61 protein-coding genes (1 of these 61 only partly in view) are annotated in these 55,347 nt (G+C 66.1%); 40 read left to right on the forward strand and 21 right to left on the reverse strand.

What is annotated here, in order from left to right; translation table 11 throughout:
• Window positions 1-288 carry the 3' portion of a hydroxymethylbilane synthase gene (hemC, locus tag F816_RS0109835; RefSeq protein WP_081622691.1) on the forward strand. 657 nt of this gene lie to the left of the window's left edge, so only the last 288 of its 945 coding nucleotides appear in the window; its start codon lies beyond the left edge, outside the window; its stop codon occupies window positions 286-288.
• 4 nt (window positions 289-292) lie between these two features.
• Window positions 293-1,123 (forward strand): uroporphyrinogen-III synthase, encoded by an 831-nt coding sequence (locus F816_RS0109840; RefSeq protein WP_019594595.1) that lies wholly within the window; start codon window positions 293-295, stop codon window positions 1,121-1,123.
• Between the two features lie 460 nt (window positions 1,124-1,583).
• Here the strand turns inward: F816_RS0109840 and F816_RS0109845 are convergent, their stop codons facing one another.
• Window positions 1,584-2,612, reverse strand: coding sequence for a CDP-6-deoxy-delta-3,4-glucoseen reductase (locus tag F816_RS0109845; RefSeq protein ID WP_019594596.1), 1,029 nt, complete (start codon window positions 2,610-2,612; stop codon window positions 1,584-1,586).
• A gap of 155 nt (window positions 2,613-2,767) precedes the next feature.
• Here F816_RS0109845 and F816_RS0109850 point away from each other — a divergent pair, with 155 nt between their 5' ends.
• Entirely contained in the window at window positions 2,768-3,352 is a 585-nt protein-coding gene (locus tag F816_RS0109850) for a hypothetical protein (protein WP_019594597.1), read from the forward strand.
• On the opposite strand, the gene F816_RS0109855 is transcribed toward F816_RS0109850, so the two are convergent.
• From F816_RS0109855 to dnaA, 9 genes are all read right to left on the reverse strand, one after another.
• Complete coding sequence (locus F816_RS0109855) at window positions 3,349-4,332, reverse strand: alpha/beta fold hydrolase (protein ID WP_026333224.1); 984 nt, start codon at window positions 4,330-4,332, stop codon at window positions 3,349-3,351. The genes F816_RS0109850 and F816_RS0109855 overlap by 4 nt on opposite strands.
• 3 nt (window positions 4,333-4,335) lie before the next feature.
• On the reverse strand, window positions 4,336-5,799 hold the full coding sequence (ubiD, locus tag F816_RS0109860; protein ID WP_018950877.1) for a 4-hydroxy-3-polyprenylbenzoate decarboxylase: 1,464 nt from the start codon (window positions 5,797-5,799) through the stop codon (window positions 4,336-4,338).
• A 45-nt stretch (window positions 5,800-5,844) separates the two neighbouring features.
• On the reverse strand, window positions 5,845-6,612 hold the full coding sequence (xth, locus tag F816_RS0109865) for an exodeoxyribonuclease III (RefSeq protein ID WP_019594599.1): 768 nt from the start codon (window positions 6,610-6,612) through the stop codon (window positions 5,845-5,847).
• Window positions 6,609-8,660 carry a M3 family metallopeptidase gene (locus F816_RS0109870; RefSeq protein WP_019594600.1) on the reverse strand — a complete coding sequence of 684 codons (2,052 nt, stop codon included), beginning with the start codon at window positions 8,658-8,660 and terminating at the stop codon, window positions 6,609-6,611. Before F816_RS0109870 ends, xth begins: the two co-directional genes overlap by 4 nt.
• 93 nt (window positions 8,661-8,753) lie before the next feature.
• The gene (locus F816_RS0109875) at window positions 8,754-9,272 is read right to left on the reverse strand and encodes a hypothetical protein (RefSeq protein ID WP_019594601.1); all 519 of its coding nucleotides are present in this window, start codon (window positions 9,270-9,272) and stop codon (window positions 8,754-8,756) included.
• 39 nt (window positions 9,273-9,311) lie between these two features.
• Window positions 9,312-11,741, reverse strand: coding sequence for a DNA topoisomerase (ATP-hydrolyzing) subunit B (gene gyrB, locus F816_RS0109880; RefSeq protein WP_019594602.1), 2,430 nt, complete (start codon window positions 11,739-11,741; stop codon window positions 9,312-9,314).
• Window positions 11,742-11,856: 115 nt separating this feature from the next.
• Window positions 11,857-12,939 (reverse strand): DNA replication/repair protein RecF, encoded by a 1,083-nt coding sequence (locus F816_RS0109885; RefSeq protein WP_081622692.1) that lies wholly within the window; start codon window positions 12,937-12,939, stop codon window positions 11,857-11,859.
• 13 nt (window positions 12,940-12,952) lie between these two features.
• Window positions 12,953-14,056, reverse strand: a complete 1,104-nt coding sequence (dnaN, locus tag F816_RS0109890; protein WP_019594604.1) for a DNA polymerase III subunit beta — start codon at window positions 14,054-14,056, stop codon at window positions 12,953-12,955.
• A gap of 242 nt (window positions 14,057-14,298) precedes the next feature.
• Window positions 14,299-15,672, reverse strand: coding sequence for a chromosomal replication initiator protein DnaA (gene dnaA, locus F816_RS0109895; protein ID WP_019594605.1), 1,374 nt, complete (start codon window positions 15,670-15,672; stop codon window positions 14,299-14,301).
• A 154-nt stretch (window positions 15,673-15,826) separates the two neighbouring features.
• Here dnaA and rpmH point away from each other — a divergent pair, with 154 nt between their 5' ends.
• The 21 genes from rpmH (at window position 15,827) to F816_RS0109995 (ending at window position 35,064) form a co-directional block, all read left to right on the forward strand.
• Entirely contained in the window at window positions 15,827-15,961 is a 135-nt protein-coding gene (gene rpmH / locus F816_RS0109900; protein ID WP_018141118.1) for a 50S ribosomal protein L34, read from the forward strand.
• A gap of 22 nt (window positions 15,962-15,983) precedes the next feature.
• The gene (rnpA, locus tag F816_RS0109905; RefSeq protein WP_038085728.1) at window positions 15,984-16,337 is read left to right on the forward strand and encodes a ribonuclease P protein component; all 354 of its coding nucleotides are present in this window, start codon (window positions 15,984-15,986) and stop codon (window positions 16,335-16,337) included.
• Complete coding sequence (yidD, locus tag F816_RS14595; RefSeq protein ID WP_047251849.1) at window positions 16,334-16,591, forward strand: membrane protein insertion efficiency factor YidD; 258 nt, start codon at window positions 16,334-16,336, stop codon at window positions 16,589-16,591. Before rnpA ends, yidD begins: the two co-directional genes overlap by 4 nt.
• 8 nt (window positions 16,592-16,599) lie before the next feature.
• Window positions 16,600-18,300: a membrane protein insertase YidC gene (yidC, locus tag F816_RS0109910; protein ID WP_038085732.1), complete on the forward strand. Its 1,701-nt coding sequence runs from the start codon at window positions 16,600-16,602 to the stop codon at window positions 18,298-18,300.
• A gap of 6 nt (window positions 18,301-18,306) precedes the next feature.
• Window positions 18,307-19,623 (forward strand): tRNA uridine-5-carboxymethylaminomethyl(34) synthesis GTPase MnmE, encoded by a 1,317-nt coding sequence (gene mnmE, locus F816_RS0109915; protein ID WP_019594608.1) that lies wholly within the window; start codon window positions 18,307-18,309, stop codon window positions 19,621-19,623.
• 276 nt (window positions 19,624-19,899) lie between these two features.
• Window positions 19,900-21,762 (forward strand): tRNA uridine-5-carboxymethylaminomethyl(34) synthesis enzyme MnmG, encoded by a 1,863-nt coding sequence (gene mnmG / locus F816_RS0109920; protein WP_019594609.1) that lies wholly within the window; start codon window positions 19,900-19,902, stop codon window positions 21,760-21,762.
• Window positions 21,763-22,047: 285 nt separating this feature from the next.
• A complete protein-coding gene (gene rsmG / locus F816_RS0109925; protein WP_019594610.1) occupies window positions 22,048-22,677 on the forward strand; it encodes a 16S rRNA (guanine(527)-N(7))-methyltransferase RsmG in 630 nt (209 codons plus the stop codon).
• Window positions 22,674-23,429 (forward strand): ParA family protein, encoded by a 756-nt coding sequence (locus F816_RS0109930; RefSeq protein WP_019594611.1) that lies wholly within the window; start codon window positions 22,674-22,676, stop codon window positions 23,427-23,429. Before rsmG ends, F816_RS0109930 begins: the two co-directional genes overlap by 4 nt.
• A 47-nt stretch (window positions 23,430-23,476) precedes the next feature.
• Window positions 23,477-24,319, forward strand: coding sequence for a ParB/RepB/Spo0J family partition protein (locus tag F816_RS0109935; protein ID WP_018168792.1), 843 nt, complete (start codon window positions 23,477-23,479; stop codon window positions 24,317-24,319).
• A gap of 109 nt (window positions 24,320-24,428) precedes the next feature.
• Window positions 24,429-24,815 (forward strand): ATP synthase subunit I, encoded by a 387-nt coding sequence (locus tag F816_RS0109940; RefSeq protein WP_018144955.1) that lies wholly within the window; start codon window positions 24,429-24,431, stop codon window positions 24,813-24,815.
• A 31-nt stretch (window positions 24,816-24,846) separates the two neighbouring features.
• Complete coding sequence (gene atpB / locus F816_RS0109945) at window positions 24,847-25,689, forward strand: F0F1 ATP synthase subunit A (RefSeq protein ID WP_026182062.1); 843 nt, start codon at window positions 24,847-24,849, stop codon at window positions 25,687-25,689.
• A 53-nt stretch (window positions 25,690-25,742) separates the two neighbouring features.
• The gene (gene atpE / locus F816_RS0109950) at window positions 25,743-25,979 is read left to right on the forward strand and encodes a F0F1 ATP synthase subunit C (RefSeq protein WP_012983953.1); all 237 of its coding nucleotides are present in this window, start codon (window positions 25,743-25,745) and stop codon (window positions 25,977-25,979) included.
• Between the two features lie 54 nt (window positions 25,980-26,033).
• Window positions 26,034-26,504, forward strand: coding sequence for a F0F1 ATP synthase subunit B (locus F816_RS0109955; RefSeq protein ID WP_018144953.1), 471 nt, complete (start codon window positions 26,034-26,036; stop codon window positions 26,502-26,504).
• Between the two features lie 9 nt (window positions 26,505-26,513).
• The gene (locus tag F816_RS0109960; RefSeq protein WP_019594612.1) at window positions 26,514-27,050 is read left to right on the forward strand and encodes a F0F1 ATP synthase subunit delta; all 537 of its coding nucleotides are present in this window, start codon (window positions 26,514-26,516) and stop codon (window positions 27,048-27,050) included.
• A gap of 13 nt (window positions 27,051-27,063) precedes the next feature.
• Window positions 27,064-28,605, forward strand: a complete 1,542-nt coding sequence (gene atpA, locus F816_RS0109965) for a F0F1 ATP synthase subunit alpha (protein WP_018144951.1) — start codon at window positions 27,064-27,066, stop codon at window positions 28,603-28,605.
• A gap of 12 nt (window positions 28,606-28,617) precedes the next feature.
• On the forward strand, window positions 28,618-29,478 hold the full coding sequence (atpG, locus tag F816_RS0109970) for a F0F1 ATP synthase subunit gamma (protein ID WP_019594613.1): 861 nt from the start codon (window positions 28,618-28,620) through the stop codon (window positions 29,476-29,478).
• A 58-nt stretch (window positions 29,479-29,536) separates the two neighbouring features.
• Window positions 29,537-30,913 (forward strand): F0F1 ATP synthase subunit beta, encoded by a 1,377-nt coding sequence (gene atpD / locus F816_RS0109975; protein ID WP_018144949.1) that lies wholly within the window; start codon window positions 29,537-29,539, stop codon window positions 30,911-30,913.
• A gap of 13 nt (window positions 30,914-30,926) precedes the next feature.
• On the forward strand, window positions 30,927-31,346 hold the full coding sequence (locus tag F816_RS0109980) for a F0F1 ATP synthase subunit epsilon (RefSeq protein ID WP_018144948.1): 420 nt from the start codon (window positions 30,927-30,929) through the stop codon (window positions 31,344-31,346).
• Window positions 31,347-31,473: 127 nt separating this feature from the next.
• A complete protein-coding gene (gene glmU, locus F816_RS0109985) occupies window positions 31,474-32,808 on the forward strand; it encodes a bifunctional UDP-N-acetylglucosamine diphosphorylase/glucosamine-1-phosphate N-acetyltransferase GlmU (RefSeq protein WP_026333225.1) in 1,335 nt (444 codons plus the stop codon).
• A gap of 5 nt (window positions 32,809-32,813) precedes the next feature.
• Window positions 32,814-34,664: a glutamine--fructose-6-phosphate transaminase (isomerizing) gene (gene glmS / locus F816_RS0109990; RefSeq protein WP_019594617.1), complete on the forward strand. Its 1,851-nt coding sequence runs from the start codon at window positions 32,814-32,816 to the stop codon at window positions 34,662-34,664.
• Between the two features lie 103 nt (window positions 34,665-34,767).
• Window positions 34,768-35,064: a hypothetical protein gene (locus F816_RS0109995; protein WP_018144945.1), complete on the forward strand. Its 297-nt coding sequence runs from the start codon at window positions 34,768-34,770 to the stop codon at window positions 35,062-35,064.
• Window positions 35,065-35,377: 313 nt separating this feature from the next.
• On the opposite strand, the gene dtd is transcribed toward F816_RS0109995, so the two are convergent.
• The 3 genes from dtd to F816_RS0110010 form a co-directional block, all read right to left on the reverse strand.
• Window positions 35,378-35,824, reverse strand: a complete 447-nt coding sequence (gene dtd / locus F816_RS0110000) for a D-aminoacyl-tRNA deacylase (RefSeq protein WP_019594618.1) — start codon at window positions 35,822-35,824, stop codon at window positions 35,378-35,380.
• Window positions 35,821-36,807: a prolyl aminopeptidase gene (gene pip / locus F816_RS0110005; protein WP_019594619.1), complete on the reverse strand. Its 987-nt coding sequence runs from the start codon at window positions 36,805-36,807 to the stop codon at window positions 35,821-35,823. Before pip ends, dtd begins: the two co-directional genes overlap by 4 nt.
• A gap of 88 nt (window positions 36,808-36,895) precedes the next feature.
• Window positions 36,896-37,207, reverse strand: a complete 312-nt coding sequence (locus tag F816_RS0110010; RefSeq protein ID WP_019594620.1) for a hypothetical protein — start codon at window positions 37,205-37,207, stop codon at window positions 36,896-36,898.
• Window positions 37,208-37,436: 229 nt separating this feature from the next.
• Here F816_RS0110010 and F816_RS0110015 point away from each other — a divergent pair, with 229 nt between their 5' ends.
• Both F816_RS0110015 and F816_RS0110020 read left to right on the forward strand, forming a co-directional pair.
• A complete protein-coding gene (locus F816_RS0110015; protein ID WP_019594621.1) occupies window positions 37,437-38,249 on the forward strand; it encodes a tRNA 2-thiocytidine(32) synthetase TtcA in 813 nt (270 codons plus the stop codon).
• Window positions 38,224-39,135, forward strand: a complete 912-nt coding sequence (locus F816_RS0110020; protein WP_019594622.1) for a lysophospholipid acyltransferase family protein — start codon at window positions 38,224-38,226, stop codon at window positions 39,133-39,135. The genes F816_RS0110015 and F816_RS0110020 overlap by 26 nt, the downstream gene beginning before the upstream one ends.
• Before the next feature lie 51 nt (window positions 39,136-39,186).
• Here F816_RS0110020 and hslU read toward each other — a convergent pair whose 3' ends face one another.
• From hslU to F816_RS14605, 8 genes are all read right to left on the reverse strand, one after another.
• Complete coding sequence (gene hslU, locus F816_RS0110025) at window positions 39,187-40,521, reverse strand: ATP-dependent protease ATPase subunit HslU (protein ID WP_018168782.1); 1,335 nt, start codon at window positions 40,519-40,521, stop codon at window positions 39,187-39,189.
• Window positions 40,522-40,560: 39 nt separating this feature from the next.
• Complete coding sequence (gene hslV / locus F816_RS0110030) at window positions 40,561-41,103, reverse strand: ATP-dependent protease subunit HslV (protein ID WP_019594623.1); 543 nt, start codon at window positions 41,101-41,103, stop codon at window positions 40,561-40,563.
• A 93-nt stretch (window positions 41,104-41,196) separates the two neighbouring features.
• Window positions 41,197-42,120, reverse strand: coding sequence for a tyrosine recombinase XerC (gene xerC / locus F816_RS0110035; protein WP_019594624.1), 924 nt, complete (start codon window positions 42,118-42,120; stop codon window positions 41,197-41,199).
• Window positions 42,092-42,829, reverse strand: coding sequence for a DUF484 family protein (locus F816_RS0110040; protein ID WP_019594625.1), 738 nt, complete (start codon window positions 42,827-42,829; stop codon window positions 42,092-42,094). The genes xerC and F816_RS0110040 overlap by 29 nt, the downstream gene beginning before the upstream one ends.
• Window positions 42,826-43,662 carry a diaminopimelate epimerase gene (gene dapF, locus F816_RS0110045; RefSeq protein WP_019594626.1) on the reverse strand — a complete coding sequence of 279 codons (837 nt, stop codon included), beginning with the start codon at window positions 43,660-43,662 and terminating at the stop codon, window positions 42,826-42,828. Before dapF ends, F816_RS0110040 begins: the two co-directional genes overlap by 4 nt.
• Complete coding sequence (locus tag F816_RS0110050) at window positions 43,662-44,336, reverse strand: trans-aconitate 2-methyltransferase (RefSeq protein WP_019594627.1); 675 nt, start codon at window positions 44,334-44,336, stop codon at window positions 43,662-43,664. Before F816_RS0110050 ends, dapF begins: the two co-directional genes overlap by 1 nt.
• Complete coding sequence (lysA, locus tag F816_RS0110055; RefSeq protein ID WP_019594628.1) at window positions 44,333-45,622, reverse strand: diaminopimelate decarboxylase; 1,290 nt, start codon at window positions 45,620-45,622, stop codon at window positions 44,333-44,335. The genes F816_RS0110050 and lysA overlap by 4 nt, the downstream gene beginning before the upstream one ends.
• Window positions 45,623-45,757 carry a lipoprotein gene (locus F816_RS14605; RefSeq protein WP_018144932.1) on the reverse strand — a complete coding sequence of 45 codons (135 nt, stop codon included), beginning with the start codon at window positions 45,755-45,757 and terminating at the stop codon, window positions 45,623-45,625.
• Window positions 45,758-45,836: 79 nt separating this feature from the next.
• Between F816_RS14605 and F816_RS14995 the strand changes: the two genes are divergently transcribed.
• The 14 genes from F816_RS14995 to F816_RS0110125 all read left to right on the forward strand — a co-directional run bounded on the left by F816_RS14995 (window position 45,837) and on the right by F816_RS0110125 (window position 55,340).
• Window positions 45,837-46,097 (forward strand): hypothetical protein, encoded by a 261-nt coding sequence (locus tag F816_RS14995; RefSeq protein WP_196801685.1) that lies wholly within the window; start codon window positions 45,837-45,839, stop codon window positions 46,095-46,097.
• On the forward strand, window positions 46,094-46,564 hold the full coding sequence (gene soxY, locus F816_RS0110065; protein ID WP_019594629.1) for a thiosulfate oxidation carrier protein SoxY: 471 nt from the start codon (window positions 46,094-46,096) through the stop codon (window positions 46,562-46,564). Before F816_RS14995 ends, soxY begins: the two co-directional genes overlap by 4 nt.
• A gap of 46 nt (window positions 46,565-46,610) precedes the next feature.
• Complete coding sequence (gene soxZ, locus F816_RS14125) at window positions 46,611-46,895, forward strand: thiosulfate oxidation carrier complex protein SoxZ (protein ID WP_018168776.1); 285 nt, start codon at window positions 46,611-46,613, stop codon at window positions 46,893-46,895.
• Between the two features lie 137 nt (window positions 46,896-47,032).
• Window positions 47,033-47,410, forward strand: a complete 378-nt coding sequence (locus F816_RS0110075; protein WP_019594630.1) for a hypothetical protein — start codon at window positions 47,033-47,035, stop codon at window positions 47,408-47,410.
• Window positions 47,411-47,540: 130 nt separating this feature from the next.
• Window positions 47,541-48,134, forward strand: coding sequence for an imidazoleglycerol-phosphate dehydratase HisB (hisB, locus tag F816_RS0110080; protein ID WP_018144928.1), 594 nt, complete (start codon window positions 47,541-47,543; stop codon window positions 48,132-48,134).
• Window positions 48,135-48,334: 200 nt separating this feature from the next.
• On the forward strand, window positions 48,335-48,991 hold the full coding sequence (gene hisH / locus F816_RS0110085) for an imidazole glycerol phosphate synthase subunit HisH (protein WP_019594631.1): 657 nt from the start codon (window positions 48,335-48,337) through the stop codon (window positions 48,989-48,991).
• A 10-nt stretch (window positions 48,992-49,001) separates the two neighbouring features.
• On the forward strand, window positions 49,002-49,730 hold the full coding sequence (gene hisA / locus F816_RS0110090; protein WP_019594632.1) for a 1-(5-phosphoribosyl)-5-[(5-phosphoribosylamino)methylideneamino]imidazole-4-carboxamide isomerase: 729 nt from the start codon (window positions 49,002-49,004) through the stop codon (window positions 49,728-49,730).
• A 1-nt stretch (window position 49,731) separates the two neighbouring features.
• Window positions 49,732-50,526, forward strand: a complete 795-nt coding sequence (gene hisF, locus F816_RS0110095; protein WP_018144925.1) for an imidazole glycerol phosphate synthase subunit HisF — start codon at window positions 49,732-49,734, stop codon at window positions 50,524-50,526.
• Complete coding sequence (locus F816_RS0110100) at window positions 50,523-50,891, forward strand: phosphoribosyl-ATP diphosphatase (RefSeq protein ID WP_019594633.1); 369 nt, start codon at window positions 50,523-50,525, stop codon at window positions 50,889-50,891. Before hisF ends, F816_RS0110100 begins: the two co-directional genes overlap by 4 nt.
• A gap of 220 nt (window positions 50,892-51,111) precedes the next feature.
• Complete coding sequence (gene tatA / locus F816_RS0110105) at window positions 51,112-51,402, forward strand: twin-arginine translocase TatA/TatE family subunit (protein WP_019594634.1); 291 nt, start codon at window positions 51,112-51,114, stop codon at window positions 51,400-51,402.
• A 41-nt stretch (window positions 51,403-51,443) separates the two neighbouring features.
• Entirely contained in the window at window positions 51,444-52,145 is a 702-nt protein-coding gene (tatB, locus tag F816_RS0110110) for a Sec-independent protein translocase protein TatB (RefSeq protein ID WP_019594635.1), read from the forward strand.
• Window positions 52,142-53,317, forward strand: a complete 1,176-nt coding sequence (gene tatC, locus F816_RS0110115; protein WP_019594636.1) for a twin-arginine translocase subunit TatC — start codon at window positions 52,142-52,144, stop codon at window positions 53,315-53,317. The genes tatB and tatC overlap by 4 nt, the downstream gene beginning before the upstream one ends.
• 104 nt (window positions 53,318-53,421) lie before the next feature.
• Window positions 53,422-54,972: a 2,3-bisphosphoglycerate-independent phosphoglycerate mutase gene (gene gpmI / locus F816_RS0110120; protein WP_018144920.1), complete on the forward strand. Its 1,551-nt coding sequence runs from the start codon at window positions 53,422-53,424 to the stop codon at window positions 54,970-54,972.
• A gap of 11 nt (window positions 54,973-54,983) precedes the next feature.
• Window positions 54,984-55,340: a cupin domain-containing protein gene (locus F816_RS0110125; RefSeq protein ID WP_018168770.1), complete on the forward strand. Its 357-nt coding sequence runs from the start codon at window positions 54,984-54,986 to the stop codon at window positions 55,338-55,340.
• Window positions 55,341-55,347 lie beyond the last annotated feature (7 nt).

Genomic DNA, 55,347 nt, shown 5'->3' on the forward strand with positions numbered 1-55,347 from the left:
GCGGATACCGCCGACCGCGTGCGCGCCGAGCGGGCCTTCAACCGTCGCCTGGAAGGCGGCTGTCAGGTCCCACTGGCAGCCCATGCGACGCTGGTCGGGGATCAGCTGCACCTGGACGGCCTGGTCGGCGCGGTGGATGGCAGTCGCCTGTTGCGCCGCCAGGTCGAGGGGCCGCGCAGCGACGCCCAGGCCCTCGGAATCCGCCTGGCGGACATGCTGCTGGAACTCGGGGCAGGCGAACTGCTCGCGGCCGCACATCGCGAACACGGCCAGGACACGAAGGGGTAGACGCATGACCGCATCCGCAGACGACAACACGGTGGTCGACGAGGCCCACGGCCCGCTCGCCGGCCTTGGCATCCTGGTCACCCGCCCGGCCGCCCAGGCGGAGCCGTTCTGTACCGCCTTGACGGCCGATGGCGCGAGCGTGATCCGCTTTCCCGTGCTGGAGATCCTGGCCCCCAGTGATCCCACCAACCTGCGCGAGGTCCTGGACCGGCTGGCGGACTTCGATATCGCCGTGTTCATCAGCCCGAACGCCGTCCAGCGCGTGCTCAATCTGGCCCTGGCGGAACATTCATGGCCCACCACCACAAAGATCGCGGCGATCGGCAACCGCACGGCGCAGGAATTGAAGGGCTTCGGGCGCCCGGCGGACATCCTGCCGCCGCGACGCTTCGACAGCGAGGCCCTGCTGGCGCAGGAGGCAATGCAGGACGTGGCCGGCAAGCGGGTGGTGATCTTCCGCGGCGATGGCGGCCGCGAGCTGCTGGGCGACACCCTGAAGGCCCGCGGCGCCGAGGTGACCTTTGCCGAGGCCTACCGCCGCGGGCGCCCCGAGGGCGATACCGGCGAGCTGATGTACGCCTTCTCGCGCGGGCAGATCGGCGTGATCACCATCACCAGTGGCGAGGGGCTGCGCAACCTGTACGAGATGGTCGGCAAGCTGGGGCGCATGTGGCTGCGCAAGACCCCGCTGGTGGTCGGTAGCGAACGCATCGCGGAGATCGCGCAGGAGCTGGGCTTCAAGGCCACCGTCGAGACCGCCGAGGACCCCACCGACGCCGCCATGCTGGCCGCGGTCCACCGCCTCGCGGATCAGCTCCGCACCAGCGGCAGTTAGTTTTTCACCACGAAGCGGACGAGGGCACGAAGAAGGTCAAGGGCAATCCACAGGAAGATGGGAAGGTCGGGAAGGTTCTGGATCGAATGGTTCGGAACGTTGGGTATGGGGTAATCCCCCCGGCGAGACCCGATCGGTTCCCGTATCCCAGTCCTCCCGGCCGTAGCAAAATGAAGGGCCGGGATGACCAGGATTGGGCCTTCCAGATGGCGTGGCAGGCTGAACGCTCGTGGGTGGCCAAGGGAGTAGGATGCGGTTGAGCGCAGCGAAACGCATCAACCGGGAACCGGGAAGCCCCGGGCCGCAATACGATGCGATTCGCTGCGCTCATCACATCCTACCCTTCTTCGTTGGGTCTTCTCCGCGAACTCTGTGCCCTCTGTGGTGAAACGCCTTTGACCGGCCCTTCTTCGTGCCTGCGTGTGGTTCGTGGTGAACAATCAATCGGCGCCGCGAGGGACTATTCTGCGGGGACGGCCGGTTCGAAGCTGTCGTAGTACAGCTGCTCCGGCGGCAGACCGGCCGCCTGGAAGGCCTCGCGCGCGGCGTGGATCATCGCCGGTGGCCCGGCCATGTAGACATCAAAGCCGGACAGGTCCGGGTACTCCGACAGCACCGCATCGTGAGGCCAGCCGCTGACGGCGGCAAAGCCGGCGGCGGTCTCGGCCGGAGTATCCGACAGCACCGGCGTGAAACGGAACTGTTCGGCGTGCTCGGCGGTCATCTGCTGCAGCCAGTCCGGGGCATAGATGCCAGCGGCGCCGCGGGCGCCCCAGAACAGGTGGTGCGGTCGATCCAGTCCCTCGGCGGCCAGATGGTCCAGCATGCCTTTCAACGGCCCAAAACCGGTGCCCCCGCCAACGAACAGGCGCGGGCGCGGGGATTCCTCGTCGACGAAGAAGCTGCCCAGCGGCCCCTCGATACGCAGCAGCGCCTTGGGCTTGAGCTCCTCGAACACCATGGTGGAGAAACGCCCGCCCGGCATGTGCCGGACATGCAGGGACAGCTGCGCGTCATCGTGCGGGGCGTTGGCCAGGGAATAGCTGCGGCGCTCACCCCCCTTGAGCAGGATGTCCAGATACTGCCCGGCGAGGAACTGGAGGCGCTCGGCGGCCGGGAGCTGCAGACGCAGCTCCATGACGTCGTCGGCCAGGCGGTTCAGGGCCGCCACGCGACACGGCAGGGTCTTGACCACGATGTCCCTGGCCGCGCCGATCTCTTTCACCTCGATCTCGAGGTCGTCCACCGGGACCGCCTGGCAGAACAAGGCCATGCCGTCGGCCAGTTCCGCCTCGCTGATGCCCGGTGGCTTGTTCGGCCCGTGATCGACCTCGCCCTGCAGCACCCGCCCCTTGCAGGAGCCACAGGCGCCATTGCGGCAGCCGTAAGGAAAGGCGAAGCCCTGGCGCAGGCCGGCCTCGAGAACGGTCTCGTCGTCTTCGACCTCGAATACATGGCCACTGGGCTGAATGGTGACATCGAACGCCATCGGAAACCCTCGGTCGCGGAAAGGCCGTTATTCTCGCCGCTGCCGCCCCGAACGCAAGCAACCGCAGTCCGACCGGGTCGTCGGCGTAGGGGTTCCCTCGCGCGGACGGGTTCGGCAGAATCGGACCCTAACCATAAAAACGACAAGGGAATGCCATGCGTCATCTACTGATTGCCGCCGGGGCCGGGCTGCTGCTTGCAAGCGGCTGCGCCTCCAACGAGACCCGTTCCACCGATTCCGGGGATGCGGCGGCCACGCCGACGGACGCGCCGGCCGCTACCGTCGAGGTCGCGGCGGATGCGCCGGTGATCCGGATTGCGCACGCGGTGCCCTACAGCGCCGATGCCACCATCGCCAACAACATCCGCCAGGAGTGCAACCTGGAAGACCAGTTCTCCGAGTTCATCGAGCACTACGGGGCCGATCAGGGCATCCGCTTCCAGCGCAGCCAGGATCTCGATCCAGCGTCCGGTGGCCAGGTGCTGATGGTCGAGCTGACCGACGCGGTTAGCGGTGGCAATGCCTGGATCGGCCACCGCAAGGTGACCGAGGCAGCGGGCACGCTGTACGCGGACGGGGAGGAACAGGCCAGCTTTACCTCGCGGCGCTTCTCGGGCGGCGGCGCGTTCGGCGGCTTCAAGGGCTCGTGTTCGGTGCTGGGGCGTACCGTGCAGGTGATGGGCCGCGACATCGCGGCCTGGTCGGCCGCGCCGGAGGACGGTGCCCACCTGGGCGACTAATCGTCGCAGGGATCGGGCCCTCGCGCCGTGCGGGCCCCGACCTCGTCGCCTGCCAACCGCTGCATCCAGTCGACCAGGCGGGTGGCCGTGGTCTGCCAGTCGGGGGCGTGCAGAATGAGATGCGGCCAGTCGGGGTCGGTCCAGACCTCGGCCTGGCCCTGTGGATGGGCGCGGGCGGCCATGCAGACCGACTCGCGCTGGATCGTCCCGTCCTGCTCGCCCCACAGGTACACCACCGGGGCTGTGACGTGGCCGATGTGATCCGTGGCGTACTGGGCCAGCCAGACCACGCCGGCATAGGTATCCATGCGCACGCGGCGAATGATGCGCGGATCCGTGGAGAAGCGTTCGACCGCGGCGGGCGCGAGGCTGTCGGAGTAGTCGGGGTCGATGGTCAGCGTGAGCCCACCGGCGAGGACCTCGCCGGTGCGTACGGCCGCATCCCAGAAACCGCGCGCGGGGATCCCGCCACGCAAGCCCGGGGCGACCGCCACCACCCCGGCGACCTCCAGCTCTGGGTGGGTGGCGAGGCTCGCTAGCGCGGCGGAGCCGCCCATGCTCTCACCCAGCAGGAAGATCGGCCGGCCGGGGTCCTCCGCTTGCGCCGCGCGGACCATGGCAGCCACGTCGCTGATCAGGGGTTCGGCGCCCGGCCAGCGGCCGTGTTGCTCGCTCGTGCCATGACCGCGCTGATCCAGCGCCTGGACACTGTAGCCGCGATCGGCCAGCCAGGGGCCCAGGGCGTCATAGGCACCGGCGTGATCGCGGAAACTGTGCAGGGCGATCACCACGGCGACGGGTTCTGCGGCCGACCAGCGGCGGACGCGATCGGGGGCGATCGCTGCGCCCACGGGAGCTTCCTTCACTGGGGTCCCCGCCGCGCGCACGGTTTCACGCTCCGGGGCGGCCGCACAGGCGGTCAAGGCCAACAGCAGTACAGCCAGGAGCCCGACCGCGCCCGGGATTCGGCGGCGCGTCACGCCTCATATCCCCAGTTCATCCCAGATCTCGTCCACGCGGCGCTTGACCGCCTCGTCCATCGCGATCGGCCGGCCCCACTCGCGATCGGTCTCGCCCGGCCATTTGGAGGTCGCGTCCATGCCCATCTTGGACCCCAGACCCGAGACCGGCGAGGCAAAGTCGAGATAGTCGATGGGGGTGTTTTCCACGAGGGTGGTGTCGCGGGCCGGATCCATGCGCGTGGTGAGTGCCCAGATCACGTCATTCCAGTCGCGGGTATTCACGTCGTCGTCGACCACAATCACGAACTTGGTATACATGAACTGACGCAGGAAGGACCACACGCCCATCATCACGCGCTTGGCGTGCCCCGGATACTGCTTGCGCATGGAAACGACGGCCAGACGGTAGGAACAACCCTCGGGCGGCAGGTAGAAGTCCACGATCTCCGGGAACTGCTTCTGCAGGATGGGAATGAACACCTCGTTCAGGGCCACCCCGAGCACGGCGGGCTCGTCCGGCGGGCGACCGGTGTAGGTGGAATGGTAGATCGGCTGATCGCGATGGGTGATGCGGTCGATGGTGAAGACCGGGAATTCGTCCACCTCGTTGTAGTAACCCGTGTGGTCCCCGAACGGGCCTTCCGGCGCAGTATCCCCCGGGTGGATGTGCCCCTCGAGCACGAACTCGGCGGAGGCCGGGACCTCCAGGTCGGAACCGATGCAGCGGGTGACCTCGGTTCGACTGCCACGCAGCAATCCGGCGAAGGCGTATTCGGACAGGGTGTCCGGCACCGGGGTCACGGCGCCGAGGATGGTGGCCGGATCGGCACCCAGGGCAACCGCGATGGGAAACGGCTCGCCGGGGTGGGCCTGGCACCACTCGCGAAAATCGAGGGCCCCACCGCGATGCGACAGCCAGCGCATGATCACGCGATTGCGCCCAATGACCTGCTGGCGATAGATCCCCAGGTTCTGACGCGACTTCTCCGGGCCACGGGTGACGACCAGGCCCCAGGTAATCAGGGGGCCGGCGTCTTCCGGCCAACAGGTCTGGACCGGGAGTTGGTCGAGATCAACCGCATCGCCTTCCAACACGTGGCGCTGGCAGGGCGCCCCGCGGATTTTCTTGGGCGCCATGTCCAGCACCTTGCGAAAGATCGGCAGCTGTTCCCAGGCGGCCTTGAGCCCCTTGGGTGGGTCCGGCTGTTTGAGGAAGGCGAGCAGGCGCCCGACCTCGCGCAGGGCTTCGACAGAGTCCTCGCCCATGCCCATGGCCACCCGCTCCGGGGTGCCAAACAGGTTGGCGAGTACCGGGATGTCGGAGCCGGTAGGGTTTTCGAACAACAGGGCCGGACCGCCGGCGCGCAGGACGCGGTCGGCGATCTCGGTCATCTCCAGGTTCGGGTCCACCTCGCGGGTGATGCGGCGCAGCTCGCCGCGCTGTTCGAGGCCATCAATGAAATCGCGCAGATCCTTGTACTTCACGGGGTCTCCCTCGGGAATGGCCGGTTGGTGCGACCCGGGCCAGGGTTAGGCGGAGAATTCCGCCCAGACCGGGGCATGGTCGGACGGACGCTCCCAAGCACGCGGTTCGCGGTCGATGCCCGCGGCCTGCAGACGGGCCTGCAAGGGAGCGCTGGCGAGGACGAGGTCGATGCGCAGGCCCCGATTGCGACGGAAGGACGCAGCTCGGTAATCGAACCAGGAATACTCCGCCGCGGGCTGCTCGAAGGCGCGGAAGGTATCCGTGAGGCCGAGATCGGTAAGCGCGGCCAGGGCCTCGCGTTCCGGCGTGGAGCAAAGGATGCGCTCGTGCCAGGCCTCGGGGTCGTGCACGTCGCGATCATCCGGGGCGATGTTGAAGTCACCGAGGACCACGAGATTCGGGTGCTGCGCAATCTCGTCGGCCAGCCAGGCTTGCAGCCGCGCCAGCCAGTCCAGCTTGTAGGCGTATTTCTCGGTACCGACGTTCTCGCCGTTCACGACATACAGGTTGACCACGCGAACCTCGCCGATGGTGGCGGCGAGGATACGGCGCTGGGCGTCCTCGAGCCCGGGCGGGTCGGTGACCACGTCGGTGGCCTCGGTGCGGGAGATGATGGCCACGCCGTTGTAGGTCTTCTGCCCGGAGAACACAACCTGATAGCCCGCATCACGGATGGCCGCGGCCGGAAAGTTCTCGTCGGTCAGCTTGGTCTCCTGCAGGGCCAGGACGTCGGTCCGCGAGCTCCCCAGCCAATCGAGGACCTGCGGCAGACGGACCTTGAGCGAATTGACGTTCCAGCTGGCGATCTTCACGCGGCTTTCTCCTCCAGGCCGCTATGACGCAACAGGGCGTCGATCTGCGGATCGCGCCCGCGGAAGGCACGGAAGGAATCCGCGGCCGGGCGCGAGGCACCGGCCTCGAGAATCTCGCGCAGGTAGGCCGCCCCCACCTCGGACGAAAACAGACCTTCCTCTTCGAAGCGCCCGAATGCGTCAGCCGACAGGACCTCGGCCCACTTGTAGCTGTAGTACCCCGCGGCGTAGCCACCAGCAAAGATGTGGCCGAAGCCGTGGGCGAAGCGATTGAACGCCGGCGGATGGACCACCGCGATCTCCTGACGCACGGTCTCCAGGAGCCGCTGGATGTCCGCGGCCTTTGCAGGGGCGGACCCGGCATGCAGGCGCATGTCAAAGAGGGAGAACTCGACCTGGCGCAATAGCTGTAACGCCGCGTGGAAGTGGCGCGTCCCCTGCAGGCGCTGGAACAGGTCCTCGGGCATCGCCTCGCCAGTCTCGTGATGGCGCGCGAACAGATCGAGCGCCTCGCGTTCCCAGCACCAGTTCTCCATGAACTGGCTGGGCAGTTCGACCGCATCCCATTCCACGCCGTTGATGCCGGCGATGTCGGGTTCGTCCACCCGGGTCAGCATGTGATGCAGGCCGTGACCGAACTCATGGAACAGCGTAATCACTTCGTCATGAGTGAAAAGGGCTGCCTTGCCATCCACCGGCGGGGTGGAGTTGCAGGTCATGTAGGCGACCGGCAGCTGGGCGCGGTCCTCGGAGATGAAACGGTTGCGGCAGACATCCATCCAGGCGCCACCGCGCTTGTTCTTGCGTGCGTAGAGATCGAAGTAAAAGCCAGCCCGTTCGGTGCCATTCACGTCAAAGATTCGATAGAACCGGACGTCGTCGTGCCAGGTCTCGATGCTGTCGTCGGGCTCGAAGCGGACCTGGAACAGGCGCTGGACCAGACCGAACAAGCCGCTGACCGCGCGGTCAGCGGGGAAGTAGGGCTTCAACATCTCCTGGCTGAGACCCAGGCGCCGCTCGCGCATCTTCTCGGCCGCGAAGGCCATGTCCCAGGCCTCCAGGGTTCCGAGGTCGAGCTCGTCGCGGGCAAAGGCGCGCAGCTCGTCCAGGTCGCGCTTGGCCCGAGGGCGCGCGCGGTGCGCCAGATCCTGGAGGAAGCCTTCGACCTGCTCGGCGCTATCGGCCATCTTGGTCGCGAGCGAGCGCTCGGCGTAGTGGCGAAAGCCCGTCAGATGCGCCTTCTCCTCCCGCAACTGGAGGATCTCCACCATGATCTCGCTGTTGTCGTGATTGCCAGCGCCGGGCCCGAGGTCAGACGCACGCGTCGTGAAGGCCTCGTAGACACGGTAACGCAGGTCGCGATCCTCGGCGTGGGTCATGACTGCGAGGTAGCTGGGGATGTCCAGGGTCACGACAAAGCCCGTCTGGTCGTGATCGCGAGCGTTCTGCGCGAGCATGGCCCGATCGGACTCGGAGATGCCGGCGAGCGCGGCCGCATCATCGGTCTGCCAGGTCCAGGCCTGAGTGGCGTCCAGCACGTTCTCTTCGAAACGTGCAGTCAGCTCCGAAAGGCGGGCGTTGATGGCGCGCAGGCGTTCACGCTCGGCCTCGGGGAGATCGACGCCGCTCAGATGGAAATCACGCAGCATGTCATCCAGCACCTTGCGCCGCTGGGGCGAAAGCTGCGGGTACTCTTCACTGTCTGCCAGGCGACGGACCGCCCGGTACAGGCCCTGATGCTGCGACACCCAGCTGCCGTAATCCGACAACAGGGGGAGGCTGGCGTTGTATGCCTCGCGAATCTCGGGACCGTTCATGACCGCATTGAGGTGACCCACCGGGGACCAGACGGCATCCAGGCGCGTGTCCAGCGCCTGCAACGGCTGGATCAGGGTGGCCCAGGTCGGTTGATCCCCGACGGCCGCAACCAGCCGATCAATCTCCGCGCGATTCTCCACCAGGACGGTTTCCACTGCGGGCAGGACATGTTGGGGCTCGATGGCACGAAAGGCGGGCAGCCGGTCGGTCTGCAGCAAGGGGTTGGACACGGTATCTCCAGGGGTCGGGCCAGCAGTGGATTATGCCATTCGGACAGAAAGCCCGGCAGGGTGTTCCCGGCAACGGGGTCGTCGGGGCGAAGCTTACGGGCTCGGCGGGCGAACGGGGTGAAAGACGGCATGGCCAGCGAGGCGGGCGAGGAGTCCGTAGGCCCACTGGCGCCGCAGCCCGGCATAGGCATCCACAGCGGCATTGTAGCGGCCGAGGGCATCAGCAATTGCTTGGTCCAGTGCCGCTACGCGAGGGGGAAGTCGATCGGTCGAACCCGATAAATTTTTATATGTATCAAGGAGTTGCGTTCGTATATGGTCCCATTCGGCGCGGATGGCGCGTTCACCCCGGGCCAGACCGGGAAGATCGCCGCAGCGTCGCGCTCGCTCCTGTTCCTGGACCACCTGTTGGAGCGCCCGCAGGTCCAGGGGCGGATCGGGCCGGGTCGCGGAACAAGCCCGCTCCAGCAGGCCATTGCGCTGGGTGAGCAGGGTATCGAGTCGATCCCAGGCCGCGACGACGCGGCGTTCATGGACCGCAAGATGGGTGTACAGGCGAAACGCGACCAGCGCCAGAATCACCAAGACCAGGAGTGCGGCCAGGACCTGCATGGTGCCGGCGGGATCCGTCGTACCGTGGCAGCGAGGACGTCAGATATCGACGTTCTCGGCACTGAGGGCTCGCGACTCGATAAACTCGCGACGCGGCTCGACCTGGTCGCCCATCAGAGTGGTGAAGATTTCGTCGGCACGGATGGCATCTTCGACCCGGACCTGGAGAAGGCGGCGGGATTCGGGGTTCATGGTGGTGTCCCAAAGCTGGTCGGGATTCATCTCGCCAAGGCCCTTGTAGCGCTGGGTTGCCAGCCCGCGGCGGCCTTCCTGCAGGAGCCATTCCATGGCTTCGGAAAAGCCCTCGATCACGTGGACGCGTTCCCCGCGCTTCATATACGCACCTTCGTCGAGAAGGGCGTTAAGACGGGCGGACAGGTCGAGTACCGCCTGAAAATCACGCGAAGCCAGGGTGTCATCGGTGATGTATTGCGACAGGGCGGCGCCGTGTTCGATGCGGTCCAGGCTCAGCTGCGCCGTGCCTTCATGCTCGGTCACCGGCCCCAGGCTGTAGCGGGTTGCACCCGCCTTGTCGCTGGATAGATTCTCCAGGATGCGGGCAAACCACGCCTGAACCGCAGCGTTGGTCACGCTTCGGGGCTCGGGGATCGCGTCGGCCTCGAGCATCGCCCAGAGGATGCGCGAGTCGTACATCCGGCCGAGGCGTTGTACGGCGCGCGCGGCCTTTTGATAGCCCTTCACCAGGTCCTCGAAGGCCTCGCCGGTAATCGGAGGTGCATCCGGGCTGGGATAGAGCGCGGCGCCGTCCAGGGCGAGGGAGATCACGATCTCGCCCATTTCGGCCTCGTCGCGCACGTACTGCTCGCGCTTGCCACGCTTGATCTTGTACAGCGGCGGCTGCGCGATATACACATGGCCGCGCTCGATCAGTTCCGGCATCTGGCGGAAGAAGAAGGTCAGAAGCAGGGTGCGGATATGGGAGCCGTCCACGTCCGCGTCCGTCATGATGATAATGCGGTGATAACGCAGCTTGTCCGGATCGTACTCTTCCTTGCCAATACCACAGCCCAGCGCCGTGATGAGCGTGCCCACCTCGGCCGAACCCAGCATACGGTCAAAGCGCGCCCGCTCGACATTCAGGATCTTGCCCTTGAGCGGCAGGATCGCCTGGAAATGGCGGTCACGGCCCTGCTTGGCCGAACCTCCGGCGGAGTCACCCTCGACCAAGTAGAGCTCGGACTGAGCCGGGTCCTTCTCCTGACAGTCAGCCAGCTTGCCCGGCAGACCGGCAATATCCAGCGCGCCCTTGCGGCGGGTGACCTCACGCGCCTTGCGAGCGGCCTCGCGCGCTCGCGCGGCATCCAGCACCTTCTCGGTGATGGCCTTGGCTTCCTGCGGGTGTTCCAGCAGGAAGTTGTTGAGGGCGTCCGACAGCACGCTTTCAACGATCGGCTTGACCTCGGAGGAAACCAGCTTGTCCTTGGTCTGCGAGGAGAACTTGGGATCCGGCACCTTGACCGAGAGCACGGCCGTGAGGCCTTCGCGCATGTCGTCGCCCGCCGTGGCGACCTTGGCCTTCTTGATCAGGCCCTCGTTCTCCAGGTACTGGTTGATCGTGCGCGTCAGGGCGGCGCGAAAGCCCGCCATGTGCGAGCCACCGTCGCGCTGCGGAATGTTGTTGGTGTAGCAGAAGATGTTCTCCTGGTAGGAGTCATTCCACTGCAGGGCGATTTCGACTGCGTAGTCCTCGCGCATCTGGTCGGCGTAGACAACCGTGGGGTGCAGCGCGGTTTTCTTCTGGTTCAGGTGTTCGACGAAGGCACGGATGCCGCCTTCGAAGACAAAGGTCTCCTCGCGGTTGTCCCGGTGATCACGCAGCGTGATGCGCACGCCCGAGTTGAGGAACGACAGCTCCCGCAGGCGCTTGGCGAGGATCTCGTAGTGAAAATTGATGTCGGTGAAGATGGTCGGGCTGGGGCGAAACCAGATCTTCGTTCCGTTGCGCTCCGTGGCGCCCGTCACCGCCAGCGGCGCATCCGGGACGCCGAGGTGATAGGTCTGTTCGTGGCGCTGGCCATCCCGGTGGATCTCCAGGCGGAGCTCTTCCGACAGGGCATTCACCACCGAGACACCGACGCCGTGCAGGCCGCCGGAGACCTTGTAGGAGTTGTTGTCGAACTTCCCGCCTGCGTGCAGGACCGTGAGGATGACCTCGGCGGCCGACATACCCTCTTCTTCGTGGATATCCACGGGAATGCCGCGACCGTTGTCCGTAACGGAGACCGCATTGTCCTCGTGGATCGTGACCTCAATACTGTCGCAGTGACCCGCCAGCGCCTCGTCGATCGAGTTATCGACCACCTCGAAGACCATGTGGTGCAGGCCTGTGCCGTCATCGGTGTCACCGATGTACATGCCCGGTCGCTTGCGAACGGCATCCAGGCCCTTGAGGACGCGGATCTGAGAGGAATCGTAGACGGAGGGATCTTGGGCTTCAGTTTCGGACATGCGGGTCAGTCATCCGGCCAGTTGCAGACACGCCAGTATAGCGCAAAGGCGGGGGGCACCGGTGAGGTCACGTACGGGGGTCCAGGAGAGCCACGAGACCCAAGGCCCGGGCGCGTCAGGCTGGGGGTTCGGGTGTTACGCGACCATGTTTCACGTGGAACAATTGCCCTGCGGTATCCCCTGCCAGCCCCGGGATGTCATCTCCCACAGCGGTCACCAGGATCTGCCAGCCCGACGCACACAACCCGGACATCAACCCCTCCACTGCCTCGCGATCCAGCTCCGACACTACATCGTCCAGCAACATCACCGGCGCCCGCCCGGTCTCTGCCTCGAGCATCCATCCCTGTCCGCCCACGAGAGCCGTAATCAGTCGCTTTTGCTCGCCCCGGGAGGCCTCGGCGGCGAGACGACCCGCTAGCCGCAAATCGATGTCGGCCCGCTGCGGTCCCGCCTGCGCGAAGCCGCGTTCTTCGTCGCCCTCCCGGCTCCGCTCCAGCGCCTCGCTCAGGCTCCTTTCCCGATCCCAGCCCATCCGCGGATTCAAGTGCAAATCGGCTAACCGCTCGTCGAATCCGAACTGCCGGGCGGCCTCCATGGTCGCCGCCTGCCAGGCCTCCACGTAACGACGGCGCGCGTCACTGATCGCCTCGCCGAATTCCAGCCAGGGTCGCTCAAACTCGCGAGCACCCGCGCGGTCCCCCGCGCGCAAGGCGGCATTACGTTGATCATGGGCCCGCTTCCAGCGCTGCCACTGGCCCCGGTACCCTGGGATCGCATGGAAGCAGCCCCAGTCCAGCAAGCGCCTGCGTTCTTCCGGTCCCCCCGTCAACAATTCGAAGGACCCCGCATGCAGCGTTCGCGCCGGTAGCCACTCGGCGACTGCCGCATGGCCTTCCATCCAGCGGCCATCGAGCCGCGACCGGCGCGCACCATCCCAGCTAATCCCCAGCCGATGGGAGCCCCCAGCCGGATCCTTCACCACTGCCCCTATCCACAACCCGTCGGCTCCACTCCGCCCAACACGGCGTAATTGCTGAGTACGGAACGAGCGCCCAGCCGCGAGGATATGCACTGCTTCGAGAATCGAGGTCTTCCCTGCACCATTTGGCCCGACCAGCCGGTTGATTCCCGGCCCCAACGTCAAGGCCTGTTCCTCAAGGTTGCGGACCCCCTGCCACCACAGCGACTCCAGCACGCAGACCCCGGATCTACAGGCGCATCGGCATCACCACGTAGCGCGCCCCGCCCGGTGGTTCCGCCTGAATCAGGATCGAGGAGTTCCCGTCTCGCAGCCCGATCCGAACCTGATCGGTCTCCAGGACATTCAGCACGTCCGCCAGGTACCCGAGGTTGAACCCGATCTCCATTGGCCCCCCGTCGTACTCCGCCTCGACCGACTCCTGGGCCTCTTCACGATCGGCATTGTGGGTCATCACCTGGCAACCGTTCTCCCCCAGGGCCATGCGTACACCGCGATACTTGTCACTCGCCACAATCGCCACCCGGCCCAACGCCTGTTTCAGAACTTCCCGGTCAACCCGCAACGTGGAGGGCAGATCCGAAGGGATGACCCGTTCGTAGTCCGGGAAGCGCCCCTCGATCACCTTGCTGCGCAGGACCGCCTTGCCCAGTTCGAACACGACCTGGTCTTCCCCGAATCCGATCCGGACCGTCGATTCGTCATCGGCCAGATTTCGTCGCAACTCCGCCACGGCCTTGCGCGGGACAATGCGTTCAACTCGGCCCTCGATCGGGTGCTCGAGTTCCACCTCGGCCAGCGCCAGGCGATGCCCGTCCGTCGCGACCGCCCGCAGACTGGTCCCGCTGGCTACCAGGAGCAAACCCTGGAGGTAGTAACGCACGTCCTGCTGCGCCATCGAAAACATCGTCGCCTCCAGCAAACGTCGCAGCCGGTTCTGAGGTACATCGAGCACGACCTCCGACCCTCGCGCCTCCCAGTCGGGGAAATCCGTGCCGGGCAGGGTCGCCAGGCTGAAGCGCGAACCGGCGAATCCCACGGTCATGCGTTCGCCTTCCACCCGAGCCCGAATCTCGCTGTCTCCCGGGGCCGCCTTCACCACATCCAACAGCTTGCGCACCGATACGGTGACATCGCATTCGCCCGGGATGGTGCCCTCCGCACCCGCCTGCCAGGCGAGTTCGAGATCGGTGGTATCCATCCGGATCGCGCCGTTGTCGTCCGGTCGGAGACGCACATTTCCGAGGATCGGCATCGTCAATCGTTTTTCGGCCGCGCCCACAATCCGTTGCAGCGCTTCGGTCATCGTCTCGCGATTGAAAGACAGTTCCATGGCGATGTCCTGTATCTAGTGTTTAGATATTTAAATAGTAGTAATAAGGGGCACGTCGACCTGTGCAGGAAACCCATATTTCGTTTTAACTTCAGTTATTTGTCGATACTTTTTGGCTCTCGCGAACCTCTGTGAAGCCTGTTCCCAACCTGTGGACAGTTTCGCGGTCCGCGTTTTCCACCTTTTCATACCGCAGTTGCACCCAGCTTATCCACAGCTTTGCCGACCATTGGACAGCCACTTCAGCTACTGAGGGTCCGCAGCAGATTCGAGTAGTCTTCGTCCAGGCTGGCGTCCGCCTCGCGTAGTTCGGCGACCTTCCGGCAGGCATGGATTACCGTGGTGTGATCGCGCCCGCCGAAGGCCTGTCCGATCTCCGGCAGGCTGTGCTGGGTCAGTTCCTTTGCCAGGGCCATCGCGATCTGCCGCGGACGGGCAATCGATCGGCTGCGCCGGCTCGACAGCAGATCGGCCACCTTCACGCGATAGTAGTCCGCGACCGTCTTCTGGATATTCTCCAGTGTAATCAGTTTGTTCTGTACCGCGAGAAGGTCGCGCAGCGCGTCCTTGGCAAACTCGACGGTGATCGGTTTCCCGGTGAAGTGCGCGTTGGCGATCACCCGCCGCAGCGAGCCTTCCAGTTCGCGGATGTTGGAACGGATCCGCTTGCCCATGAAGAATGCGACCTCGGAGGGGAGTTCGATCCCCGCCTGCTCGGCCTTGCGCTGGAGGATGGCCACCCGGGTCTCCAGTTCTGGCGGCTCGATCGCGATCGTCAGCCCCCAGCCGAAGCGTGACTTCAGGCGTTCCTCCAGCCCCTCGACCTCTTTCGGGTAGCGATCCGAGGTCAGGATGATCTGCTGCTGGCCCTCCAGCAGCGCGTTGAAGGTGTGGAAGAACTCCTCCTGGGAACGCTCCTTGCCGGCAAAGAACTGAATGTCGTCGATCAGCAGTGCGTCGGCGGAGCGGTAGTGCTGCTTGAACTCGTCGATCGCGTTGTGTTGCAGCGCCTTGATCATGTCCGCCACGAAGCGCTCAGAGTGCAGATAGATGATCCGCCCTTCGGGGTGTCGGGCGAGGATGCTGTGCCCGATGGCATGCATCAAGTGGGTCTTGCCGAGCCCGACCCCGCCATAGATGAACAACGGGTTGTAGGCCACCCCGGGGTTTTCCGCGACCTGCAGGCTGGCTGCGCGCGCGAGCTGGTTCGACTTGCCCTCGACGAAGCTGTCGAAGGTGAAGGCCGGGTTCAGATTGCTTACGGGCCCCTGGGGGCGTGGCGTAGTGCTGGCGCTCTTGTCTGCAGCACTGCGTTCCTGACGGGGCTCGCGACCACTGGGGGTCGGCGGGACCGGCAGCTGCGCACCGCCAATCCCGAGTCGCACGCGGCGTTCGTCCTGGTCACCCACCGGCTGCAGCTCGCCCACGGTCTGCTCGATCGATTCCAGCAGGTGATCGCGCACATGCTCGAACACAAACTGGTTCGGCGCGAGCAGTCGCAGCCCGCCTTCGGACTCTTCGGCATGAAGCGGCCGCAGCCAGGTATTGAGTTGCTGTTCGCTGACCTTCCCCTGCAGGCGATCCAGACAGGCTGTCCACAGGGCATTGGCTGACACGCGTTCGTCTCCGGGGCGACGGGGAATTGGAAGCCACCGAGTCTACGCCGATGGGGGTACCCGGTGCCAGCGACTTGCCGACCCTCGAGATTGACTTTGCGTCCGGATGGCGCTAGTTTTCACCGCCCTTTAACCAAGCGTCACGGGAACTCTCATGAAGCGCACTTTTCAACCCAGCCGGCTCGTTCGCGCCCGCACGCACGGCTTCCGGGCCCGCATGGCCACCCGTGGTGGTCGCAAGGTCCTGAACGCCCGTCGCGCCAAGGGCCGCAAGCGCCTCTGCCCGTAGTCCGGGCGGCGCGCCGGCTCCCGTGACCGCGGCGCCAGCTAGCGAGACCTTTCCGCGCCGCGCCCGTCTGTTGACCGGAGCGGATTATCAGCGTGTCTTCAAGGACGCCCGGCGCCAGCGCGGTCGCGATCTGACCCTGCTCTATCGCCATTCGGAATCCGGCGAGGCACGCCTGGGCCTTGCAATTGGCAAGCGGCATGTCCGCCAGGCATCGGACCGCAACCGGATCAAGCGCATCGTGCGCGAGGCCTTCCGCCGGCGGCGGGCCCACCTGCCGACAGTCGACATGATTGTGCTGGCCCGAGGTGGAGCGGCGACCATGGACCGCCGCGCCCTGCGCGCCGAGATCGACAGCCTGCTGGAACGTCTGCAATGACTCTGCCACGCAAGATCGCCCTGTTGCCCGTCCGGGCCTACCAGTACGGCATTTCGCCGTTCATGGCCCCTCACTGTCGTCATTACCCGACGTGCTCGGCCTATACCGTCGAGGCGGTCGAGACTCATGGGGTCCTGCGGGGCTTTTGGCTCGGTCTGCGCCGCATCCTGCGCTGCCATCCCTGGTCGCCCGGTGGCTATGACCCGGTCCCGCACCCGCGTTCCGATACTCCCAGCACTCGACCCTCAAAGTAGTCGCGCTCATGGATAACCTTCGCCCCCTTTTGTGGCTGACCCTGGCCTTTGTCCTGTTCCTGATGTGGCAGGCCTGGAACCAGGATTACGGCAGCACATCCCAGCCGGACACTGCCGCCGAGCGCGCCGCGGAGGACCCCGATGCCCGTCCGGAGGACGTGCCGGATGCGCCGCAATTCGAATCGGAACCGGACACGCGGGCGGCAGATGCCCCGCAGGTGAGCACCCTGCAGGAGCCGGACCGTCAGCAGATCACCGTGCGTACCGATACCCACGAGATCCTGATTGACACCCGCGGGGGCACGCTGCTGCGCGCCGACCTGCTGCAGTATCCACGCGACCTGCAGGACGATCCGCTGGTGCCGGTCCGCCTGTTCGACCATCGCGTGCGCGGCTATGTCGCCCAGAGTGGTCTGACCCACGATCGGGTGAACGACCAGTCGATGGAGGGGCGCGCCCCGTCGCACCACGCCAATTTCCAGGTCGACCAGGATCGCTTCGAGCTCGCCGACGGGCAGGAACAACTCGAGGTCCCGCTGCGTTGGGTCTCCGACGATGGCGAGATCGAGGTCACCAAGACCTACACCTTCACCCGTGGCTCGCATCTGATCGAGCTGGACTACGAGGTCCACAACCGGTCAGATTCCACCTGGAGCGGTCGCCAGTACCGACAGCTCCGCCACGGGCCGACCCCGGATCGGGAGTCCTGGTGGCTGTACACCTTTACCGGAGCGGCCTATTTCGATGGCAGCTACCAGCGCGAAAGCTTCGAGTCGTTCCGCGATGACCCCATCCAGGCACGCATCCAGGGCGGCTGGATCGCGATGATTCAGCACTACTTCGTCTCCACCTGGGTCCCGGGTGAGGACGAGGTCAATGCGCTGTACGCCCGTGCCGTGCCCAGCGATCTGGGTGACGAGTATCTGATTGGTCTGCACTCCGAATCGCGCCAGATCGCAGCCGGGAACAGCGGTGAGTTCTCCACCCGCTTGTGGGTCGGCCCCAAGCTCCAGTCAGAGCTCTCCGAGATCGCCCAGGGGCTGGAGCTTACGGCCGACTACGGCATCTTCACGTTCCTGTCCAAGCCGTTGTTCTGGCTGCTGGACAAGATCCACGCCTTCGTGGGCAACTGGGGTTGGTCGATCGTCATCCTGACCATCCTGATCAAGCTGGCCTTCTTCAAGCTGTCCGCGACCAGCTACCGTTCCATGGCGCGCATGCGCAAGGTCGCGCCCAAGCTGCAGGCTCTGAAGGAACGCTACAAGGACGACAAGCAGCGCATGAACCAGGCGCTGATGGACCTGTACAAGAAGGAGAAGATCAACCCGCTGGGTGGCTGTCTCCCGATCCTGGTGCAAATCCCGGTGTTCATCGCCCTGTACTGGGTGCTTCTGGAGAGTGTCGAACTGCGCCAGGCGCCCTGGTGGCTGTGGGTGCAGGATCTGTCCTCGCGCGATCCGTACTTCATCCTGCCGATCCTGATGGGCGTGTCGATGTTCGTGCAGTACAAGCTGAACCCGCCGCCGATGGACCCGGTGCAGCAGAAGATCTTTATGGCGCTGCCCTTCGTGTTCACCGTGTTCTTCGCCTTCTTCCCGGCGGGTCTGGTGCTGTACTGGTTCACCAACAACCTGTTCTCCATCGCCCAGCAGTGGTACATCACGCGCAAGATCGAGAGCGGCGAGGACCCGGACAAGCAGAAGAGCTGACGCTCCGTGACCGTGACGGACACCATCGTCGCGGTCGCCACCCCGGCGGGGGTTGGCGGTATCGGTGTGGTCCGCCTGTCGGGTCCGCAGGCCCTGCCCATCGCGCGGCGCCTGACCCGACGCGCGCAGCTGCTTCCACGCCACGCCCACTACGGCAGCTTCATTGATCCGGCGACTGGCGAGTCGCTGGATGACGGTCTGATCCTGTCCTTCCCGGGTCCGCACTCCTACACCGGCGAGGACGTGATCGAGCTGCAGGGCCACGGCAGCCCGGTCTTGCTCGAGGCGATCGTCGCCGCTGCGGTGGATCTCGGCGCGCGTCGTGCCCGACCGGGGGAGTTCACCGAGCAGGCCTTCCTCAACGGCCGACTCGACCTGGCGCAGGCGGAGGCGGTGGCCGACCTGATCCATGCCCAGACCGAGCAGGCCGCGAGGCTTGCGCGATCCAGCCTGGACGGAGCCCTGGCGACCGAACTCGAACCGGTCTCACGTGCGATCCGCGACCTGCGTGTGATCATCGAGGCGGAGATCGATTTCGGCGAGACCGATCTCGAGTCGGAGGCTGCCGCCGATATCGCACGCCGTGCAGCCACCCTCCACACGACCATCCGCGAACTCCTCGAACGGCTGCGTCCGGCGCGTTACTTTGCCCAGGGCTTGCGCCTGGCCCTGGTCGGTGCCCCGAATGTCGGCAAGTCCAGCTTGATGAACCGTTTGGCCGAGAGCGAGGTCGCGATTGTCACCGACCGCCCCGGGACCACTCGCGACGTCCTGCGTTCGCCGATTGCGATCCACGGGATACCGGTCGAACTGATCGACACCGCCGGGCTGCACGCGAGTGAGGATCCGGTGGAGAAGATCGGCATGGAGCGGGCGCAGGAGGCGGCCACCGGGGCTGACTTGATCCTGGAGCTGCGCGATCTCACGCGTCCGGATGCGGCCCCCGACTTGGCGGCCCCGGCGGAAATCCCGCGACTGACCGTCTGGAACAAGATGGACTGCGTCGCCGACTCCGCCCGCGCGGACCACGGGCTCAGGATCTCTGCACGGACCGGGACAGGGGTCGACGCGCTCAAACAGGCGATCGTCGAGCGCCTGGGCGTGAGCGAGGGTGGCCAGCAACGCTTCAGCGTGCGCGCGCGCCATCTGGACGGCCTGCGTACGACGGCCACGCATCTCGCCGCGATCGACGCCGCCGCGCCCCCGGACCTGATCGCCGAGGAGTTGCGTCTGGCCGAACGCGCCCTGGACGCGCTCCTTGGTCGCCAGGACCACGAGGCCCTGCTGGGCGAAATCTTCGCCGGCTTCTGCATCGGCAAGTAGGCGCGCGTCCCCACTCCCCGACATTGCGAGCAAAGCGAAGCAATCTCCGGAACCAGGCATAACGTCACGCCGCGAAATCCGATGGTCGTGGCGGACGCTTGCCGCGGCCCTGCGGGGCCTCGCAATGACGGGGCGCGGCGTGCCCGCAAAACCATTTGGCCCGGGGGCCGCTTCGCGCTCGCGTAACTCCCTGCTAGAATTCCGATTTTCGTGTCCGGACCATAAGCGGCGCGAATTGCACTCACAGGCCGGACCGTCGGCCGGGATAGCAGGACCATGGCGAACTCCTTTGATGTCATCGTGATTGGCGGCGGGCACGCCGGCACCGAGGCTGCCTTGGCCGCGGCGCGCGGCGGTGCGCGCACACTGCTGTTGACCCACAACATCGAGACCATCGGCCAGATGAGCTGCAACCCGGCCATCGGCGGGATCGGCAAGGGCCACCTGGTCAAGGAGATCGATGCCCTGGGGGGCGTCATGGGCCGCGCAGCGGACGCCGCCGGCATCCATTTCCGCATCCTCAATCGACGCAAGGGCCCGGCCGTGCGCGCGACTCGCGCCCAGTCGGACCGGCAGCTCTACCGCCAGGCCATCCGCCAGTTCGTCGAGGCCGAGCCGAACCTGCAGATCTTTCAGCAGCCAGTGGCTGACATCACCCAGGACGGCGAGCGCGTGACCGGCGTGGTCACCGAGGCCGGCATCGCGTTCAACGCCCGCGCCGTGGTGCTGACCGTGGGTACCTTTCTTAATGGCCAGATGCACACCGGGCTCACCCAGCAGCCCGGCGGGCGCGCGGGTGATCCGCCGAGCACCCGCCTGGCGGCGCGCCTGCGCGAGATGGCCTTTGCCGTCGGGCGGCTCAAGACCGGCACGCCGCCGCGCATTGACGGTCGCAGCGTGGATTTCTCCCGGCTCGAACCGCAGCCGGGCGACGATCCGCGCCCGGTCTTTTCCTTCATCGGCTCGACCGACGACCACCCGGCGCAGCGCCCCTGCCATATCGCGCGCACCAGCGAGAAGACCCACGACCTGATCCGCGCGAACCTCGATCAGGCCCCGATGTACAGCGGCCAGATCGACAGCACCGGCCCGCGCTACTGCCCATCGATCGAGGACAAGGTGGTGCGCTTTGCCGACAAGACCAGTCACCAGGTCTTTGTCGAGCCGGAAGGCCTCACCACCCATGAGCTGTATCCCAACGGGATCTCCACCTCGCTGCCATATGCGATCCAGGTCCCCCTGGTGCAGAGCATTGCCGGGTTCGAGAACGCGCGCATCACCCGTCCCGGCTACGCCATCGAATACGACTACTTCGATCCCCGCGGCCTGCGCCCGACGCTGGCCACGCGCGACATCGGCAACCTGTTTTTCGCCGGCCAGATCAACGGCACCACCGGCTACGAGGAGGCCGCCGCCCAGGGCCTGGTCGCGGGGCTCAATGCCGCGCGGCTGGTGCAGGACGCCGCGCCGTGGATCCCCCAGCGCTCCGAGGCCTACATCGGTGTGCTGATCGACGACCTGGTGACCCGCGGCACCCAGGAGCCCTACCGCATGTTCACCTCGCGCGCCGAATACCGGCTGTTGCTGCGTGAGGACAACGCCGATCTGCGCCTGACCTCGGTCGGGCGCGAATACGGCCTGGTGGACGACGCCCGCTGGGCGCGCTTCGAGATCCGTGCCGCGGCCATCGAGACCGAGATGACCCGACTCGGACAAACCCGCCCGGACCGCGACCAGCGAAACCACCCGGCCCTGATCGACTTGCTGGGCAAGGCACCGGATCCGGATGCCACGCTGCTCGACCTGCTGCGCCGCCCCGAGGCCGATTACGATGGCTTGATGCATGCGCTGCCCGACCTGGAAGCAGGCTGCGCGCCCGACGTGCGCGAGCAGGCGGAGATCCAGGCCAAGTATGCCGGCTACATCGAGCGCCAGCAGGCCGAGATCGACCGCCAGGCGAAGGCCGAGCAGACCGCCCTCCCGGACAGCCTTGACTACGCCCGGGTCCACGGGCTGTCGAACGAGATCCGCCAGAAGCTGGCGGAATTCCGCCCCCATACCCTGGCCCAGGCGCAGCGCATCCCGGGCGTGACCCCGGCCGCGCTGTCGGCGTTGGCCGTGCACTTAAGGAAACACTGATCAATGTACACGCTCGCGCTCGAGTCGTTTTTGCATGCGCACAAGGCGCGGCGACTGCCGTGCAGTCATTCTGCACAAGGGAGCCGCAACGCCGTGCGCATGCAAAAGCGGCCGAGCCCCGTCTTTCAATGGATTGTGGGGTTGGCACCCCAGGTTCCCCGATCCCGCGTTGCGCCGCTTGCGGGTAGAACCACTACCCGCTGCACGACGCGCCTTGTCTCGGCAAACCTGGGGTGCCAACGCGAGTGTGTACATTGATCAGTGTTTCCTTAGAGCAGCGCGCCAGTGGCGAGTAACGACTGGCGCGCGGCCCTGGCCGCCGTGGGCGGGGACTGGGCGCTGGATCCGCCGGCCATCGAGGCCCTGGCGATTTATCTGGAACAGCTCGGGCGCTGGAACCGCGTGCACAACCTGACCGCGGTGCGTGACCCCGCGCAGTGGATTCGCCGGCACATCCTCGACAGCCTGACGTTGCGCCCGTATCTTCACGGGGACCGGGTGCTGGATGTCGGGACCGGCGCCGGGCTGCCTGGTTTCGTGCTCGCGGCCACCGAGCGCGATCGCGAATTTTGCCTCCTCGACAGCGCGGCCAAGCGCATCCGCTTCCTGCGGAACGTGATCGGGCTCGCTCGGCTGTCCGGGGTCGAGGCCGTGCATGTGCGGATCGAGGACTTTCAGCCCTCCGCGCCCTACACCACGGTGCTGGCACGGGCGTTCAAGGCCCCGGCCGACATGGTCTCGCGGGTCGCGCCACAGGTGGCCGAGGGAGGCCGTGTGCTGGCCATGCTGGGTCAGCGCTCGGTCGTCGCCGAAGCGCTCCCGGCCCCGTGGTCGTACCGAAGCGTGGACCCGGTTACCATTCCCGGCGAGGCCGCCGAGCGGCACATCGCCATTATCGAGAGAGCCGACCCGTGACCGATACGCTGGCCATTACCAATCAGAAGGGCGGAGTGGGCAAGACGACTACTTGCGTGAATCTTGCCGCCTCGCTCGCCCGGTTGGGCAAGCGCGTGCTGGTGGTGGACATGGACCCGCAGGGCAACGCGACCACCGGTTCGGGCGTCGACAAGCACGCCGATGATCCAACCTCCTGCGAGGTCCTGCTTGGGCAGGCCACGGTGGCCGAGGCCGCCCACCGAGTGGAAGCCGGCTATGACCTGGTCCCTGCCAACGGCGACCTGACCGTGGCCGAGGTGCGGCTGATGGAGGCCGAGCGCCGTGAATACCGGTTGCAGGAGGCGCTGGCACCGGCCTGGGCAAACTACGATCACATCCTGGTCGACTGTCCGCCGTCGCTGAACCTTTTGACCGTCAACGGCCTGGTCGCGGCCGATGGTGTGGTGATCCCGATGCAGTGCGAGTACTACGCACTGGAGGGTTTGACCGCCCTGATGCGCACCATCGAGAGCATCCAGCGCGGGCCCAACCCCAAGCTGCGTATCTCGGGCTTGCTGCGTACGATGTTCGATCCACGCAATCGTCTTTCCGGGGATGTCTCCGCACAGCTCACCGGCCACTTCGGCGATCGCGTGTTCCGAACCGTGATCCCGCGCAACATCCGCCTGGCCGAGGCCCCCAGTTTTGGCCAGCCGGCCTTGTTGTATGATGCCTCTTCGCGCGGGGCCGTGGCGTACCTGGCCCTGGCCGGCGAGATGTTGCGGCGCTGAACGCCGCCTGTTCCCCCCTTACCGACTGCCTGCAGGAACGATCAACCATGGCGAAACGAGGACTGGGCCGAGGCCTGGATGCCCTGCTCTCCGGCGCCCAGGCCGGTGGTGATGACAGCGACAGTTTGGAGCAGCTCCCGATCGAGCAGATCCGGCGTGGCAAGTATCAGCCCCGGGTCCACATGGCGGAGGCGGCGCTGGCCGAGCTGGCGGACTCGATCCGAGCCCAGGGCATCGTGCAGCCGGTCGTCGTGCGGCGCCTGGACGAGGGCTATGAACTGATCGCCGGCGAGCGCCGTTGGCGTGCCGCCCAGATCGCCGGCCTGGAGACCGTTCCGGCGGTGGTCCGCGATATCCCCGATCAGGCCGCCGCGGCGATGGCACTGATCGAGAACATCCAGCGCGAGGATCTGAACCCGCTGGAAGAGGCGCAGGCCATCCGCCGCCTGATTGGCGAATTCGAGATGACGCACCAGGCCGCGGCCGACGCGGTCGGTCGCTCGCGCACTGCGGTCACCAACCTGCTGCGCCTGCTGGAACTCCACGACACGGTGAAGGACCACGTCAATGAGGGGCGCCTGGAGATGGGCCACGCCCGCTGTCTGCTGGCGGTGCCACTGGACGACCAGCCCGGCGTGGCCGCGACCGTGGTCAAGCGCGGGCTCTCGGTGCGCGCGACCGAGCAGCTGGTCAAGAAGATCCTCGCCGCGACCCCGGAGCCCAAGAAGGATGCCGGACCCTCGCCTGAGGTGCGGCAACTGGAGAGCCGTCTCTCCGACCAGCTGGGCGCCGCGGTCCAGGTTCGCTACAACCGCCAGGGCAAAGGCCGTCTGGTCATCGAATACAACAGCCTCGACGAGCTCGATGGCATCCTCGCCCACATCCAGTAACTCTCTGAGCGGCCTGCCCGATGGCCCGAAACGCCGTTTGACGCAGTACAAGGGCGCTCTTATACTACGCGCACTTTTTGGGAGAGGGGTGGGTGTGCCCATCCGCTGAATGACACCGCGACGCTTCAGACACGCCTTACAATCGCTAGGTCTGCAGCTCGCCTTAACGCTGATACTGTCGGGCCTGCTTCTGGCCCTGTTCCCCCCGATCGTGGCGATCTCGGCTGCGGTGGGCGGCATCACCGCGACGCTCGGCAATGCCGTGGCCGCGGTCGTTGTGTTTCGGGCCTACCGTTCCGATCAGGTGGGCTCGCTGACCGCCCGCATGATGGGCGCCCAGATGGGACGACTGGCAATCATCGCGGTGGCATTCGGGGTGGCGTTCGCTTACCTGGACGAGCCGGATTTACTGGCGTTGTTCGGCATCTTCCTCCTGGTGCATCTGGCCCCCTTGTGGTGGCTGCACCGGGTTTCTGATCAAGCAATGACGAGATAACTGCATGGCTTCAGAAAGCGGACTGCCCACGATGGAAGAGCACATTGCTCACCATCTGACGAATCTTACCTTCGGACTCCACCCCGAGAAGGGGATGAGCTTCGCCACCACCAGCACCGAAGCCGCCGAAATGGGCTTCTGGGCGATCCACGTCGACTCCATGCTGTGGTCGATCGCACTCGGGCTGCTGTTTGTCCTCACGTTCCGCGCCGCGGCCAAGAAGGTCACCGCCGGCGTCCCGGGCGGCTGGCAGAACTTCGTCGAGATGCTCATGGACTTTGTCAACGACAACGTCCGCGGTTCGTTCAAGCACAAGAACGACATGGTCGCGCCGCTCGCGCTGACCATCTTCGTCTGGATCTTCCTGCTCAACCTGATGGACCTCGTGCCGGTCGACCTGATCCCGCACATCGCCTATCTGCTGGGTATCCCGTACTTCAAGATCGTGCCGACTACGGATATCAACGTGACCGCGGGCCTGGCGCTCGGCGTGTTCATCCTGATCATCTACTACTCGCTCAAGATCAAGGGCCCGGTCGGTTTCATCAAGGAACTGACGGGCATCCCGTTCCAGACCAACATCGTGTACATCAAGCCGTTCTTCTGGGTGATCAACTTCGTCCTGGAGTTCATCAACCTGCTGGCCAAGCCGGCCTCGCTCGCCTTGCGACTGTTCGGCAACCTGTACGCCGCGGAGATGATCTTCATCCTGATCGGTGTTATGTACTCTGCGGGGCTGATCATGGGTCTGGCCGGGGGTGTGCTGCACGTGGGCTGGGCAATCTTCCACATCCTGGTGGTTCCGCTGCAGGCCTTCATCTTCATGGTGCTGACCGTCGTCTATCTCGACATGGCGTACAGCGAAGACCACTGATTTCGACTTCCCTACTCAACTGACTGTTTCAACACTCGACTGGAGATACAAAAATGGAAATGGCTAACGCTCTGATCGTCCTGGCTGGCTCGCTGCTTCTGGGTCTGGCCGCTGTCGGCGCCGCCATCGGCGTGGGTACCCTGGGTGGTCGCTTCCTGGAAGGCGCCGCGCGTCAGCCGGAACTGATCCCGATGCTGCGCACCCAGTTCTTCATCGTGATGGGTCTGACCGACGCCGTGCCGATGATCGGCGTGGGTATCGGCCTGTACGTCCTGTTCGCCCTGGGTTAATAAGGCTGAGCGAGTCCCGAGGTCCCCTCCACTCGTCCAACCTGAGGTAGCAGGATGAATATCAATCTGACCATCATTGGCCAGCTGCTCGCGTTCAGCGTCTTCGTGTGGTTCACGATGCGCTACGTCTGGCCGCCCATGTCCGCCGCCCTGGAAGAACGTCGCAAGAAAATTGCCGACGGCCTGGCAGCCGCGGAACGTGGCGAGAAAGAGCAGGAGCTCGCCCAGGAGCGTGCGACCGAGGTCCTCAAGGAGGCCAAGCAGCAGGCCAACGAGATCGTGGCCTCTGCGCAGAAGCGCGCCAACGACGTGGTTGAGGAAAGCAAATCCACGGCCCACGAAGAAGGCGAACGCATCAAGCAGGCGGCGCACGCCGAGATCGAGCAGGAGATCAACCGCGCGAAGGAAGAGCTGCGCAAGCAGGTCTCCGAGCTGGCGGTTGCCGGTGCCGAGCAGATCCTGGCCAAGGAAATCGACGCCAAGGCGCACGGCGATCTGCTCAAGAAGCTCTCGGCCAAGCTGTAAGGAGACGTTATGTCAGACCTGATTTCGGTCGCCCGACCCTACGCTCGCGCAGCTTTCGAGCGGGCCCGCGAGGCCAAGGATCTCGCCGGCTGGGCCGAGCAGCTCGAATTGCTGGCGGCGATCGCCCGCGATTCGCAGATGCACAGTCTCCTCTCCAACCCGCGGGTCCCGCGGCCGGACCGGGCACAGCTCGTGCTCGACGTGGCCGGTGACAAGGTGGGGCCCGAGGCGGGGAACCTGGTTCGCCTGCTGGCCGAAAACGGCCGGCTGCCCGCCCTCCCTGCCGTGAGCGATGCCTTTGCCGAACTGAAGGCCGCGGCCGAGCACCGCGTCCATGCCGACGTGACCGCCTTTCGCAAGCTCACCCAGGCGCAGGAGAAAGAGATCCACGAGGCCCTGGCCAAGGGCCTGGGCTGCGAAGTCGATCTCGAGCATTCGGTCGACAGCGCCCTTCTTGGAGGGGCCATCATCCGCGCCGGCGACCTGGTAATCGACGGCTCCGTGCGAGGCCAGCTGAACCGCCTGGCTGCCAATTTGAGTCGCTAAGAGGATATTTAACATGCAACTGAATCCCTCCGAGATCAGTGATCTGATCAAACAGCGCATCGAGAAATTCGATGCCTCGTCCGAGGCCTCCAACGAGGGCACCGTGGTCAGCGTGACCGACGGTATCGCCCGCGTCCACGGTCTCGGTGACGTCATGCAGGGCGAGATGCTCGAATTCCCGGGCGACACCTTCGGTATGGCGCTCAACCTTGAACGCGACTCTGTAGGTGTCGTCATCCTGGGCGACTACAAGCACATCTCCGAGGGCCAGACGGTCAAGTGCACCGGCCGCATCCTCGAAGTGCCGGTTGGCGAAGCGCTGCTGGGCCGGGTAGTCGATTCCCTGGGTCGTCCGATCGACGGCAAGGGCCCGATCGAAAGCGATATCACCAGCCCGATCGAAAAGATCGCGCCCGGTGTCATCGAGCGCAAGTCGGTCGACCAGCCGCTGCAGTCCGGCATCAAGGCGATCGACGCGATGGTCCCGGTTGGCCGCGGCCAGCGCGAGCTGATCATCGGCGACCGCCAGACGGGCAAGACCGCCGTCGCGATCGATGCGATCATTAACCAGAAGGACTCCGGCGTTAAGTGCGTCTACGTTGCGGTTGGCCAGAAGGCCTCCTCGGTCGCCTCCGTGGTGGCCAAGCTGGAAGAAGCCGGCGCGATGCAGAACACCATCATCGTGGCGGCCAATGCGTCGGAGTCGGCGGCGATGCAGTTCATCGCCCCGTACGCCGGCTGCGCGATGGGCGAATACTTCCGCGATCGCGGCGAAGACGCGCTGATCGTCTATGATGACCTCACCAAACAGGCCTGGGCCTACCGTCAGGTCTCCCTGCTCCTGCGTCGTCCGCCGGGTCGTGAAGCCTACCCGGGTGATGTGTTCTACCTCCATTCGCGTCTGCTGGAGCGTGCCTCGCGTGTGAACGCCGAGTACGTCGAAGAGAAGACCAATGGTGAAGTGAAGGGCAAGACCGGTTCTCTGACCGCGTTGCCGATCATCGAGACCCAGGCGGGTGACGTCTCCGCGTTCGTTCCGACCAACGTGATCTCGATCACCGACGGTCAGATCTTTCTCGAGACCGACCTGTTCAACTCCGGTATTCGCCCGGCGATCAACGCCGGTCTGTCGGTGTCCCGAGTCGGTGGTGCCGCCCAGACCAAGATCATCAAGAAGCTGGGTGGTGGCGTGCGCCTGGCACTGGCGCAGTATCGTGAGCTGGCGGCGTTCTCGCAGTTTGCCTCCGATCTGGACGAACTGACCCGCAAGCAGCTGGATCGCGGCAAGCGCGTGACCGAGCTGATGAAGCAGGGTCAGTACCAGCCGATGTCCATCGGCGAGATGGCCTTTTCGCTGTACGCCGCGAACGAAGGCTTCCTCGACGACGTCGAGGCCGACAAGATCGTGAGCTTCGAGAAGGAACTGATCGCCTACGCGCGTTCCTCCCAGAAGGAGCTCCTGGACGAAATCAACAGCACTGGCGACTACAACGACTCCATCCAGGAAAAGCTGAAAAGCGCCCTGGAAGAGTTCAAGGCCAAGCACAGCTGGTAACGGGAGCACGCAATGGCGGGCACTAAGGAGATCCGGACGCAGATCAAGAGTATCAAGAATACTCAGAAGATCACCAAGGCGATGGAAATGGTCGCCGCGTCCAAGATGCGCAAGGCCCAGGACCGCATGCAGGAGTCCCGGCCTTACGCACAGAAGATTCACGACGTGATCGGTCACGTCGCGATGGCGAATGCGGAGTACAAGCATCCGTTCATGGTGGAACGCGAGGTCAAGCGCGTCGCGCTGATCATCGTGTCGACTGACCGTGGTCTTTGCGGCGGGTTGAACACCAACCTGTTCAAGAAGGCCGTGATCGAGATGCGTCGCTACCGCGACGAGGGCGTCGAGGTCGATCTGTGCGTGATCGGGAGCAAGGCGCTGCAGTTCTTCAAGCGTTTGGGCGGCAACATCGTGGCCGAGTCCAAGGATCTCGGGGACCGTCCGCACCTCAACGACCTGATCGGTTCGATCAAGGTAGTGCTGGACAACTTCCGCGACGGCAAGGTCGATCGCGTCGTGCTGCTCGAGAACAAGTTCGTCAACACCATGACGCAGCAGGCCCAGGCCACGCAGTTGCTGCCGACGGCGCCGAGCAGAGACGAATCGCTCAAGCACCACTGGGATTACATCTACGAGCCCGACACGCATCCGGTGATGGATACGCTGCTCGAGCGCTATGTCGAGTCCCTGATCTATCAGGCGGTGGTCGAGAACGTGGCCTGCGAGATGGCCGCACGCATGGTCGCGATGAAGTCGGCCTCCGACAACGCCGGCACGATGATCAAGGACCTGCAGCTCGTCTACAACAAGGCGCGCCAGGCTGCGATCACCCAGGAGATCTCCGAGATCGTCGGCGGCGCGGCTGCGGTCTAGCGCCCACCGGCACGAATCGGTCGACTCGGCACGAATTACGACTTACGAGGATGAACAAATGAGTTCTGGAAAGATTGTCGAAATCATCGGCGCCGTCGTGGACGTGGAATTCCCCCACGGCGAAGTGCCCAAGATCTACGACGCGCTGACCCTGGAAAACGGTCTGACCCTGGAAGTCCAGCAGCAGCTGGGCGACGGCGTGGTACGTACCATTGCCATGGGTACGACCGAGGGCGTGAAGCGTCAGACCGCGGTTACCGCCACGGGCAAGCCGATCTCCGTGCCGGTCGGCAAGGGGACCCTGGGTCGGGTGATGGATGTCCTCGGTCGTCCGGTGGACAACGCCGGTGATGTGGAGGCCCAGGAAACCTGGTCGATCCACCGCGCCGCCCCGACCTTTGACGAGCAGGCGGGCTCGACCGAGCTGCTGGAAACCGGCATCAAGGTCATCGACCTGCTGTGCCCCTTCGCGAAGGGCGGCAAGGTCGGCCTGTTTGGTGGGGCCGGCGTGGGCAAGACCGTGAACATGATGGAGCTGATCCGCAACATCGCGATCGAGCACTCCGGCTACTCGGTGTTTGCCGGCGTGGGCGAACGTACTCGTGAAGGGAACGACTTCTACCACGAGATGAAGGACTCCAACGTCCTCGACAAGGTGGCCCTGGTCTATGGCCAGATGAACGAGCCGCCGGGTAACCGTCTGCGCGTAGCGCTGACCGGTTTGACCATGGCCGAGTTCTTCCGTGACGAAGGCCGTGACGTGCTGATGTTCATTGACAACATCTACCGTTACACCCTGGCCGGTACCGAGGTCTCGGCGCTGCTGGGTCGTATGCCCTCCGCGGTGGGCTACCAGCCGACCCTGGCGGAAGAGATGGGTGTGCTGCAGGAGCGCATCACCTCGACCAAGAAAGGCTCGATCACCTCCATCCAGGCCGTCTACGTGCCGGCGGATGACTTGACCGACCCGTCCCCCGCCACCACCTTCGCGCACCTGGATGCCACGGTCGTCCTGTCCCGCCAGATCGCCGAGCTGGGCATCTACCCGGCCGTGGACCCGCTGGACTCGACCTCGCGTCAGCTGGATCCGCAGATCATCGGGCAGGAACACTACGACACCGCGCGGGCCGTGCAGGGCACCCTGCAGCGCTACAAGGAGCTGAAGGACATCATCGCGATCCTCGGCATGGACGAACTGTCGGAAGATGACAAGCTGGCCGTGGCCCGGGCGCGAAAGATCCAGCGCTACCTGTCGCAGCCGTTCTTCGTTGCGGAAGTCTTCACCGGCGCCCCGGGCAAGTACGTCTCCCTGAAGGACACCATCCGGGCGTTCAAGGCCATCGTGGACGGCGAATACGATCACCTGCCGGAGCAGGCCTTCTACATGGTCGGCACGATCGAAGAAGCTGTCGAGAAGGCCGAGAAGCTCGGCTAAGGAGCAAGGCGTTATGCCTATGAATATGCATGTGGATGTGGTCAGTGCGGAGGAGTCGATCTACTCCGGTACGGCCCTGATGATCGCCGCACCCGCCGAAGGGGGCGAGGTCGGCGTGTATGCCGGGCATACGCAGATGCTCGCCCGGCTGAATCCGGGTGAACTGCGCATCCTGGAAAAGGAAGGCGCCGAGCCGCAGCCAGTGTTCGTGTCCGGCGGCATCCTCGAGGTGCAGCCGTACCACGTGACCGTTCTGGCGGACACTGCGGTGCGCGCGAAGGATCTTGACGAGGCCGAGGCCATCGAGGCCAAAAAGCGTGCGGAGGAGGCGCTGGCCAACTCCAAGGCCGATTTCGACTACGCCAAGGCCCAGGCCGAGCTAGTCGAGGCGGCGGCACGTCTGCAGATGATCCAGAAGCTGCGCCGGAAATAATCCGGCAAACTGCGACGGATGACTTACGCTAAGGGCCAACCATCTCGGTTGGCCCTTTATCATTGTACCCATGCCTGAATCCAAGCCCCTTCATATCGCGGTACTTGCAGCCGGCAAGGGCACGCGCATGCGCTCGCGCCATCCGAAAGTCCTGCAAGCCCTCGCCGGCCGTCCGCTGCTGGCCCATGTCCTGGAACGAGTAGCGGCGCTGGACGCCGCTGCCTGCCATGTGGTGGTCGGTCACGAGCAGGAGCGGGTGCGGGCGGCGTTCGCCGACTCCTCGCAAGCCTTGACCTGGATCGACCAGGGGGAGCCCCGCGGGACCGGCCACGCGGTGTTTCGAGCCCTTGAAGCCATCCCGGACGCCGCACGTGTACTGGTGACCTATGGCGATGTGCCGCGCATTCCGATTGCCGACCTGGTGGCCTGTGCCGACGGTGACGGTGTCACGGTGCTGGCCGCCCGGGTCGTGGACCCGAGCGGCTATGGGCGGTTGATTCTCGATTCGTCGGGGCAACTTGAGCGGATCGTCGAGGACAAGGAGGCCAGTGCACGTGAACGTGCCGTGGACCTGATCAATACCGGTGTCCTGGCTGCCCCTGCGGGTGAGCTGCGCCGATGGCTGGCCGCCTGTGAGCCACGGGTGACCGGACCGCGCGAGTGGTACCTTACCGATGTCGTAGCGGCAGCCCGCGCCGACGGATGTGCCGTCGGCGTGGTGGAAAGCGGCGACTCCGCGGCGGTCCTTGGGGTGAACGACCGCGAGCAACTGGCGGTTCAGGAACGTCTGTACCAGGCGGCGCTGGGTGCGGGGATGATGCGCGAAGGTCTGGGCCTGGCCGACCCCGCGCGCCTGGATGTGCGCGGGGTTCTCACCTTCGGGCGCGACTGCCAGATCGATGTGAACGTCGTGATCGAGGGCACGGTGAGGCTCTCGGACGATGTTTATATTGGCCCCGGTTGCGTGCTGCGGGACTGCGACATCGGTTCCGGCACGCAGATCGCGGCGCATAGTGTCCTCGAGGGGGTGCGGGTTCATGCCGATGCACGGATTGGACCGTTCGCCCGCCTGCGGCCCGGGACCGAACTGGGGACCGGGGCGCGCGTCGGCAACTTCGTCGAGATCAAGAATGCCACCCTGGGTGCCGGGGCCAAGGCGAACCACCTGACATACGTCGGCGACGCCCAGATTGGCGCTGGCGCCAATCTGGGCGCGGGCACCATTACGTGCAACTATGATGGCGCCAACAAGCATCGCACCGAGATCGGCGAGCGCGCCTTTATCGGGTCCAATACGGCACTGGTGGCGCCGATACGCATCGGGGACGACGCGACCGTGGGCGCAGGGTCAACCCTGTCCGACGACGTCGAGGCGGGCGCGCTCGCGCTGACTCGCGCCCGAGCCCGTACGATTCGCGACTGGCCGCGCCCGAAGAAGAGCGGTAACGACAAGGAGCAGTAATCGATATGTGCGGTCTGGTTGCAGGCATTGGCGAACGAAACCTGGTCCCCGTCCTGGTGGAGGGTCTGCATCGCCTGGAATACCGGGGGTATGACTCCGCTGGCGTGGCCGTGGTCAACGACCGTGCCCTTTCGGACCTGCGTGCCATCGGCAAGGTTGCGGCCCTGGAGCAACGGATTGACGCCGCTGGGCTGGAGGGGCCGGTGGGCATCGCTCACACGCGCTGGGCCACGCACGGCGCTCCCACCGAAGAGAACGCCCATCCCCACCGTTCGCGCGACGGCCGCGTGGCCATCGTGCATAACGGCATCATCGAGAATCACGGCGACCTGCGTTCCCGGCTGGACGCCGCGGGCTGGCCCTGCGTATCAGCGACCGACAGCGAGGTGATCGCCCATCGCCTCGAGCAGGCCCTTGCGGCGGGATCGTCGCCGCTGGATGCGATGCGCAGCGCCTGCGCCGAGCTTCAAGGGGCCTACGCGATCGCCGCGGTGTTTGCCGACTTCCCCGACGAATTGATTGTTGCCCGCTCCGGGAGCCCGGTCCTGCTGGGCCTGGGGATTGGCGAGACCTTCGCCGCCTCCGACGTGCAGGCGCTGCTTCCGGTCACCCAGCGTTTCGTCGACCTGGAAGATGGAGACATTGCCCGGCTGACGCGCGATGGAGTCGAGATCCACGACGCCAGCGGAGACCGGGTCGAGCGCGGTATCCGCGAGAGTCGTTGCCAGGCGAGCATTGCGGACCGGGGCGAGTACCGCCATTTCATGCTCAAGGAGATCTACGAGCAGCCCCATGCCCTGGAAGAAACCCTGTCGGGGCGCCTGGGCGAAGCCGGCATCCTCGAGAACATCCTCGGGCCGGGCAGCGACGAGCGCTTGGCCGATGTCGCCGCCGTGCAGATCGTTGCCTGCGGAACGAGTTATCACGCCGGCATGGTCGCGGCCCATTGGACCGAGGAGCACCTGGGTCTTCCGGCGCGAGTCGAAGTCGCCAGTGAATATCGCTACCGGCGCCACGTCCTCGCCCCGGGCACCCTGCTGGTGGTGATCTCGCAGTCCGGCGAGACCGCCGATACCCTGGCGGTCCTGCGTCAGTCCCAGGACGAGCCGTTCCTGGCGCGGCTGGCGATCTGCAACGTGCCGGAGAGCACGATGGCACGGGCGGCCGACCTGGTCCTGATGACCCATGCCGGACCCGAGATCGGCGTCGCATCCACCAAGGCGTTTACCACCCAACTGGCCGCCCTGGCCATCCTGGTCCTGCTGCTGGGTCAGGCCGCCAGCGCCGCCCGTATGCCCGCCGCCGCGCGGGCCGATGCGGTCGCGGCCCTGCGCAGTCTCCCCGATCAGGTGGCCCGTATCCTCGCGCTCGACACGCCTATTGCGCGGATCGCCGAGGATCTCATGGAGCGCCAGCATGCGCTATTTCTCGGGCGTGGGGCCTACTTCCCGATTGCCCTGGAAGGCGCGCTGAAGCTGAAGGAAATCTCCTATATCCACGCCGAGGCCTACCCTTCCGGCGAGCTGAAACACGGTCCGTTGGCACTCGTGGATACCGAGATGCCGGTCGTGGCCGTCGCCCCGGACGATGCCCAGCTGGAGAAACTTTCCAGCAACCTGCAGGAAGTACGGGCCCGGGGCGGGCAGCTGATCGTCATTGGCGAATCCAACGCCGCGCGCGCGCTGGAACCCGAGGACACTTGGGTCGGTCTCCCGCAGAACGAGGCCCTCAGCCCCTGGCTGGCTCCGGTTCTCTTCACGGTCCCGCTACAGTTGCTGGCTTACCATACGGCCGTGCTGAAGGGCACCGATGTGGATCAGCCGCGCAACCTCGCCAAATCGGTGACCGTCGAATAGTGAGCGGCGCCCAAACCGTTCAGTCCATCAGGAAACGCTTGTATTCGTGCCCCGGGTTCGCTAGATTTCGGTGCGCTTGAATAACCTGTCACAGGAGCACCTTATGGATCAGCAAGAGCTCAACAACCGCTGCGTCACCCTGTTCCAGTCCCCGCGAATCCAGACCAAGCTTTGGAACCCCCGCATGTTCTGGGAAGTCGGCCGCAAGCTGAACACGAACCCGGACGAGCTGACAGAGCCGAAGGTCGACCTGTGCGAGCTGGAAGTCATGCTCTCCGCCGCAGCCTACGAGCCGTCGAAATGCGCCGACAACCTGAACCAGCGCGAGGCCGGCCGCGCCGACTTCATCCGTCGCGCGGTCCAGTCCGGCCAGCGTCCGTTCCTGCGCCGCGCGGCCTGATCCACTCCCGGATCATCGCCCGCCAGGACCCGGCCTCGCGCCGGGTCTTTTCGTTTGGGGCGCGAAACGGCTTGTTCGTCACCGAGGACACGGGGCAGACAGACATCCACTGAGGTGCACGTCATGGCAGTGGCAATGCCGGGCAATCAAATGATCGGCATTTAGCGGTGCATCCGGCCCCGGCCACTTCCGTGGGTCGGTCCCAAATGGAGGGTCAGGCCCCGTGCGCCACCATGGGCTCTCTCCGTGTCGTTTGTGCTTCACCGGCTCACCCGTCCTTGAGCTTCATCGTGGGTGTCCAGGAGATCGTCCCTTACTGGCCCCTGGCCTCCAGCCAGAAGGTCACCGGGCCGTCGTTGGTCAGACTGACCTGCATGTCCGCCCCGAAACGCCCGCTGGCCACGGGCTGATGGCGTTGGCCTGCCCGTCGTACCAGCCAATCGAACAGCGTTGCGCCGTGTTCGGGGCTCGCCGATCCGGAAAAGCTCGGTCGCATCCCCTTGCGTGTATCGGCTGCCAGGGTGAACTGGGGCACCAGCAGCAGCCCGCCACCGGTCTCGTCCAGGCTCCGGTTCATTCGGCCCGCCGAGTCCGCGAATACCCGGTAGCCCAATAGCCGGTCGAGCATCCGTTCTGCGCTCGCCTCGGTATCGTTCGGCTCCACGGCCACCAGAGCCACCAGGCCGCTCCCGATCGCCCCGACGTCCTCCCCGTCGATGCTGACCCGTGCATCGCTTGCGCGCTGGATCAGTGCGATCACGCCTGCTCCCTTCCAGTGCCGGGTTCGATGTGCCCGGACAGTTCCTCTGCCAGTCGGTCCGTGGCTGCGACCAGTCGGCGCACGATGCCCGGCTCCGCCGCCGAGTGTCCGGCGTCCGGTACGATCTCCAGTTGCGCCTGCGGCCAGGCCTGGTGCAGGGCCACCGCCTGATTCACCGGACACACCACGTCGTAGCGGCCGTGCACAATGGTGCCGGGAATCCCCTGCAGCCGGCCGGCATCGCGCAGCAGCTGGTCGGGTTTCAGGAACGTCTCGTGAACGAAGTAGTGGCACTCCAGCCGGGCCAGGCTCACGGCCACATCCGGCTCCTCGAAGTGCGCGATCACGTCGTCGTTGGGGATCAGGCAGGAGGTGCGCCCCTCCCAGCTGGACCAGGCGCGGGCCGCCGCCTCGCGCACCACGCGGTCGTCGTCGGTCAGCCGTCGGTAATAGGCACGGACCATGTCGGCTCGCTCCGGCTCGGCGATCTGCGCTTCGTAGTCGGCCCAGGCCTCAGGAAACAACCGGTCCGCGCCCGACTGGTAAAACCATTGGATATCCTGCGGGCGGCACAGGAAGATCCCGCGTAGCACCAGGCCCAGGACCCGCTCCGGGTGTTTCTGGGCATACGCCAGCCCGAGGGTCGAGCCCCAGGACCCGCCGAATACCACCCAGCGCCCGATCCCGAGGTGCTCGCGCAGGCGCTCGATGTCCGCGACCGCGTGCCAGGTCGTGTTCGCCTCGAGGCTTGCGTGCGGGGTCGAGCGTCCGCAGCCGCGCTGGTCGAACAACACGATGCGGTAGCGTTCCGGATCGTAGAAGCGGCGGTGCCAGCTTTCGCAACCCGAGCCGGGCCCGCCATGCAGAAACACGACGGGTATCCCCTCCGGATTGCCGCATTCCTCGAAGTACAGCTCGTGGCCGTCGCCAACCTGCAGGCGCCCCATACCGTGGGGCTCGATCTCGGGATACAGCGCGTCCATGGAAGGCCTCCGGGCAAAACCCCGAGTGTCGCCAAAACGCGGCGTGGGCGAAACCCTTCGGACTCTTCCCGCAACCGCCGATCCGGCCCTACTCGGGGTCCTCGATTACCCGCCCGCGATAGACACGCCGCTTGTGCGCAGGCCGGTGTTCTCCCTGCGCCCCGTCTTCCGGTTGCGTCTTCGCGGGTGCGGGTGTTCGCAGATACCCCGTTCCCTCCAGCTGACTGCGCAGGGTCAGCGCCGCCGCCTTGACCATGCTCGACTGCGAGCGCGCAGCGTAATCAAGGATGGCCTCCATGAAATCCGGGTCGCTGACCGACAGGCGTGCTACCGCGGGGAATTCGGCGCGCAGGTTTCGCCGAAGTTCGGCGGCCAGGCTGAGGCTCTTGCGGTCGTGCATCGGGTCCCCCGGGTGGGCGTAGGTTTCTCCGTCTTCATGCAAGCGGGGTGCCACGGCGAGCCGCCCGCCATTCGCCGCCCCGGTGCCCCCAGGTCGCAACCCCTGCCCTGTGCGAGAGCGACGGGTGTTCATCTCTGGTGCACGGGAGGCGCGGTGTGCACCGAAATCCTGCGCCACCATTGCGGGTTGGGCTTGCGTGCAGCCGACCGCCGGCCTATGTTGCGGGCCCATGGACACACCCGCCGTTCCCGCCTCGATTCGCCGCCTCGCCGGGCGCGCCATCGCCGACTTCGACATGGTCCGCGAGGGCGACCGCATCCTGGTGGGCCTGTCCGGTGGCAAGGATTCGCTGACCCTGCTGTGGCTGCTGCACAACCTCGCTCGGCGGGCCCCGGTACGCTTCGAGGTGGGGGCGGTCACCATCAACCCCGAGATCGAGGGCTTCGAGCCGCAGCGGCTGATGGATTACCTGGGCAGCTACGGCATCCCCTATCACTTCGTGTCCGAGCCGATCGCGGAACTCGCCGACGCGCACATGGACAACGACTCGTTCTGCTCCTTCTGCTCGCGCATGAAGCGCGGCCTGATGTATCGCACCGCGCGCGAACACGGCTACAACGTACTGGCGCTGGGCCAGCACCTCGATGATCTCGCGGAGAGCTTCATGATGAGTGCCTTTCACGGTGGCCAGCTGCGCACCATGAAGGCCCACTACGCGATCGACGCCGGCGACCTGCGGGTTATTCGCCCGCTGGTCTACGTGCGTGAACGCCAGACGCGCGACTTTGCCGCCGCCGCGGGGCTCCCGGTGATCCTCGACAACTGCCCCGCCTGCTTCGCCATGCCCACCCAGCGCGAGCACATGAAACAGCTGCTGGCGCAGGAGGAGGCGCAGCACCCGCGACTGTTCCGCAACCTGCGCACCACCCTCAAGCCCCTGATGACCGAGGGTGGTATTCCTCCGCGCGACCCACTGCCGAGCGCGTCCGCAACCACCGAATCCGTAGTGTCCGAACATGGCCCGACGTCGGCATCTGCGTGATCGCCTGATCGGGGTGGGCCTGCGCCTTCTGGCGCGCCTCCCGCTGCGCGTGAACCACGCCCTGGGCGGCGCGGTCGGGGCGTTGGTGTGGTACCTGCCCACCCGCGCGGCCCGCATCACCCGCATCAATCTGGCGCTGTGCTTTCCGGAAAAGGACCCGGCGTGGCGGCGGCGGGTGGGGCGGCGCTCCCTGATGGCGATGGGCCGGGCCCTGACCGAGTCCCCCTGGCTGTGGCAGTCGCCTCCGGAGTGCCTCGAGACCCTGGCCGTCCAGCCGCCGCAGTACGCGCGCCTGCGCGAGCGCTCCGCCGGTCGGGCGTTGTTCCTGTGCGCCCCGCATCTCGGTTCGTGGGAATTCGCCGGACTGCATGCCGCTTGCCACGGGCCGATGGCCACGCTGTACAGCCCGTTCAAGACCCCGGAGGTGGACCGCTGGGTGCGCGAGGCCCGCGCCTCCACCGGGGCCGAGCTGGCCCCGGCCGATCGCAGTGGCCTGCGCATCCTGCAACAGGCCCGCGACCGCGGCGAGATCATCGGCATCCTGCCGGACCAGAGCCCCAAGGGCGCCTCGGGCCAGCACGCCTCGTTTTTCGGGCGTCCGGCCCTGACCATGACCCTGCTCCCGCGCCTGCTGCGCGGGCGCGCGGATCACGTGGTATTCCTGTTTGCCGAGCGTCTGCCCGGGGGGCGGGGCTATCGCTATCACGAGGTCGTGGCCGGGCCGGAGGTGGCCGATCGCGATTTTGTCCGGGCGGCCGCGGCGATCAACCTCTACGTGGAGACCCTGGTCCGGCGCTGTCCCGAGCAGTACAACTGGGCCTACAAGCGCTTCAACCCACCGCCCGAGGGCTGGCCCGATCCCTATCGCCGGGGGGCACCCGAGTAACCTCCCGCGCGGTACCTCCCCGCGCACGGCCGACCCGCTGGGCGGGTCGCATCAGAGGATGTAGCGGGACAGGTCCTCGTCTTCCGCCAAGTCGCCGAGGCGTTCGTCGACGAAGGCGCGGTCCACGATCACCGGGCCTTCGACATCCGGGGCGCGGTAGGCGACGTCCTGCAGCAGGCGCTCCAGCACGGTATGCAGACGGCGGGCGCCGATATTCTCGGTGCGTGCGTTCACGTCAAAGGCGATCTCGGCCAGTCGGCGCACGCCCTCTTCCTCGAAGCGCAGCTCCACGCCCTCGGTCTTCATCAGCGCGGTGTACTGCTCGGTCAGCGAGGCGGTGGGCTCGGTCAGGATGCGCACGAAGGCATCGGCCGACAAGGCGTCCAGCTCCACACGGATGGGCAGCCGGCCCTGCAGTTCCGGCACCAGGTCGGACGGCTTGGACAGGTGGAAGGCGCCGGAGGCGATGAACAGGATGTGGTCGGTGCGCACCATGCCCAGCTTGGTGGAGACGGTGGTGCCCTCGATCAGCGGCAGCAGGTCGCGCTGCACGCCCTCGCGGGAGACCTCGCCACCGCCGGTCTTCTCGCTGCCCTTGGCGACCTTGTCGATCTCGTCGAGGAACACGATGCCGCTTTGTTCCACGCGCTCGATCGCCTTCAGCTTCAGCTCCTCTTCATTGACCAGGCGCGCGGCCTCTTCCTCGATCAGCAGCTTGCGGGCCTCGGCGATCTTCAGTCGACGCGAGCGGGTCTTCTGCCCGCCGAGGTTCTGGAACATCGACTGCAGCTGGCTGGCCATCTCTTCCATGCCCGGGGGCGTCATGATCTCCACGCCCTGCGGGTTCTGCGAGACCTCGATGTCGATCTCGCGTTCGTCCATGTCCCCCTCGCGCAGGCGCTTGCGCAGCTTCTGGCGGGTCTCGCTGTTGGCATGGTCCGGCTCGGACTCGGTGAAGCCGGCATTGCGTGGGCTTGGCAGCAGCGCGTCGAGGATGCGCTCCTCGGCGGCGTCCTCGGCCTTCAGGCGGTTTTCCTTGATCGCCTCGTCGCGCAGCTGCTTCACCGCGGCCTCGGCCAGATCGCGGATGATCGACTCGACATCGCGCCCGACATAACCGACTTCGGTGAACTTGGTCGCCTCGATCTTGATGAACGGGGCGTGGGCCAGCTTCGCCAGACGCCGGGCGATCTCGGTCTTGCCCACACCGGTCGGGCCGATCATCAGGATGTTCTTGGGTGTGACCTCCGGTTGCAGCTCCGGCGGCAGCTGGCGGCGGCGCCAGCGGTTGCGCAGGGCAACGGCGACGGAGCGCTTGGCGTCGTCCTGGCCGATGATGTAGCGGTCCAGTTCCTGGACGATCTCGCGGGGGGTCATGTCGGTCATGGCAGGGGCCTTGGTCGAATCGCTTGGCGCCGGGTCGCGTTACTCCGCGTCCAGGCTCTCCAGGGTGATGTTGTGATTGGTGTACACGCAGATATCGGCAGCGATGTTCAGGGACTTCTCCACGATGTCGCGGGCTGGCAGATCGGTGTTCTGCAGCAGGGCCTGGGCGGAGGCCTGGGCGTAGGGGCCGCCGGACCCGATCGCGATCAGTGCATGCTCGGGCTCGATCACGTCGCCATTGCCGGAGATCACGAAGGAGTTATCGCGGTCGGAGACTGCCAGCAATGCCTCCAGCTTGCGCAGGGCGCGGTCGGTACGCCAGTCCTTGGCCAGCTCGACGGCGGCGCGGGTAATGTTGCCGGAGTGTTTCTCCAGCATCCCTTCGAAGCGTTCGAACAGGGTGAAGGCATCGGCGGTGCCGCCGGCAAAACCGGCGAGGATGCGATCATGGTAGACGCGGCGCACCTTGCGCGCGTTGCCCTTCATCACGGTGTTGCCAAGGGAAACCTGGCCGTCGCCCCCGAGGGTGACGGCGCCGTCCTTGCGGACGCATACGATGGTGGTGCCGCGAAACTGTTCCACGGATCTCTCCTGTTACGGCTGAGTGTCATGGGGCACGGTGTTGGGTTGCGGCGGCCCGGGATCGTTCACCTGGTGGGTGGGATCGTCGCCGAATCAGTCTCTCCGGCGGGCCCGCGGATGGGCGGCATCATACACCTGTGCCAGGTGCTGATAGTCGAGATGGGTATAGATCTGGGTGGTTTCAAGGTTGGCGTGGCCGAGAAGTTCCTGGATCGCCCGCAGATCGCCACTCGACTCCAGCAGGTGACTGGCGAAGGCATGGCGCAGACGGTGCGGGTGCAGGCGCACATCCAGCCCGGCGCGACGGCCGGCCTCGGCGACCCGGCGCTGTACCGCGCGGTTGCCGAGGCGCTGGCCTCGTCGGCTGACGAACACGGCGCGCTCGTCCGCTGTGGCCCAGTCGCCCCGGCATTTCAGCCAGGTGCGCAGCGCATCGCGCGCCACACGCCCCACCGGGACGCTGCGCTCGCGCCGGCCCTTGCCGAGCACGCGCACCAGCCCGGAATCCAGGTCAAGGTCCGTCAGGTCCAGTCCGGTCAGTTCCGACAGGCGCAGCCCGGACGAGTACAGCAGCTCCAGCATCGCCTGGTCGCGTGCCGCCAGGTTCGGCTCGATGCCCTCGGCTGGGGTCAGCGCCCGCTGGGTCTGATCGACATCGAGATCGCGCGGCAGGGGGCGCCCGGCACGCGGGCCGCGCATGCCGGCGGCCGGATTGGCCGGCATGCGCCGCTGTTCGACCTGATAGGCGAAGAAGCCGCGCACGGCGGACAGGAAGCGCTGGATCGAGCGCGGGTGGCGGCCCTGGCGGGCCAGCTGTCCGGCGATGCGCCGCATGTCGGCAGCCTTGAGGGCATCCCAGGGGCCGTTATGCAGCCCGCGCAGGCGGGCCAGGTCGCGCCGATAGGCCTGTACGGTATGCGGCGAATGGCCGCGAATATCGGTCAAATGGGCCAGAAAGGCCGCGATATCCGCATCCTGCTCGGGTGCGTCAGGCAGCGGCGTGGGCCCGCTCGACATGGCAGCGGATCGATTCGGCCAGCAGGTCGCCGATGTGGGTGACGAAGTAGGTGCCCATGTCGGGCTCGAAGCGGTCCGCGGATTCGCTGGCCAGGCCGAGTACTCCGATATGGTCGGATTCGTTGCCCAACGGCATCAGGATGGCTGAGCCGATCTCCTCGGCGTCGTCGAACAGCACGTCCAGCATCTCGGCCGGGACGCGACCGCATTGGGCCTTGCCGCGGCTGAACAGCGGGTCGAAGGTGGCCAGCTCGCTGGTGGTTAGCGCATGCAGGTCGTCGACCTCGCGCTGGGCCAGGCGGATGCTGACGCGTTCCGCGCCCAGCTCGTTGCGCAGGGCGTCCTGGGTCAGCGCCAGCACGGCGTCCAGATTCTCGGCGCGCATCAGGGTCTTGGCCAGTTCGTGCAGGTGCTGGCCCATGCGCTCGTTGTCGCGGGCACGCTCGACCAGCTCGCCCATGTGCTGTTCCATGGCGCGGTGCTTCTCGCGCAGCAGGGCGACCTGGCGTTCCAGCAGGGACACCGCGCCACCGGTCGGGTGCGGCAGGCGCAGGATGTCCAGCAGCGGCAGGTGGTCCTGGAAGAAGTCGGGATGCTCGCGCAGGTAGGCCTCGACGTCCGCCGCGCTGATCGTGCGGTCTTCCGGAGCCCGGGTTTTGGGGGTCTTGGTCTTTGCCGCAGAGGCGTTGGAGGATTGCTGCCCAGTCATAGATCGATCCAGCCGTTGAATACCGTGGTGGCCGGCCCGGTCAGCCAAACCGGAGCCTCGGCCTGTCCGGTCCAGCTTAGCACAAGGGTCCCGCCCGGCAGGGTCACTTCGAGGTTGTCGTCGACCAGTCCGCGGCGGCGCAATACGGCCATCGCGGCGGCCGCGCCGCTGCCACAGGCGAGTGTCTCGCCGACCCCGCGTTCGAACACTCGCAGGTCGACATGTCCGCGGTCGCGCAGTGCGGCGAACCCGACATTGACGCGGCGCGGGAAGCTTGCGTGGCGTTCGATGATCGGGCCGATCTCGTGGACCGGTGCGCTGGCCACGTCGTCGACCAGGATCACCGCATGCGGGTTGCCCATGGAGACCGCGCCCAGGGTGATCGAATGGCCCTGCACATCCAGCGTGTAGGCCTCGGCCTCGGCCTCGGCGATCAGCGGGATGCGCGCTGGGGCAAACTCCGGCCGCCCCATGTCCACGCGCACCTGCTCGTCGTCCTCGACATGCAGCACGATGCGCCCGCCTAGGGTCTCGACCGGGATCTCGCGGGCCTCGGTCAGGCCCTGCTCACGCACGAAGCGGGCGAAGCAGCGCGCGCCGTTGCCGCACTGCTCCACCTCGGAGCCGTCGGCATTGAAGATGCGGTAGCGGAACAAGGCCTGCGCCGGATCGCCCGGGGGCTCCACCAGCAGGATCTGGTCGCAGCCGATGCCGAAGTGGCGATCGGCCAGGTGGCGCAGCGTTGGTTCGTCGAGACGGACCGCCTGGCGGATACCGTCGATCACGACGAAGTCGTTGCCGAGGCCATGCATCTTGGTGAATTCCAGGCGCATCAGGCGGTCTCCGGCAGCCGGCCGACAATGGTCAGGTGGCGGTCCGAGGTGACGGTCACTGTGAAGCCGTCGAGCTCGGCCGCCGCCAGTTGTTGCTGCACCTCGTCCGGGGTGAAGGCGGCATGCAGGGAGTGCTCGAAGTCGTGGCGCAGCACCGGCGGCGCGTCGGCGGTGTACTCCGCGACCAGGGCCCGGACCGTCGCGGTCGTATCCGGCCGTCGCAGGTCCATGATGAACACCGCCGCGCCGGGCGCGCCGTCACGCGCAATGGTTTGCCACAGAGCGGCCGGGTCATGCAGGTGATGCAGCAGGGAGTTGCTGATGATCGTGGCATATGGCGCGCGCGGTCCGCGCGCCTCTGGCAGGCAGCCTTCGGCCAGATGCACACGGTCCGCGGCTGGGTGCCCGGCCATCAGCGCGTCGCCGGCTGCCAGCATTGCCGGGGCGCCGTCGAGGCCGTCGACCTCGCAGTCGGGGTAGCGCGTGGCGAAGCGCAGCGAGACATCGCCCGGGCCGCAGCCCAGGTCCAGCACCGGCCCGGTCACGGGCCCGGGGAAGGCCTCGGCGAAGGCGTCGACGAAACCCTCGTGCGGGGCGGCGAAGTCGGCCTCGGCATAGGCACGGGCCTGCTCCGGCTCCAGCATCAACTCCGGCTCCGGGCGCCGCGGAATCACGGCTCGATGCTCCCTGACGGGTCCTGGTCCTCCGGATCCCGGGGCAGCATGCTTTCGCGCATCATCAGGTGATCGACCTGCTCGCGGCGGTTGATGATCTGGAAGTGGTCGCCGTCGACCATTACCTCCGGCGGGCGCGGGCGCGAGTTGTAGTTGCCGGACATCACGTAGCCGTAGGCGCCGGCCGAGCGCACCGCGAGCAGGTCGCCGGCGGCCAGCGCCAGCTCGCGTTCGCGGCCGAGGAAGTCGCCGGTCTCGCAGACCGGGCCGACGATGTCGTAGGTGCGGGTCTCGGTGTCGCTGCGCGGTACCACCGGGACGATTTCCTGCCAGGCGCCGTACAGGGCCGGGCGCAGCAGGTCATTCATCGCGCCGTCGACGATCGCGAAGTCATGGGCCTCGGTGTGTTTCAGGTATTCCACCCGGGTCAGGAACACGCCGGCATTCGCGGCGATCGCGCGCCCCGGTTCCAGCAGGACCTTCAGCGGACGATCGCCCAGGACCTCGCGCAGGGCGCTGGCCCAGGCATCCGGTTCCGGCGGGGTCTCGTCGCGGTAGCGCACGCCCAGCCCGCCGCCGACATCGATATGTTCCAGCTCGACGCCGTCTGCGGCCAGTTCGTCGACCAGTGCCAGTACGCGCGTGAGCGCGTCGGTGAACGGGTCGATGCGGGTCAGCTGCGAGCCAATGTGGAAATCGACGCCGGTTGCCTCCAGGTGCTGGCTGTCGCGCACCCGGGCATACAGCGCCGGTGCCTCCTCGATGGCGACGCCGAATTTGTTCTCGCGCAGCCCGGTAGCGATGTAGGGATGGGTCTCGGCGTCGACGTCCGGGTTTACCCGGATCGACACCGGGGCCTGGACACCCATCTCCATGGCGACGGCCTCCAGCCGGTCCAGCTCCGGGGCGGATTCGACATTGAAACAGTGGATGCCGACCTCCAGGGCTCGGCGCATCTCGGCGGCGGTCTTGCCGACCCCGGAGAATACGACCTTCGCCGGATCGCCCCCGGCGCGCAGCACGCGCTCCAGTTCGCCGCCGGAGACGATGTCGAAACCGGCGCCCATGCGCGCCAGCACATTCAGTACGCCCAGCGCAGAGTTCGCCTTCACCGCGAAGCAGACCTGGTGCGGGGTGCCGATCAGGGCCTCGCTGAACGCGCGGAAGTGGCGCTCCAGTGTGGCGCGGGAATACACGTAGGCGGGGGTGCCGACCAGCTCGGCAAGGCGGTCCAGTGCTACGCCTTCGCAGAACAGGGTGCCGCGGTGGTAATCAAAGTAGTCCATTCAGCGGCGCTCCTCGGTTTCGTCGTCATCGGGCAGATAGAGATCGCCCTTCTGACCACAGGCGGAGAGCATCTGCATCGTGCCGAGCACGACGATCACGGCAATCAGGAGCCACTGGGCCTTGCAGGAGAACATGGGTCGGATCCGGGGTTCGTTGCATCAAGAGGCGATAGTGTGCCATTGATACGCCCCTGGCTTCAGGTGCTAGCGGTAGATGCTGCGGTATCTGCCCACCGAAATTTGCCCGATCGCGAACTACGATGATTCGTTCATCAATGATTCAGCCAGGTTTGGGACGATGCATCTGCGAGACCAGCAAAAGACCACTGAAGCTGGTCAGGGGGCGGAACCCGATCCGCAGGGAATAGAGACCTGCAGCTCGCCGTCCAAAGCAACAGGCGTCACCGCGGTTCGCCGCCAAGACGTCCCGGATAATCCGGATCTGACCCACAAGATGAGAGGAGATCATCCATGATTAGCACCAAGCGCCGTGTCTTCCTGAAAGGCACTCTCGCCGCCGGTACTGTCGGTGTCGCCGTCGGGGCCGGTCTGCTCGCCCCGAGCAAGCTGCTCGCCGCCTGGCCGTCCGAAGCCTTCGGTGCCGAAGGCCTGGCCAACGCCATGGAAGCCGTCACCGGCTCCAGCGACATCGCCGATGGCGACGTCACCCTGAGCGCCCCGGAAATCGCCGAAAATGGCGCCGTGGTCCCGGTGTCGGTCGAGTCCAGCCTGGACAACGTGACCGAAATGGCCGTGTTCGTCGAGCTGAACAACCAGCCGCTGACCATGCATTACGTCCTGGGTGACGGCGCGCACGCGAACGTCTCCGGCCGTATCCGCATGGGCGAGTCGTCCAACGTGGTCGCCGCCGTGAAGTCCGGCGACACCTGGTACAAGACGGTTCAAGAAGTGAAGGTCACGGTCGGTGGCTGCGGCGGCTAACGCCGACCCCCAACCGCTGATCCGAACACTACTGGAGGTTTAAGATATGTCTATTCGAGTTCGCGCCCAAGAAAGCAACGGCGTTATCAACATCCGCGCGCTGATGAGCCACGACATGCTCGTCCCCGACGACGACGGTGGCCCGCACTTCATCGAAACCGTGGAAATTGCGCGCAATGGCGACACCGCCATTACCGCCAACTGGAACTACACGGTTTCCCGCAACCCGTTCCTGCAGTGTGAGATCGACGGCGCCGCCGGTGACACCGTGACCGTCTCCTGGACGGACAACAAGGGTGAATCCGACTCGACCGACGTCGAAGTGCGGTAACAAAGAGGGTTCTTACTCTCTTTGAAGAAGCCGGGGCTGGTCCCCGGCTTTTTTGTGCCCGGTCATCGGGGTTTCTGCAGTGAGTGTCTCCCTGGCGTGGACTACACTCCAGACAGGTCCATGCCGAGCGCACCGCCATGTCCCCGGATATCCCCGCGCCCCGTGAAGCCGATCCGGCCCTGCGCCCGGCGCTGCTCCTCGAGCCCCACCAGCCCCTGTGGCAACGCCTGCCCCGGCGCGACGCCGAAGGCCGCCGGCTGGCGGACTTCATGATGCTGATCCCCGGGCTGCGCCAGCGCCCCCGCGACGAACTCCATGCCCGGGCGCGCGCCATCGAGCGCGTGCTGAACAACTATGGGGACGATATCGCGTTCGTCGAGCTGAACCTGAAGCTGAACACCCTGTGGGTCTCGTTGACCGCGCGGCCAGGGCTTTGCACTGAAGTGCCGGGGGCGATCCAGGCGGTGGTGCCCGAGGCGTTATTGGTGGGGCCGAAGTTGACCTCCGGCGTGTAGTGGAGGGGAGTGAAGCCGCCATCCGCCTGGGAGGCGCTACTCCGCTGTGAATAGGCCCGTGTTTCCCTGTGTCATACCGGGCGACGGCCAGCCTTGCTACACTGACCTTTTACCGTGCCCGAACCGGAATATGACTGAACGTACTGCATCTGTCCGCCGCGACACCCTGGAGACCCGGATCGCCGTCGAGCTGAACCTCGACGGCACCGGTCAGAGCCATCTCGAGACCGGCATCCCGTTCCTCGACCACATGCTGGACCAGGTGGCCCGTCACGGACTGGTGGATCTCGACGTACGCGCCGAGGGTGATCTGCATATCGATGCCCACCACACGGTGGAGGACGTCGGGATCACCCTGGGGCAGGCGCTGGCCAAGGCCCTGGGGGACAAGAAGGGCATCCGCCGCTATGGCCATGCCTATGTCCCGCTGGACGAGGCCCTGTCGCGCGTGGTCATCGACTTCTCCGGGCGTCCGGGGCTGGAGATGCACGCGGATTTCCGGCGTTCGCACATCGGCGAGTTCGATGTGGACTTGTTCCACGAGTTCTTCCAGGGCCTGGTCAACCATAGCTGGATGACCCTGCACATCGACTGCCTGCGTGGCGACAACGCGCACCATGTCGCCGAGACCATCTTCAAGGCCTTCGGGCGCGCCCTGCGTGTGGCGGCGGAGTTCGATCCGCGCTCTGCGGGGATCACGCCGTCCACCAAGGGCAGTCTCTAAGGAAACACTGATCCATGTACACACTCGCGTTGGTACCCCAAGGGGCTCGGCCGCTTTTGCGCGCGCACGGCGTTGCGGTTCCTTTGTGCAGAATGACTGCACGGCAGTCACCGCGCCTTGTTCGCACGCAAAAGCGACTCGAGCGCGAGCGTGTACATGGATCAGTGTTTCCTTAACGGACCAACGGACGAGACCCGGCCATGGAAACTGTTGCCGTCATCGATTACGGCATGGGGAATCTGCACTCGGTGGTGCGTGCGCTCGAGCACGAGGCCGCGGGCGACCAGCGCGTACTGTTGACCGACGACCCCGAGACCTTGCGCGAGGCCGACCGGTTGGTGTTTCCCGGCCAGGGCGCGGCCGGGGATGCCATGCAGGCGCTGTCGAATCGCGGGCTCGACCGGCTGCTGCCGGAGCTGGCGGCCGATCGGCCCTTTCTTGGCCTGTGCCTGGGCCAGCAGATCCTGATGGATTCGAGCGAGGAGAGCGGCGGCGTCGACCTTCTGGGCATCCTGCCGGGCCGGGTTGCGCGCTTTCCCGCCTTGCAGGGCCCGGATGGCCGGCGCTTGAAGATCCCGCACATGGGCTGGAACCGCGTGCTGCCGGCGCAGGAGCATCCCCTGTGGCACGGCCTGCCGGAGACCCCGTGGTTTTATTTCGTCCACAGTTACCGGGTGCAGCCCGAGCGCGAGGCCGATGTCGCCGGGCGCACCGATTATGGCGAGACCTTTGCCTCGGCACTGGCGCGGGGCTCGTTGTTCACCATGCAGTGCCATCCGGAGAAGAGCGCCGCCTGCGGGCTGCGTCTGCTGCATAACTTTCTGCGCTGGGACGGTGACGGTCCCGGGGCGTCGTGAGGAGTCGAAGATGCTGGTCATTCCCGCCATCGATCTGAAAGAAGGCAAGTGCGTTCGCCTGCGCCAGGGGAACATGGACGATTCCACCGTGTTCGGCGAGGACCCGGTGGAGATGGCGAAGCGCTGGGTCGATGCCGGGGCCGAGCGATTGCATATCGTTGATCTCGACGGCGCCTTTGCCGGTCAGCCGCGCAATGCCAAAGCGGTGCACGCGATCGCCAGGGCCTTCCCCGACCTGCCGATCCAGATCGGCGGCGGCGTGCGCGACGAGGACACGGTGCAGGCCTATCTGGATGCCGGGGTCGAATACGTGATCATCGGTACCCGCGCGGTCAGCGCGCCGCACTTCGTGAACGACCTGTGTCTGGAATTCCCCGGCCGTATCATCGTCGGGCTGGATGCCAAGGACGGCAAGCTGGCGGTGGACGGCTGGTCCAAGTTGTCGCACCACGACGTGATCGACCTGGCCCAGCACTTCGAGGCGGACGGCGTGGTGGCCTTCGTCTACACCGACATCGCCCGCGACGGGATGATGAAGGGCCCCAACGTGGAGGCCACGGCGCGCCTGGCGAGCAACGTGCGCGTGCCGGTGATCGCCTCCGGCGGCATCAGCTCGCTGGACGACCTGCGCAACCTCGCTGCCCGCGAGGACGAGGGCATTACCGGCGCCATCGTCGGCCGGGCCTTGTACGACGGCGCCTTTACCCTGGAGGAGGCCCGCAAGGCCCTCGCGACCTGAGATGCTCGCCAAGCGCATCATTCCCTGTCTGGATGTCGACGCCGGCCGCGTGGTTAAGGGTGTCAACTTCGTCGGCATCCGCGATGCCGGGGACCCGGTGGAGATCGCCCGGCGCTACAACACCCAGGGTGCGGACGAGATCACATTCCTCGACATCACCGCCTCCAGTGACGACCGCGAGACCATCGTGCACGTGGTCGAGGCCGTCGCGCGCGAGGTGTTCATCCCGCTGACTGTGGGTGGTGGCGTGCGCGCGGTCGAAGACATCCGCCGCCTGCTGAACGCCGGGGCCGACAAGGTCTCCATCAACACCGCCGCGGTGCACCGGCCCGAGCTGGTGCGCGAGGCCGCCGACTGGGTCGGCAGCCAGTGCATCGTGGTCGCGATTGACGCCAAGCAGGTCAGCACCGGGAATGAACCGCCACGCTGGGAGGTCTTTACCCACGGAGGTCGCCGCGAGACCGGGCTGGACGTAGTCGAGTGGGCGCAGCGCATGGAGTCCCTGGGGGCCGGCGAGATCCTGCTGACAAGCATGGATCGTGACGGCACCCGTATTGGCTTCGACCTGCCCCTGACCCGCGCGGTCAGCGATGCGGTCGGCGTGCCGGTGATCGCTTCGGGCGGGGTCGGTGAGCTGCAGCACCTGGTGGAGGGCGTGACCGAGGGCCATGCCGATGCCGTGCTGGCGGCCAGTATCTTTCACTTTGGTCAGCACACGGTGGGCGAGGCCAAGGACGCGATGGCGGCGGCCGGAGTCCCGGTGCGGCCGAACGATGCCGAGGTGGCCGCGCAATGACCGATTCGACTCCCCGTCCGGGTGGTGCCGAGGTGCTTTCCGCGCTCGCCGAGGTGATCGAGCAGCGCCGCCAGGCCGACCCGGAGCAGTCCTACGTGGCGAAGCTTCACGCCCGGGGCCTGGACGAGATGCTCAAGAAACTGGGCGAGGAATCGGCGGAGACGCTGATTGCCGCCAAGAACGACGACACCGACGCCCTGGTGTCGGAAATGGCCGACCTGTGGTTTCATGCCCTGGTGGTGCTTGCGGCCCGCGGGCGGCACCCGGACGATGTCCTCGATGAACTGGGCCGGCGTTTCGGCCTGTCGGGCGTCGCCGAGAAGGCCGCGCGCGAAACCAGTGGTCGCCGATCCGACCATTCGTAGTCTGTACATTGGTCGGTGTTTCCCCGGGGGCCGCATTGAGTCGCCGGCCGTAAAGCGTTCGTTCATGTGGCGCGGCTACACTGCAATTACCGCGCCCTGTCCGCGGAGAAAAAGCGACTCCAGCACGAACGCCCACAGTGGCCGGTGTGCCCCAGAGTTGATTATGGGCCTGGCGCCGTTCAGGCTAACCCCAAAGTTGTATGACTGGAGAACAGAGTCCATGGGTATTGGTGGTATCAGCATTTGGCAGCTCCTCATCGTCCTGCTCATCGTCGTGCTGCTGTTCGGCACGAAGAAGCTGCGCAACATGGGTGGGGATATCGGCTCGGCGATGAAAAACTTCCGCCAGGCGGTCAAGGATCCCGACGCCGAGAAGAAGGAAGGCGAAGAAGGCGAAGAGCCGCGCGAGGTCGAGAATCAGACCGACAGCGAAGGCCGGGTGGTCGACGCCGAGGTGAAGAAGAGCAGCGAAAAGGGTTCCGACGCCTCGCAATCGGACAAGAAGTCCTGAGCCTCGCGCCCTGCGCGGCGGCCAGGCTCGAGCGATAGCCCATGTTCGACATCGGCTTCTGGGAAATCATCATCATCGTGCTGGTGGCGCTTCTGGTCGTGGGGCCGGAGCGTTTGCCCGGGCTTGCGCGCGAAATCGGGCGCTGGGTCGGCAAGACTCGGCGTTTCGTCCATAGCGTGCGATCGGACTTCGAGCAGGAGCTGCAGACCGACGAACTGCGCAACATGCTGAAGAGCCAGGATCGCGAGATCCGCCAGCTCAAGAACATGATGGACGAGACCGAGACCAGTCTGCGCGAGGATATCGAGGATACCGAGCGGGACCTGCGCGAAGATATCGAGGGCAAGCCGAAGACCCGCAAGGATCTCTCCGGCAAGGAGCAAAAGGCCCTGGCCGAGAACAAGGCCAAGCCCGCGGTGCGGGACAAGCCATCCATGCGCAGCCCGGATGCGTCGGCGCGCGCTTCGGATCCGGGTGCGCCGGAGGCAGCCGACGACGCGGATGCGCCGGAGGTTCGGCGTGTGCCCACCCAGGGCGATCTGGACGGCAACTTGATGACCGACGACCCGGCGCTGGCCGCCGAGCAAAAGGCGCGCGCCTCCGATGGCCCGCGTCCGGAGCGGACGAAACCGGCGGTGCGCGAACGGCGTACCCCGGACCCTGCCGACTCACGGGGGGGCGAGACCTCTGATCCCGAAGCGGATACCACCCACAACGACCAGACCCCTGACAAGCACTCATGAGCAAGACCAAACCGGGGGTCGAGCCGAGTCCGGAAGCGACCGAGACCCTGCTCACGCACCTGATCGAGCTGCGCGACCGCATCCTCAGGATGTTCATTGCCATCCTGGTGATGTTCCTGATCCTGTTCCCGTTCGCCAACCCGATCTACACCTGGCTGGCCGGCCCGCTGATGCAGCACCTGCCGGAAGGCACCAGCATGATCGCGATCGACGTGGCCGCGCCGTTCCTGATCCCGTTCAAGCTGACCTTGCTGCTGGCGGTGGTGCTCAGCATCCCCTACCTGCTGTATCAGGTCTGGTCCTTCGTGGCGCCCGGGCTTTACTCGCACGAAAAGAGCATGGCGCTGCCGCTGGTGGCGTCGTCCACCGCGCTGTTCTATCTGGGGATGGCGTTCGCCTACTTCGTGGTCTTCCCGCTGATTTTCGCGTTCTTCACGGCCACGGCGCCCGAGGGCGTGGCGGTGATGACCGATATCTCGCGCTATCTGTCGTTCGTCATCATGCTGTTCATCGCCTTCGGCATTGCCTTCGAGGTGCCGGTGGCAACGATCCTGCTGGTCTCCATGGGGGCCACGACCCCGGCCAAGCTGTCGCAGAAGCGCCCCTACGTGATCGTCGGGGTGTTTCTGGTCGGCATGGTGCTGACCCCGCCGGACATCATCTCGCAGACGCTGCTGGCGCTACCGATGTGGCTGCTGTTCGAGATTGGCCTGATCCTGTCGCGCATCATGGAGCGCAAGAAGGCGCAACGCCGCGCGGCTGCGGGCGGTGACGATGCGGCCGACGCCGATGACGGTCCGGACGACGATGGACCGGGTGGCGGCGGTGGTACGCCGCGCGGTGGCCCTGGTGGCTCGGGCAAGGCGTCCGGTACCACGCGGGCCGCCTCGTCCTCGGCGGCCGCATCCGCCGCTGGGGGCGCCAGCGCCGCCGCGCGCACCGGGTACACGCCGTTGACCGACGATGAGATGGACGCCGAGCTCGACCGCATCGAGGAAGAGCAGGCCGAACTGCGTCGCCAGCGCGGGTCCGCGAGCACACTCGCCACTGACGCCCCCGCCGAGCCGGCGCCCGTGGCGGACGCGAGCCAGGGTGGCGAGGGCCCAGCTGACGACGGCCAGCCCGACGTGGACGCATCGCAGGAGGATGGCAATACTGGGCGCGATCGCTGAGTCACCGCGCCGGCGGCCGTATTTGTGCAGGCCTGCGCCCCCGCCAAGCATCGGAAGTTGCTAAAATACCCGGGTAACCCATTGACCCAGGTAATGATCCCGCGATGGCACACCCGCGTCCCACCCCCCGCCGCCCTGTCCTGCTGATCATCATGGACGGGGTGGGCGTGAACCCGTCCAAGCTGAACAATGCCTACGCCGAGGCCGACACCCCGCGCCTCGACGAGTACCTCTCCACTCATACCCACACGACGCTGGACGCCTGTGGCCGCGCCGTCGGGTTGCCGGATGGGCAGATGGGCAACTCCGAGGTCGGGCATCTGACCCTGGGTGCGGGCACCGTGATCAACCAGGACCTGGTGCGTATCGACGACTCGATCACCGATGGCAGCTTCTACGAGAACGACGCCCTGGTCAGTGCTGCGCGCGCCGCGGCCGCGAAGGACCAGCCGCTGCATCTGATCGGCCTGGTGTCCGATGGTGGCGTGCACTCGCATATCCGCCACCTGCGCGCCCTGGTGGAGATCTGCCAGCGCGAGGGCGCGCGCCCGATGGTCCATATGATCACGGATGGCCGCGATACCGCGCCGCGTTCCGCGCTCCACTACCTGGATCCTCTGGAGGAAGAGCTGGCGAACGCTGGCGGCGCCATCGCCACCGTGTGCGGGCGTTACTACGCGATGGACCGTGACAAGCGCTGGAAGCGCACGGAAAAGGCCTTCCGCGCGATGGCCTACGCCGAGGGGGAGGCCGCCGGTTCCGCGCGCGAGGCGATCGAGGCGGCCTATGCGGCGGGCGAGGACGACGAGTTCATCAACCCGCGCATCATCAACGGTGGCGAGCCGCTGGGGCAGGATGCGGTCTGCGTGCTGTTCAATTTCCGTAATGACCGTCCGCGTCAGCTGACCGCGGCCCTGGGCATGGACGACTTCGACGGCTTCGACCGCGGTGACTTTCACCCGGTCTCCGAGACCTGCCTGACTGAGTACGACCCGCGCTTCCTGTCGCCGATCGCGTTCCCGCCGGAACGCCCGTCGACCACCCTGGGCAGCACCATCGCTTCCGCCGGTATTCCGCAGTTCCATTGCGCGGAGACCGAGAAGTACGCCCACGTGACCTTCTTTTTCAACGGCGGCAAGGAAGAGCCCTACGCCGGCGAGCAGCGCGTGATGGTCCCCTCGCCGTCGGTGGATACCTACGACGAGCAGCCGGAGATGAGCGCGGCCGAGGTCGCCGACCAGACCATCCAGGCGATGGAGAGCGGGCGCTACGGGTTCGTCCTGGTCAACTTCGCCAATGGCGACATGGTGGGTCATACGGCCAAGCGCGAGGCCCTGATCGAGGCCGTCCAGGTCCTGGATCGTGAGGTCGGGCGGGTGCTGGATGCGGCGAAGCGGCTCGAATATTCGGCGATCGTCACCGCTGACCATGGCAACTGCGACGAATACGTGGACCCGGTGACCGGGGCCCCGCACACCCAGCACACCATCTACCCGGTGATGTGCATGATTACCGACTCGCAGCGCTGGCGTCTGCGCACAGGCGGCGGCCTGGCCGATGTGGCCCCGACCGTGCTGGAGCTGATGGGCGTGCCCAAGCCCTCTGCAATGGGCGGGCGCAGCCTCCTGTTCGAGGAAGTGCCGGCCTCGGCCTGAGGGAGCGCGCCATGCACACACGCTACAGCGACACACCGGCCTACGACACGAAGGACGGCTCCGAGATCCGCGAGCTGATGCACCCTGACGTGCACGGCAATGCGGCCCAGAGCCTGGCCGAGGCGGTGGTCGAGCCGGGTGCCGTCACGCGCCTGCATCGCCATGCCCGCACCGAGGAGATCTATCACGTGACCCGCGGGCAGGGCGAGATGCGTCTGGGTGAGGAAACCTTCCCGGTGGCCGTGGGTGACACCGTCTGTATCCATCCCGGTACGCCGCACAACATCCTCAATACTGGCACCGAGCCGCTGCACATCCTCTGTAGCTGCTCCCCGGCCTACTCGCACGACGATACCGAACTGCTGTAGCGCCGAT

The sequence above is a fragment of the Thioalkalivibrio sp. ALM2T genome, assembly GCF_000381505.1.
In the GTDB taxonomy this organism is placed as follows: domain Bacteria; phylum Pseudomonadota; class Gammaproteobacteria; order Ectothiorhodospirales; family Ectothiorhodospiraceae; genus Thioalkalivibrio; species Thioalkalivibrio versutus.

Excerpts from the sequence above, each read along its gene's own strand:
- F816_RS0109955 (WP_018144953.1), top strand. The coding sequence starts at position 26,034 with ATGAATATCAATCTGACCATCATTGGCCAGCTGCTCGCGTTCAGCGTC.
- F816_RS0110015 (WP_019594621.1), top strand. The coding sequence starts at position 37,437 with ATGGACACACCCGCCGTTCCCGCCTCGATTCGCCGCCTCGCCGGGCGC.
- F816_RS0110075 (WP_019594630.1), top strand. The coding sequence starts at position 47,033 with ATGTCCCCGGATATCCCCGCGCCCCGTGAAGCCGATCCGGCCCTGCGC.
- hisA (WP_019594632.1), top strand. The coding sequence starts at position 49,002 with ATGCTGGTCATTCCCGCCATCGATCTGAAAGAAGGCAAGTGCGTTCGC.
- F816_RS0109845 (WP_019594596.1), bottom strand. The coding sequence starts at position 2,612 with ATGGCGTTCGATGTCACCATTCAGCCCAGTGGCCATGTATTCGAGGTC.
- mnmG (WP_019594609.1), top strand. The coding sequence starts at position 19,900 with ATGGCGAACTCCTTTGATGTCATCGTGATTGGCGGCGGGCACGCCGGC.
- lysA (WP_019594628.1), bottom strand. The coding sequence starts at position 45,622 with ATGGACTACTTTGATTACCACCGCGGCACCCTGTTCTGCGAAGGCGTA.
- rpmH (WP_018141118.1), top strand. The coding sequence starts at position 15,827 with ATGAAGCGCACTTTTCAACCCAGCCGGCTCGTTCGCGCCCGCACGCAC.
- yidD (WP_047251849.1), top strand. The coding sequence starts at position 16,334 with ATGACTCTGCCACGCAAGATCGCCCTGTTGCCCGTCCGGGCCTACCAG.
- F816_RS14995 (WP_196801685.1), top strand. The coding sequence starts at position 45,837 with ATGCTGCGGTATCTGCCCACCGAAATTTGCCCGATCGCGAACTACGAT.
- F816_RS14605 (WP_018144932.1), bottom strand. The coding sequence starts at position 45,757 with ATGTTCTCCTGCAAGGCCCAGTGGCTCCTGATTGCCGTGATCGTCGTG.
- atpG (WP_019594613.1), top strand. The coding sequence starts at position 28,618 with ATGGCGGGCACTAAGGAGATCCGGACGCAGATCAAGAGTATCAAGAAT.
- F816_RS0110040 (WP_019594625.1), bottom strand. The coding sequence starts at position 42,829 with ATGACTGGGCAGCAATCCTCCAACGCCTCTGCGGCAAAGACCAAGACC.
- tatC (WP_019594636.1), top strand. The coding sequence starts at position 52,142 with ATGAGCAAGACCAAACCGGGGGTCGAGCCGAGTCCGGAAGCGACCGAG.
- atpE (WP_012983953.1), top strand. The coding sequence starts at position 25,743 with ATGGAAATGGCTAACGCTCTGATCGTCCTGGCTGGCTCGCTGCTTCTG.
- F816_RS0109935 (WP_018168792.1), top strand. The coding sequence starts at position 23,477 with ATGGCGAAACGAGGACTGGGCCGAGGCCTGGATGCCCTGCTCTCCGGC.
- hisF (WP_018144925.1), top strand. The coding sequence starts at position 49,732 with ATGCTCGCCAAGCGCATCATTCCCTGTCTGGATGTCGACGCCGGCCGC.
- atpD (WP_018144949.1), top strand. The coding sequence starts at position 29,537 with ATGAGTTCTGGAAAGATTGTCGAAATCATCGGCGCCGTCGTGGACGTG.
- dnaN (WP_019594604.1), bottom strand. The coding sequence starts at position 14,056 with ATGGAACTGTCTTTCAATCGCGAGACGATGACCGAAGCGCTGCAACGG.
- xerC (WP_019594624.1), bottom strand. The coding sequence starts at position 42,120 with ATGTCGAGCGGGCCCACGCCGCTGCCTGACGCACCCGAGCAGGATGCG.
- gpmI (WP_018144920.1), top strand. The coding sequence starts at position 53,422 with ATGGCACACCCGCGTCCCACCCCCCGCCGCCCTGTCCTGCTGATCATC.
- F816_RS0110010 (WP_019594620.1), bottom strand. The coding sequence starts at position 37,207 with ATGCACGACCGCAAGAGCCTCAGCCTGGCCGCCGAACTTCGGCGAAAC.
- tatA (WP_019594634.1), top strand. The coding sequence starts at position 51,112 with ATGGGTATTGGTGGTATCAGCATTTGGCAGCTCCTCATCGTCCTGCTC.
- glmS (WP_019594617.1), top strand. The coding sequence starts at position 32,814 with ATGTGCGGTCTGGTTGCAGGCATTGGCGAACGAAACCTGGTCCCCGTC.
- F816_RS0109980 (WP_018144948.1), top strand. The coding sequence starts at position 30,927 with ATGCCTATGAATATGCATGTGGATGTGGTCAGTGCGGAGGAGTCGATC.
- F816_RS0110100 (WP_019594633.1), top strand. The coding sequence starts at position 50,523 with ATGACCGATTCGACTCCCCGTCCGGGTGGTGCCGAGGTGCTTTCCGCG.
- hslU (WP_018168782.1), bottom strand. The coding sequence starts at position 40,521 with ATGACCGACATGACCCCCCGCGAGATCGTCCAGGAACTGGACCGCTAC.
- atpA (WP_018144951.1), top strand. The coding sequence starts at position 27,064 with ATGCAACTGAATCCCTCCGAGATCAGTGATCTGATCAAACAGCGCATC.
- F816_RS0109875 (WP_019594601.1), bottom strand. The coding sequence starts at position 9,272 with ATGCAGGTCCTGGCCGCACTCCTGGTCTTGGTGATTCTGGCGCTGGTC.
- F816_RS0109960 (WP_019594612.1), top strand. The coding sequence starts at position 26,514 with ATGTCAGACCTGATTTCGGTCGCCCGACCCTACGCTCGCGCAGCTTTC.
- F816_RS0110020 (WP_019594622.1), top strand. The coding sequence starts at position 38,224 with ATGGCCCGACGTCGGCATCTGCGTGATCGCCTGATCGGGGTGGGCCTG.
- yidC (WP_038085732.1), top strand. The coding sequence starts at position 16,600 with ATGGATAACCTTCGCCCCCTTTTGTGGCTGACCCTGGCCTTTGTCCTG.
- hisH (WP_019594631.1), top strand. The coding sequence starts at position 48,335 with ATGGAAACTGTTGCCGTCATCGATTACGGCATGGGGAATCTGCACTCG.
- soxY (WP_019594629.1), top strand. The coding sequence starts at position 46,094 with ATGATTAGCACCAAGCGCCGTGTCTTCCTGAAAGGCACTCTCGCCGCC.
- F816_RS0109840 (WP_019594595.1), top strand. The coding sequence starts at position 293 with ATGACCGCATCCGCAGACGACAACACGGTGGTCGACGAGGCCCACGGC.
- hisB (WP_018144928.1), top strand. The coding sequence starts at position 47,541 with ATGACTGAACGTACTGCATCTGTCCGCCGCGACACCCTGGAGACCCGG.
- F816_RS0109850 (WP_019594597.1), top strand. The coding sequence starts at position 2,768 with ATGCGTCATCTACTGATTGCCGCCGGGGCCGGGCTGCTGCTTGCAAGC.
- pip (WP_019594619.1), bottom strand. The coding sequence starts at position 36,807 with ATGGACGCGCTGTATCCCGAGATCGAGCCCCACGGTATGGGGCGCCTG.
- tatB (WP_019594635.1), top strand. The coding sequence starts at position 51,444 with ATGTTCGACATCGGCTTCTGGGAAATCATCATCATCGTGCTGGTGGCG.
- gyrB (WP_019594602.1), bottom strand. The coding sequence starts at position 11,741 with ATGTCCGAAACTGAAGCCCAAGATCCCTCCGTCTACGATTCCTCTCAG.
- atpB (WP_026182062.1), top strand. The coding sequence starts at position 24,847 with ATGGAAGAGCACATTGCTCACCATCTGACGAATCTTACCTTCGGACTC.
- F816_RS0109940 (WP_018144955.1), top strand. The coding sequence starts at position 24,429 with ATGACACCGCGACGCTTCAGACACGCCTTACAATCGCTAGGTCTGCAG.
- F816_RS0109995 (WP_018144945.1), top strand. The coding sequence starts at position 34,768 with ATGGATCAGCAAGAGCTCAACAACCGCTGCGTCACCCTGTTCCAGTCC.
- F816_RS0110125 (WP_018168770.1), top strand. The coding sequence starts at position 54,984 with ATGCACACACGCTACAGCGACACACCGGCCTACGACACGAAGGACGGC.
- dapF (WP_019594626.1), bottom strand. The coding sequence starts at position 43,662 with ATGCGCCTGGAATTCACCAAGATGCATGGCCTCGGCAACGACTTCGTC.
- glmU (WP_026333225.1), top strand. The coding sequence starts at position 31,474 with ATGCGCTCGCGCCATCCGAAAGTCCTGCAAGCCCTCGCCGGCCGTCCG.
- soxZ (WP_018168776.1), top strand. The coding sequence starts at position 46,611 with ATGTCTATTCGAGTTCGCGCCCAAGAAAGCAACGGCGTTATCAACATC.